The sequence below is a fragment of the Catalinimonas alkaloidigena genome (assembly GCF_029504655.1).
Taxonomy (GTDB): domain Bacteria; phylum Bacteroidota; class Bacteroidia; order Cytophagales; family Cyclobacteriaceae; genus Catalinimonas; species Catalinimonas alkaloidigena.
Map to the genome: position 1 here is coordinate 5,598,958 of NZ_JAQFIL010000001.1, position 57,671 is coordinate 5,656,628.

Below are 57,671 nucleotides of genomic sequence, written 5' to 3' on the forward strand. Positions count from 1 at the left end.
ATTGTAAAGTTTTCAAAGTAGCTCTCATATTTAGAAAGACGCTCTTCTATTGCTTCCAACTGCTCATCCAGGAAGTGTAGCTTCTGTTCGGTAGCCTGGTTCTTCTTCTCTTTGGTATACTCCAGATAGACAGAGTCTATTACTGTGACCAGATCCCTTATTTTCTGCTTATCATATCCCTGAAAGCCTACCTTGATGGTGTTTGCCTTGAAATTGACAGGCTCTACGATCATATTGCTGGATAAATAATTGACCATGGCCTGATCACTATTGATGGTGAAATAGTAAGCGGTACCCTTAAGCTCCTGACGAAAGTGCTCAGTAAGCGTTACCACAAAGCGATAAGAGGGGTGCTCTATTTCTTCGCCAAACTCATAGGCGCGAGAAAACCTTTCTCCCCCCATGGGATAAGAAAGAATAAACTGCTCATCGTTTAGGATTTCAATGTCAATGGGTTTGTCATAAAATGAGCGGTCTTTGAGTTTATACTCAACTCTAAAAGGTGAATTATCATATCGCTCCTGAAACAGCACTCTGCCATAAGCATAGTAACTGATGTCCATATCTACCGCCTCTACTACTTTGCTAAAAAACAGGTTAGACTTAAGTAGCTCGATTTCTCCAGCAAGATTATCCAGATTTTGATTCAGGTTGCCAAATCCCAGAATATTCGCATCGCTTTTGATATCGAGCCTAAGGATAGAGGTAGACTCATAAACCGGACGAGTATATCTTATATAGAGGTAAGCGAGTATATTGGTAGAAAGTATGATCAACAGTACCCAAACAATATTTTTCTTTATTGTAAAGAATATTTTGCTCAGGTCAAGTCCTTCAAAAGCACTGTTTCCAGCATCCGTCTCCTCTATTTCATACTGATCATTTCTCATACTCAATTATTACTAAAGTTATTTATCAGCACTATCAGTGTCAAAGTACTGGTAATCAAACTCAAAATCGGAGAAATATCTCTCACTGCTTCACTGGTCACCCGCTGTACCGGTTGTACATAAATGATATCGTTAGGTAACACTTTCAGAGAAGCATCTGTCATTCCTTCTATGGTTGATAAGTTAATGATTCTTACTTCAGGATCGTTCAGATCACCTCTGATCAAACGAATTTTGTCTACTCTGGATTGTGTTCCGACTCCCCCTGCAAGTGCTAATATTTCAATCAAATTAGTGTTTTCGTTCTGCAACGGAATTACTTTGCCCCCGGTAGAGCCCAATACCACTACTCTTTTATTGACATAGCGAGTAATCACAAAAGCCTCCTCATAATAGGCAGAGTATTCTGTTTCTAATAAGCTGTCGGCTTCATAGAGCGTCAAACCTGCCAGGTCAACATCCCCGATTAAAGGTAATTTCACCATTCCGCCTTCTCTTAGGAGAAACTGTGGCCTTTCTTGTTGTTGCCTGAATTGTTGGTTTCCTGCTCCCGAATTCAGTTCGCGCCTGATTTCATTATTAGGATCAATAATCAGTTCACCCTCATTCGTATAAACCTCCACTTCAATGTAGTCGTTTTCCTGTAGCGTATAATTCTTCTTTGCATCTTCGACAGCCAGAAGGACATTTTCAGGCACCAGTTCGGTCTCTGTGCGAAAAAGAATTCTATTTTTATAAATCCCACAACTGCTGAGCACCCCTGCCACGCACAGGAAAAACAAAAGGTATTTACTGAGTCCTATTAGAGTTTGAATCAAGAGTATAAGTTAGTTTTACTTACGGGCAATTTCTTTAAATGATGGTAAAGCTAAATCCTTTTCTGATACAATAGGTTCGCTAATACCATATTTTTCAAACTCCCAGTCAATCTGAAGGTCAGGGTCATTCCAGATGATACCCGATTCAGAAGCTTTGTGGTATACATTAGTGCACTGATAAGTAAATACCGCGTCTTCCAAGGTTACAAAACCATGCGCAAACCCTTCAGGCACATATACCATATTACTACGCTTACCATCAAGCACAAAGGTCTTATGCTGTCCGTAGGTAGGGGAGTCAGGACGTAAATCCACCGCAACGTCCAAAACCTTGCCGCTAACCACTCTTACCAGCTTACCTTGCTGATAAGGAGCGTTTTGGAAATGAAGCCCCCTAAGCACTCCTTTCACAGAAAAAGACTGATTTGCCTGTAAGAATTTATAATCCAGTCCTAATGATTTAAATTTTTCAATATGGTAAGTTTCCAGGAAATAGCCTCGCTCGTCACCAAAAACATCTGGAATAATCTCAACCAGCCCTTCAATATTTGTTGTCTCTAAATGCATACTTTAATCATCTAATTGGAATCTCTTTTTCGATAGAAAACACAGCTAAATTTATAACAAAAAAACCAATGCAAAAAAGACATTGGCCTGATGTATAATGTTCCTCTAAAATGTAGGCTAAGGTTTAAGCAATCAGCTTTTTACCTTGAGTTACCGCAAGATGATTGATAACCTCCTGATATTTACTGATCACTATAGTTTCATCAAACTGAGTTTTTACTTTCACTCTTCCTTTCTCCCCCATTTTTTTTCTTTCAATTTGACTTAAGCCCAGCATTTTCAGCATTTTTTCTGCCAGGTCATCGGATGAGCGAACCTCACACAAAAAACCATTTTCATTATCATCTACTACATGCTTACAGCCTGCGGTATTTGTGGTAATAATAGGCTTGCCCAGACTTGCGGCTTCCAACAAAGTTCTGGGAAGTCCTTCTCTATAGGAAGGAAGCACAACACAATCTGCCATTTCAATCTTAGCTTTAACATCATCTGTAGTGCCAAGATAGTCAAACAGCCCTTCTTTTATCCAACGGTCTACAATATTCAATGGAATTCCCCTTTTGTGGACCGGATCTTTGGCACCTAAAATCTGAAATTCGGCATCAACACCTTTTGCCTTTAACTTTTTGATTGCCTCAACATATTCAATTATTCCTTTATCGTAAATCAGCCTTGAAATTACAAGAAACGTAAACTTCTTTTCATGAACATCTTCCGGCGAGACCGTAGGTTCAAATTTCTTTAAATCTATGCCGGAACCAGGAACTGTATCCGCAATATTACTTTTGATCAAATGCTCTCTTACGAAGAGCTGAAAATCATCGTGGTTTTGAAAAAAAACTTTATGAGGAAAACGAAAAGCCACTTTGTATAAAGTTTTGGCAACAATGGACACCCAGCTTTTTTTCAGAAATACGGTCCCTAAACCACATACGTTATTAATCATGGGTATGCCTGCTGCACGGGCTGCCAAACTTCCATAAACGTTTGGCTTTACAGTATAGTGTAAAATTACATCAGGAGAGATTTGCTTATACAATTTGTATAACTCTACCACTAAACCAGCATCTTTGATTGGATTTACTCCCCGACTATCCATTCTGACAGGATAGAACTGATATCCCAGGTTTTCAAGACGATCACTGTACTTATCGTGAGGTGCGAGAATGACTACTTCGTGCCCGTCTTCCCGCAATGCATTGATAAGCCCTAATCGGAAGTTATATACATTCCAGGAAGTATTGAGTACAACGGCTATCTTCATAAACCACAGAAAAAAAAATTCAACTTAATTACTAAAAGAGAGAGCATTCGCAATAATGGTGCAATTTATCATTTATCATACAAAAAGTATGTTCCTTCAAAAAGCATTTAAATTGATCAAAGTAACTTTATGGAGTAAAATGAAAAATTATCAATAATCGCAGGCTAATACAACCAAATAAACACAAAAAAAACTTTAATCAATCCTGCAAAAATCAACAAATAGCATAACAATAAGGATTAACTCAAGCATTGCTGCATGTAAGATTGACTGATATACCTTATTTGTACAGATCTTTATAACGCTCCGGGTCAAATTCAAACATTAAAGCATAGGCAGTATCAAATATATCTTCCTGATTGGGCTTAGAAAAATAATCGCCATCAGATCCGTAGGCAGGACGATTAGGTGCACTGCTGATAGTCTTAGGAGCTGAGTCAAGGAAGTGATATGCTCCCTGCTCTTCTAATACCTGTTGCATCATATATGCTGAAGCTCCTCCAGGCACATCTTCATCGGCAAAAATCACCCTGTTAGTCTTTTTTACAGACTCTAGTATAGTATGATTAATATCGAAAGGTAGCAATGTCTGAACATCTATTACTTCGCAACTAATGCCAAATTGTTCTAACTGCTCAGACGCCTGCATCACTACTCTACACATAGACCCATAGGTGACAATGGTAATATCATTACCTTCACGAATAATTTCCGGCTGCCCGAGAGGCACAGTAAACTCATCCAGATTAGTGGGTACACGTTCTTTTAGACGATAACCATTAAGGCATTCAATGATTATGCATGGGTCATCTGAGAGTAACATAGTATTGTAAAAGCCTGCTGCCTGCACCATATTTCTGGGTACCAAGAGATAGATACCTCTCAGGCTATGCAAAATTGAACCTATGGGTGAACCCGAATGCCATATACCTTCCAGGCGATGACCACGGGTGCGGATGATTAAAGGAGCACTCTGCCCTCCACGGGTTCTATATCGTAGTGAGGCTAAGTCGTCTGTAAGGGTGGCAAGCGCATAAAAAATGTAATCCAGATATTGAATCTCAGTGATAGGACGTAAACCCCGAATCGCACTACCTATCCCCTGACCAATGATTGTAGTCTCCCGAATACCGGTATCGGTTACTCTAATCTCTCCATGCTTTTCCTGTAAACCAGCAAACCCCTGATTAACATCTCCTATTTTACCTACATCCTCACCTATGGCAAATACACGTGGGTCACGCTTTAGTATATGATCAAAGCAGGCCTGTAAAACCTCACGCCCGTCTACAGGGCTATTGTTTTCATCAAAGACAGGTTTTACTTCTTCTACCTTAAGAGCGGATGAAGCCGTTTCGCTGTAAAGATGCGCGTTGAACCTGTCGTAGTTGTCCGACTCACTTTTTTTCAACCATTTAAGCAATGCCTGGCGTTCATCACTTGACTCACCGGCCGTAAGACGCAATGTTTTTTTGGCGGCTTTCACTCCATCCAGCCGAATAGGCCCTAGCGTCTTTTTGAGCTCATGATGAATTTCCTTTACTTTTTCTTTTTGCGGGCTCTTTTCAGCTACATTCAATACCAGGCCGGAAAGCTGCTTCAGTTCGGTATCTAGCTCAGAACGATAGGCTTTCCAGGCTTCATTTTTTGCTTTTTTTGCTGTTTCTGACGCTTGTCGCTCGATAGCATCCAATTCCTCGTCCGTGGAGAAGCCATTTTGTAGTATCCACTCCCGCATTTTTAAATTACAGTCGTACTCTTTTTCCCAGGCCAGCCTTTCTTTGGTTTTGTACCTTTCGTGCGACCCAGAGGTAGAATGCCCTTGGGGTTGCGTAAGGTCTTCTACATGCATTAATACGGGTACATGTTCGCTACGAGCAATATTAGCCGCTATGCGATAAGCTTCACACAGCTTTTCGTAATCCCAGCCTTTGACTCTGAAAATTTCCAGCCCCGGCTCATTTTCAGTCCTTTGGAAACCGGAAAGCGCCTCAGATATACTGAGCTTGGTAGTATGGTACTCTTTAGGAACAGAAATACCAAAATCGTCATCCCATACCGATAATATTAAAGGAATTTGTAATACACCGGCAGCATTGATAGTTTCCAGAAACATCCCCTCAGAAGTGGCAGCATCACCGATAGTAGCAAATGTCACTTCATCTCCATGATGAGAAAAGGCCTCATAGGCTTCTCCCTGAAGAGCGGGATTTTCACGATAGAGCTTGGAAGCGTAAGCAAAACCTACCGCACGCGGAATTTGTCCGGCAGTGGGTGAGATATCAGAGCTCGAGTTGTAGGTATCAGTCTGACTATGAAATTTACCACTTTGCATATCTACCATACGGGAGCCAAAGTGAGCATTCATCATTCGCCCTCCGGACGAAGGGTCTGCTTCCAGAGTTGCATGGGCATAAAGTTGGGCAAAGAACTGCTGTATCGTTATTTCTCCCAGCGCAAACATAAATGTCTGATCGCGGTAATATCCGGAACGAAAGTCTCCTTTGCGGAATGCTTTGGCCATAGCAATTTGCGCTACTTCTTTACCATCCCCGAATACGCCAAACTTAGCTTTTCCCATAAACACCTCTTTACGACCGATTATGCTGGCATGCCGACTTTCCCAGGCTATACGATAATCGGTTAGAATCTCTTCTACAGAAAGCTTATGGGTTATATCTTCTTGGTATGTTTTAGTAGATTCCACTATAAAGGGTTTAGTTGTTCTCTTCTATCCTACGCTTTTACCACTTCCAAAAATAGTCAAAAAGCAGATTTTATACAAAGCAACGCTCAGCCACAATCACTATTTTATCAGAGTAAAACGCAATTGATTAATAAAAATAGGATTATACACACTGTCCATTTAGATATTTTCAATAAATTTTTTATTAATGGATATTCATTTGATGTTTTTGTGTTTAACACAAGAATACATAATTTTGCACTCACAAATTTTATGAGTAAGCTACGTACGATATTGTCTGGCAGAGGGAAACGTTTATTTATATTAACGGCAATCATGATGCTGTTGGTTACAACTTACCGACCATTCATGGTGCAAAACTTGAGCTTTAGTGCCGATTCCAGCCACTATCAGGATGTACCTGCTGAGAAAGAATCTTCAACTGACCATATCTCTTTTATCTCAGCAGCCTATGAAGCTGTAGTTCCTATCTATAAGATACAAATTGCTGTAATTTATTCCGCAATATTAGAGCTGAAGTTGATAGAGGAAATTATTGAAAGTGTCGATATTGACTTGCCTCTTCCTCATAGTAGTTACTTTAAAATTCTCTTTCGAACGTTTATTTCCCCCAATGCGCCTTAGCAGGCATTTATCCTAAAAAACTACTGCCCATCTGATCCGATCAGGCATCAGCCGGGCCAACTCTATTATTTATATAAACAAGCTATTTACTATTTAACTTATTTTAATCATGCGTAACAAGACCGGAATAGTTGTTCTGACGGTGATTATCTCACTGTTATGTATTTACTACCTGTCGTTTACCCTGGTATCCAATAGTGTACAGGAAAACGCCACTGAGTATGCAACTACAGCAGAGGGAAACATTGATTTTGCTAAAAAACAGGAATACCTGGACTCTATCTGGAAAGAGCCTGTGTATAATTTGGTAGGTGCTAAATTTACTTATCAGGAAGTAAAAGAAACTGAACTCAATCTGGGGCTGGACTTACGGGGAGGAATGCACGTAGTCTTAGAAGTATCTCCTATAGAGATCATCAAAAACCTCTCGGGGAACAGTAAAGATGAAGACTTCCTCCAGGCACTGGAACTGGCAAGACAACGCCGCTCCAGCAGTCAGGAAAGCTTTACAACCCTTTTCTACGAAGCATTTAATGAAGTGGCTCCTGACAAGCAGCTGAGTAACATTTTTGTAAATTCAGCTACACGTAACCGCATCAGCTTCAGCTCTACTGATGAAGAGGTGCTGGAAGTAATCAACGAAGAAGTGAGCAATGCAATTGACCGTTCTTTTAATATTCTTCGTACACGGATTGACCGCTTTGGAACTTCGCAGCCTAACATTCAGCGCCTGCAGAATCAGGGACGTATTCAGATTGAGCTACCAGGTGTAGATAATCCTGAAAGGGTAAGAAACCTGTTGCAGGGGGTAGCCAAGCTTGAGTTTGTTGAGGTATTAGAACCCGGAGAATTCGTGAATTCTTTGCAAGAGATCAACAATATGCTGGTCGCTGAAGGTATGGTGGCCGGTACTGATGACCTGGAAGCTTTGGAGCAGGATGGAGGCACTACGCCTGATGAAGAAGAACTGTCTGCACTTGTGGAAGGCGAAAGCCAGGCTGATACGACGGAAGGCACTCAGGATAGCCTTGATCTGGAAGAGCAATTGGGTGAAGAAGGATCGGCAGAAGATTCACTGCTCAATTCTCAGGTATCACCGTTATTTAGTTTGTTACAGGCTCCTTTAAGCTATGGACTGGTCTATAACTTAGAAGACACATCCACAATCAACGACATTATTGAGCGTGATGATGTGCAGTCTCTTCTTCCCTCTGACCTCCATTTTGTGTGGGAAGTAAAGCCCAGACAGCAGGATGGTACTGATATAGAGCTATTAGAGCTGTACTCAATACGTCGTGGTCGTGGAGGCGAGGCTCCTCTTACCGGTGAAGTAATTATAGATGCCCGTCAGGATTATGACGAGGCCTCGCGTCCTGCCGTAAGCATGCGCATGAACTCGGAAGGGGCTCGCAAATGGAAACGTCTCACTGCTAACAATATCGGGCGACGAGTTGCCATTATCCTTGATAACCGTGTATACTCGGCTCCGGTAGTACAAGGTGAGATCCCTAACGGAAACTCTTCCATCTCCGGGAACTTCAGTATTCTTGAAGCACAGGATTTAGCTAATATTCTGGAAGCGGGAGCCTTACCGGCACCGACTCGCATTGTGGAAGAAGCTATCGTTGGCCCTTCATTGGGTAAAGAGGCTCAGCAGCAGGGTATCACTTCTATCCTTGCCGGTTTGGCAGTAGTCGTACTTTTCATGCTGGCTTATTACGCGAAAGGTGGACTGATTGCTAACATAGCTTTGGTGTTCAATATCTTCTTCATTCTGGGAATTCTGGCACAGCTCAATGCCGCACTTACCCTTCCGGGTATAGCGGGTATTGTATTAACCATCGGTATGTCCATTGATGCCAACGTGCTGATTTTTGAACGTATCCGTGAAGAACTCAGGGCTGGTTCTAAGCTCAGGGTCGCTATCAGCGCTGGTTATAGCAAAGCATACAGTTCCATTATCGATGCCAATGCCACCACTTTCATTACGGCGGTTATATTGTACGTAATGGGGCAGGGACCAGTGAGAGGTTTTGCGGTTACTTTAATGATAGGTATTATCTGTTCATTCTTCTCCGCGGTATTTATCACCCGTGTTGTTATGGAGTGGATGACTCGCAAAGGTGATGAGAGCAAAGTATCCTTCTCACTGCCTTATTCGGCCAATATGCTTACCAACCTCAACTTTGATTTTATGTCAAAGAGAAGAATAGCCTATATTTTCTCAGGTAGCTTCATTGTGTTAGGAATGGTAGTGCTTCTAAGCCAGGGAGGACTCAATTTAGGGGTGGACTTTAAAGGAGGACGCTCTTACGTAATTACTTTTGATCAGTCTGTGGTACCTTCTGAACTGCAAACTTCATTTGATGATGAGTTCGAGAACGCCAGTGTGGAAGTAAAGACGTATGGCGCTAACAATGTACTTAAGATTACCACCAGTTATCTGGTAGACGATGAATCTACTGAAGCTGATAACACGGTAAGAACCCAGCTTATCAGCGGAATAGAGGAATTTACCGGCGGCAGCTTTCAAGAAAACGCAACTGACTTAGGTGAAAACGCATTTACCATTTCCAGTTCATCTAAAGTAGGAGCAACGATAGCGGATGATATCAAGCAGGCTGCACAAGAGTCAATCGTAGTGGCATTGATTGCTATCTTCTTGTACATTCTGGTGCGTTTCCGCAAGTGGCAGTATGGTTTGGGTGCGGTAATTGCCCTATTCCACGATGTACTGTTTGTACTATCTGCCTACGCATTTGCCGGCTTACTGGGCATCAGTTATGAAGTGGATCAGGTATTTATCGCCGCTATGCTGACGATTGTAGGTTACTCTATTAACGATACTGTGATTGTGTTTGACCGTATCCGCGAAACATTGGGCCTCAAGCCTAAAGCAGATACGAAAGAGGCGATCAACCAGTCAGTAAATGATGTGATGTCCAGAACGCTGATTACCTCAGTTACTACGCTGGTGGTGGTATTGATCCTTCTTCTTTTTGGTGGTGAAGTACTGAGAGGTTTCTCATTCGCCTTATTGGTCGGTATTCTGGTAGGTACTTACTCATCCATCTTTATCGCTTCTCCTGTGGTGGTTGACCTTTCTTCTCGTAGAAGAAAAGCAGTTGCTACAACAGACAAGAAGCAAAAGGTCTAACAGTAACAGTAGCTAGACAAAACTTAAAAAGGGACTCAGAAAATTCTGAGTCCCTTTTTTGATATCTAAATATCTGGAATTTATAGTTAAAGCAGATTAAGCTGAATCTGTAATTTGTAATCTTACATTTTCAATGCGTAATCTACTGCTTCACATAGCCTTTTCTTTTCAGAATAGTCTCTACAAATTTTTTCTCGTTTTCAGTATTAAAAATACGGAAGGGTAAGTGCACCAACTGTGCTTTAGAGACAATCAAAAGGAAATAGTCTTTACCAATCTGAGCTTTTTTAATCATCTCCCACTTCAGGGGCATGCCCTGTTTGGGGTTTACTTTGATCATCAACTGCTGGCTGTTAATTTCATAGCTCAGCCTTTCAAACAGAATTTTATTTTGCTCCAACTGGGTTACTCCGGCAAACTGGATCAGCCAGAACAAGAAGTATAACACTAAGGCAATGCCCGCTCCGATAATCCACCACCACGACCAGATAAAAAAGGCTCCGCAGGCAATGGCGACGGCGATCAGAAATACCCACCACTGTTCTTTGACAATGTTGAGCATTGCCAGCTTGATATAAGTTCCTGTTTCCAGCTTATATTTTTTGGTCTTTACAATCATTTTTACAAGAACAATTTGAATTTTTTAGAATCAGGTTGCAAGTATAAACTTTTCTAATGAAAAAATTTACTTCCGAGAGAACAGAGAAGCTATTCTATTAATTTAGAATAGCTAAATAATAACTTTTCCGGACGTTACTAATAAGCTTTCAGGCTGATGTCCATACTTTTGACAGAATGGGTGAGGGCGCCCACTGAGATGGCATCAACTCCACTCTCCGCTACGGCGCTGATGGTTTGCTCATTGATATTGCCGGAAGCCTCGGTCTTGTACTTCCCTCCGATAAGACTTACTGCTTCTCGCATTAGTTCCGGGCTCATATTGTCCAGCATAATAATGTCCACCCCGCCGATGGCCAGCACTTGCTTGACTTCTTCCAGGTTACGGGTTTCTATCTCAATTTTCAAAGGTTTGCCCAGCTTCTCCAGATAAGCCTGAGTACTTCTGATGGCTTGCGCTATGCCTCCGGCAAAATCCACGTGATTGTCTTTGAGCATGATCATGTCGTAAAGCGCAAAGCGGTGATTTGTGCCACCCCCGATAGCCACTGCCCACTTTTCAGGCAACCTGAAATTAGGGGTGGTTTTGCGGGTGTCCAGCAGTTTGGCATCAGTATGCTTGATCAACTCTTTCAGGGAATGGGTATAGGTAGCGATACCGCTCATGCGCTGCATACAATTGAGCAGCAGCCTTTCTGCTGATAGTATGGAGCGTGCGCTTCCGCTCACGGCAAAACCTACCTCCCCGTACTTGACCGCCTGTCCATCTTTACAATAGGTTTCTATTTCCAGAGAAGCATCTACTGTATTCAGGATTTGCTGCGCCAGCGCTACACCTGCCAGTATACCTTCTCCTTTGATGAGCAGCCTTGCACGACTTTGGGCTGCTTCAGGAATGGCCGCCAGCGAGGAATGGTCACCTTCGCCTATGTCTTCATTGAGCGCACTTTGGATGAATTTTTGGATATTTTCTTTAGTCAGGTAAGTGAGTTCCACAGATTTAATTCATTCTATTGTATACTGTAAAAAATTAAGCGGGCAGATTGTTATGGTACTCTGCCCAACAAGCGCAAAGATACGTTATTTTCTCGCTTCAGCTTACCTTTAACTACCAGATAACGAATTTGAATGGGACTTTCTTTCAGCGGTTTTTCAGTGACCACAAAAGTGGCTTCGGCTCCCTCTTTCAGTTTTGGGATAGGTGATTGGGTCCTGATTCGGGCTGTAGCCAGCATAGTCCCCTGATTAAGTTCAGTATAAAACAGAGAATCTTCTTCTGCTACGGTAGCAGGCAAAGTATCCAGCAGGGCAGCAGGATATACCTCTAAGCCGTAAGCTTCCACCACTTCAAAGGCACTCATATCCAAACGAATACGGGTAGCATCGGCCAATAAGGTAATTATTCCATCATCAAAAGCCAGGGCAGCATTTTCAATAACTTCTCCACTACCAATATGTACGCGGGAATTCATTAGCAGTACAGGTTTATCACTCTTCTGACTACAGGCCGGTTGGCTAAATATCAGAATACACAAAATGAGGCGAAATAAAATCATAGAGAAAATAATCTTTTTCGTAAACCACTGGACAATCGCTTGTACCCGTTCATTACCTATTGAACGAGAATAAATCATAATCCTTCTCATATTGCCTTACTTTTTTATGCCTATTTGTCAATGAACAAAATATTCAGGCTAAATTTGCTGATTCAATCGCATCCGTAGCACACACATTGACCCATCTTAGCACATGAGAAATTTTTATATCAGCTTCGTTTTAGTATCACTCCTCTTATCAAGTTGCAGTCAGCCCCCTGAAACTGCTGTAGAACAAGAGGTACAAACTACCGAAACAGGCAATGCTTACTATCAGGAGCGCTATCGTCCTGCTTATCATTTCTCTCCCCAGGAAAACTGGATGAACGATCCCAATGGGCTGGTCTACTTTGACGGAGAATACCATCTGTTTTATCAGTACAATCCCCAGGGTAACCAATGGGGCAATATGAGTTGGGGACATGCCGTATCTACCGACCTACTTCATTGGGAGCATCTGCCCATCGCCCTGGAAATGGAAAACGGCAACATGATATTTTCCGGCAGCGCAGTCGTGGATAAAAATAATTCCAGCGGCCTATGTGACTCTCCTGAGGGCTGCATGATGGCCATATACACCGCGCATACTGATAAATTACAAACCCAGGCTATCGCTTACAGCAATGACAGGGGGCGTAGCTGGACCAAATATGAAGGGAACCCTGTGCTGGATGAGAATATGAAGGACTTCCGTGACCCTAAAGTTTTCTGGTATGCGGAAGGACAAAAGTGGGTAATGTCCGTAGCGATTCCAAAGGAGCAAAAAATACGTTTCTATGAGTCGCAAAACCTTATAGACTGGAATATGATGAGCGAATTTGGTCCTCAGGGCTTTGTAGATGGTATCTGGGAGTGCCCTGATCTTTTTCCTCTGCAGGTAGCTGAAACCGGAGAGGAAAAGTGGGTATTGCTTGTCTCCTACAATACCGACAGCATAGGGTCTTCCATGCAGTACTTTGTCGGGGATTTTAACGGAAGGGAATTTACCAATGATAATACCGATGACCTGATACTTACGCTGGATTATGGTCGTGATTTCTATGCAGGTGTCACCTGGAACAATGTGCCCGACGAAGGTCTGCTACTGATAGGCTGGATTAACAACTGGCAATATGCCGGGGAGATTCCTACCACACCCTGGCGCTCTGCCCAGTCGCTGGTGAGAAAGCTGTACCTACATGAGTTTCCCGAAGGCATACGCCTGACCCAGACGCCGGTAGAAGCAACGCAAAAACTCCGGCAACAACATGTGCATGATGAAAATGTGCAGCTACAGGAGGGGGACAATTATCTGTCATTAGAGAATATTCAGGGAAAGCAATTAGAGATCATTGCCGAATTTGCCTACGAGGCCATAGATACCCAGAGCGAAGCGGAAGCGCTGGCGGGAGAATTTGGCGTAAAAGTTTTTAAAGGGGAAGAACAGGAAACCATCATTGGCTATGATGTAGCTACCCAATCGCTCTTTATGGACAGGACGCAGTCAGGCGACACAAGCTTCCATGATACTTTTAGCGAGCGCACAGTCGCCCTTATGCCTACTGACGATGGCACTGTAAGTATGCACATTTATGTAGATCATTCGGTAGTGGAGGTGTTTGGCAACAATGGTTATGTAGCCATGACCAACCGTGTATTTCCTGACCCTTCGCAGGATGGGGTAGAAATTTATGCCATAGGTGGCATTGTAACCTTAAAGTCACTAGACATTTGGGAAGTAGATTCTATTTGGAATCAGACAGTAGTGAAAGACCATTCACAGTAGGGAAAGCTGCGTAAACCGGGCAGCATAACGGCTGCCCGATTTACGGTTTTACCATAAAATGATTTTTTCTACGTCTTATTAACCCCCTATTACTTCTCCTCCATTGATATGTATGATCTGTCCCGTCATATACGTAGCGTCTTCTGACGCCAGGAATACGTAAGCCGGAGCAACCTCAGAAGGCTGTCCAGGTCGGCCCAGCGGAGTATTTTGTCCGAACTTACTCACATCATCAAAGGTAGCAGGAATAAGCGGTGTCCAGATAGGTCCGGGAGCTACACCATTCGCCAGTATCTTTTTCTCAGCGAGGTTCTTGGCCAGCGAACGGGTAAAAGATACAATCGCTCCTTTGGTAGAGGCATAGTCCATCAGGTGGGCACTCCCCCGATAGGCTGTCACAGAAGTTGTATTGATGATTCGCGCATCTTCTTTCAGATGAGGGATGAGCGCTCTCGTCATCCGAATCATCGCCAGGATATTTGTATCAAAAGTTTTTTCCAGTTGCTCATCACTTATCTCTTCCAGCATATCTTTGGGAAATTGAACTGCTGCATTGTTGACCAGAATATCAATCTTTTTATATTCCTTCAAGCTTTGACTCACTGCCTTTTCACTAAAACTGTGGTCTTTCAAGTCACCCCGGATCACCAGACATTTCCTATTTGCCTCCTCTACCATGCGCTTGGTTTTCTCTGCATCCTGGTCTTCAGACTTATAGATAATAGCAATGTCTGCACCTTCGTGGGCGAAATGTACAGCGACTGCTCGTCCAATACCACTGTCGCCTCCCGTAATCAGCGCTACTTTGCCCTTGAGCCGATCTCCACCTTTATAACCTTTTCTGATGATCTCCGGCTCAGGGTGCATTTGATGTTCTTTTCCGGGTTGTTTCTTTTGTCCCTGCTCAGGGACTTTATCGGGTTTAGCCATGGTCGTATATTTATAGTTTAAAAAATTATAATGACTTAAAAAATGATACTTATATGTAACACCCATACAATGTTTTAACCTATCCCAAGGTTTGGAAAAAGGACAAAAAATAAACGAGTAAAAAAGACTAATTTTAACAGGAATACTTCACTACCTATACCAATCCTCCGGGATTGGCGTATCGTCCAGAAAAAGATTGGGTGCTCTTTTCAGGAAGGCAAGCGTAAGCTCAGCCATAGGGCGGGCATCACACAGATAAGATGCCGCATCACCTATCTTTCCTTCACGGATAATGCCATGGTATAAACTGGGCTTCAGCAGCTTATCATAATTTCTGGATACATCACCATACTTCTTGGAATGGTTGCGTTGTGAATAATCCACTACCGCACCATCAGGTTTGATAATCCTATAATGATGGTAATCTTCTGTCAGTCGTTCAGGCACGTCGCACCACTCTTCTACACTGTGGATATAGGTGTTGGATTTTGTACTGCATCCCAGAAACAGGATCTGCGCGTCCCGGTCGTAGAGCTTGCCCCAGCAGCCTTCTCTGGGACAGGGCGTGCTACTTTTTTCCTCACCCTCAGTATAGGCTTCAGCATCTTTACCCAGAGCCGCTATCGAATGAGAAGGATGCAGAGAACGTACCACTCCCGGACGCTGCATAAACAGATTGCTCAATATGCCTACGCAGGAGGGTTCAGTCAGCGGATTATAAATCCCATCTTTATTATTGTCTTTATGCCAGGTATGGGTAGGAAAAATCAGCAGTCCATCTTTCATATACGCTATAAATGCGTCTAAAACGGTTTCCGCACCACCTTCCACCTCGCCTATGGCCTTCATGGAGGAATGAATCAGCAGTGTACCCTGCGCATCAACGCCTAAACTCTCTATATCCTGTATCAGGTCTTCTCGGCTATACATACATAAATGCTTTTATAGGTTCAGGGCTTGCTGTATACGCCTGTAGGCTGCTCTGCTATTTCCAGGTATTTTTCAGCGAACCTCTTGCCTAGTATTCTCTGCGATTCAGAATTAAAATGTACATCATCTCCCTTATGTTGCAAGTCGCTGGTACTTGCTACCCTGATCAGTTGATCTGAATCCGCAAACTGATGAATTGCCTCATTGATACGGTGCCATCGCTGCTGTTTTTCATCAGGGGTGGCATAGGGTCCCAGCTCTCCTATCAGCACCGGCAGATTAGCATCGCCAATATATGTTCTGAAAGTGCTTATCAGCTTACCAAGCTGTGCCGGATATAATGGTATCAGTTCGTCAGTAGCGTCGCTCTCTCCCTGATGCCAGAGTATACCTTTGATATGACCAGACTGCCGGGCAAGGTCTACTTTCTCTTCAAAATTATGCATGAGCTGTACGTTTCTAAAGGTAGAATCTCCCAGCCACTGCTGAATGGCACTGCCGCCCACCGCACAGGGAATCAGCGCGATACTGATAGAGTCGGGCACATGCCTGAGCAGTTCCCTGCCAAAAGCCAAGCCACAGTCCAGTCCGGTGAGCTTAGGTTCGTAGAAGTGCAGCGGTTCTTTGGCCACTATCCACTCCTTTTCCTGATTGATGGTGAGTATTCGGGGATGCGCAATAGTGTCTTCCGGTTCTACCCTTCCCCTACCCGCCATATTGGATTGGCCGGCCATGATAAAAATCCACAGGTTCTCCTTCTCCGGCATTTGCTTCACCAGTTCCTGCTGCTGAGGAAAGTAGCGGGTTCTTTGGGCTATTTTAGGACTACAGGAAGCTGCCAGCAAGAGCAGACAGGCCAAAGCAGGAAAATGAGAGAAGCATAGGTTTTTCACTGAGTACTGAGCTTGTTATGGATTCTTTTTTTTAAGCCTCAATATAAAACCTTTTTCACACGATACTGCAGTTGCGGAATAAGGATTTCCTCAAACCAAGGGTTTTTCTTCAGCCAGAAGCGATTGCGGGGCGAAGGGTGCGGCAAAGGAATACAATCGGGCTGGTAATCTTCAAAGCTACGGACCGTTTCCGTCAGGTTTTTCTTGGCATGACCTTTCAGGTAGTACTTCTGGGCGTACTGACCGATCAGTAGGGTCAGTTGTAGCTCGGACATACGTTCCAAGAGCGCTGCATGCCAGAGGGGAGCACATTCTTTACGGGGAGGCAGGTCTCCTGATTTACCTTTTCCCGGATAACAGAACCCCATAGGCACTATGGCAAATTTCTCAGGCGTATAAAACTCCTCATCACTTACGCCCAGCCATTTTCGCAAGGTCCTGCCACTCTGGTCATTCCAGGGGATGCCGCTGGCATGTACCTTAGTTCCGGGAGCCTGTCCTACCACCAGTATTTTGCTTTTCGGATGGGCAGATAATACCGGCCTCGCTCCCAGTGGGAGGTGGGGTTCGCACACAGTACAGTGCCTGACTTCAGATAATAAGTCTTCCAACATAAGTTTTATCCCGTTCCGGGCGAAGATAACAAAAGATAGGTAGGAAAAAAGAGTCCGATGGCTGTCCTACTTTCTACCCTTCACGGGAATTACCAGCTTCAATCCTGACCAGATGATATCTACCGCACATACTTTTACGTCTACCAGGCCGATGGCTAAGGCAGCGTCTCGGATGGTGCCTTCGGTAATATCAGTAGGCACTCGGGAAGCTTTCTTGGGCCAGCTTATCCAGAGCATACCATTGGCTTTGATCTCCTGTTTTAGCCTGGGGAGTTTATCTTCCAGTTCCGCAGCCTCTTGGGTAAAGAAATGGATGAAGTCTTTGGGTGATTTTGTATCGGATTTTATCTCAATATCGGGAGGAATGGTCTGAAACAGTTCAAAATAATGGTTGGGAGGGTTGATGAGCCGGATCACAAAACCTGACTTCAGGCCGAGCTTTTTCTCCAGAGGCGATCCTGAGTATCCTGCGGCTTGAGGCATAGTTGAAATTGAATTAGGACCGGACAAGTGTTAAACTTCTACTTTGCATACGTCATAGGAAAAGTATTTGTCAATCATTTTCATGGCCAGCGAAGATGGCATTATCCTAAATAGGTAATTTCTGAAGAAGATCGCAAGAGAGTTCTCAAGCTGTCCCATTTTGCCCATGCGCAGGCTTTCCTCTGTGACGGATTTTGTACGGGGAAAATGCAAGGCTTCGTAGCGCTGAAATGCTTTCGCTCCTAAACCATACTTCTCAATAGCCTTGGCCAGCAGATAAGCACCTTCAATTGCCATACAGCCTCCCTGCCCCAGATTGGGTGTAGTCGGATGAGCGGCATCTCCCAGCAATGTAACATTCCCTTTACTCCAACCAGCTTTAGGAAGCCTGTCAGCCAGGCTATTCTTCAGAATGTGCTCCGTCTTAGCCATGAGTTCGGGTATAGGATGATGCCAGTGGCCAAATAGTCTTTGCAGCTTTGCCGCTGTGCCTTCGGGGGCGTCATCCTGCATAAAATCTTCATTGTAGCTTGCCCACCAACCGTATTTGCCGTCTTTAATCGGTACAATGCCTACCCTTTTTCCAATTCCATACGTCTCGCTGCCGTATCCTATGGCAAAGTCAGCGTCTACTATTCCTCTCCAGATGTTATAACCCCTGAATACCGGCTTACCATCCCCAATCACGTACTGCCGGACTGCGGAATGTATGCCATCAGCTCCAATCACTGCATCAAAGGTCTTAGTCATTTCATTTTGAAAAACCACTTCCACTTTTCCGTCAGGCAGGTTGTCCAGAGTGCTGAGTTCATGCGCGGGAAAAAGCTCAGCCGAAGTATGCTTCAGAAGAATGGAATGTAAATCCGCTCTATGCATGCACACGGTAGGCAGATCGTATTGAGGTTCGGATTTGGCAAGAATTTTACCCTGAGCGGTTTTCATAAAAACCTGGGTCATCTCGCCACTACTCGCCAGTATATCTTCCATCATGCCCAACGCACGAAATACCCGCAAAGCATTGGGAAATATACTGATGGCGGCCCCTACCTCCCGGAGTTCCGCCTGTTTCTCAAAGATCTGGCAATGATAACCTTTACCTTTCAGGCAGATCGCCAGCGTCAGACCGGCGATTCCTCCGCCAATAATGGCTATCTTTTCAGGCTGTGCATGCATGCTGTAAGGTTTGGATGAATAGTTTTCTATGATTGAGTACAGCAAAAATATTGGTTTTGGGATGAATAGAAGTTTTTCTGATTTATTTTATTGAATGTAATGGAGTAAAAGAAATGTTGACGTTCATTACGAAACGCAGCTTATGCGGCGCTGTGGAGCCAGCGGGGCCCGGAAATCTTTACCAATACTCACCAGCTTGGTTTGAACTTTTAAGCCAGCAAAGACTCCACGCTGAACAAAACTTTTATCAATGAAAAAGGAAAAGCCCGTCCGGCTTGCCCCTGATTATCATAAATTTATGGATTTTGGAGCATATAAGATTGAAGCAAAATCGAGTTATCCTGATAATCAGTCTCTCCTGTTACCGCCAACTACGCTTGCACCGACCTACTACATTATTTGATGCAGGATTTGGCTTACTTTAGCTTCCCTCTGTATATTATGGGCTGCTACTAAATCCAATGACCTATGCAAAGCTTACGCCTATTCCTGCTTGCTCTCTTATGTCTCTGCTCTGGCCTCCTCCAGGCACAACCCTATGCTTCCCCTACTACTGAAAATGCTAAGCCTAAAGCCATGACTGTAGGTGAAGTGATTGAACGTATCAAAGAAAACCTGACTGTAGAATGGCAGCCAGGAGGGGTAGATACCATCAAGGCGGGAGACTGGGAGCAGGAAGTGTCAGGCATCGCTACTACTTTTATGGCTACGCTGGATGTGCTCAAACGGGCATACGCGCAAGGGGCTAACCTCATCATCACCCACGAACCTACTTTCTACAACCATCTGGACGATAAGACTTACTTTGAGGATGATCCAGTGTTCCGTGCTAAAATGAAATTTATCCGGGATCATAATATGGTGGTATGGCGCTTCCACGACTACTGGCATATGACCGAGCCCGATGGCATCTTTGTGGGTGTGGTGCGGGCGTTTGACTGGGCCAAGTACCGGGATGGGGATCAGCAGCTTTTTGATATCCCTGCCACCAATCTGGGAGCATTGGCCAGTGAGCTTCGCAAAAAATTCAATACCAGCACTGTAAGGGTCGTGGGCTCTGCTGATATGGAAATCAGCCGGGTAGGGATACTGCCGGGCGCTTACGGCATGCGTCCGCAGGTGAAGATGATACGCGAATCGGACATTGACGTACTGATTGTAGGAGAAAGTGCCGAGTGGGAAACGATAGAATATGTGCGGGATGGGCTGGAAGCAGGTATCCAAAAAGCATTGATCGTGATGGGACATGCCGACTCAGAGGAGCCCGGTATGCAGTACTGTGCCGAATGGATGGATACGTTTATTGACGAAGTACCAGTAATCTTTGTGCCGGCAGGCAACCCTCTCTGGACAGCGGAGTAAAATAAGTTTTCTAGTGTTTATACATAATTGTACTCCCTGCTAATTTACTTGGCAGGGAGCTTTGTGTTTACCGGCTATTCACCTGCTTGACCGATACCCAGCCGGACTTGTCTATCACTTTATCTGCGGGATTTCCTTTATATTTTACTTGCGCTCCAAAGCCATTAGCTTCTACATGCAGACGTTCGGTCGCATATACAAACAGGGAACCCGTACCGTTAACTTCAGCATCAATAGAAGCAGCTTTCATGTCAAATGCATCCAGTTCACCTGTACCTTCCAGTATCAGACTTCCCCGGTTTACTATACCTCTGAGCTTCACATCAGCCGTACCGGCGATTTGCACGGTGATTCGGTCTACCGCTACCTCCAGATTGCTTTTACCCATGCCCTCAGCGATGAAACTGAAGGATGAATTTCTGATGGGTGATTCCGTTCTCACATCTATAATACCCGCTGCGCTGATTTCATGCAGACTACGATACGAGAGATAGACGATAATTTTAGGGTGCATGTCCCAGACTTCATCATCTCTGTCATATTTGATATACAGTGTATTGCCCTGTACATAAGTCCTGACACGGCTGAGGTCTACACCATCACCGGCTTCCAGTTCCAAAGCAGCTGTATTGCCCTCAGTCAGGATCAGGTCTCCTCTGCCTTCAAATTTAACGCTCTTAAAGTCGCTGATTTTACGCTGCTCAAGGTTCTGAGCACATAGAGAGAAGCTCAATAGAGTAGTCAAGCATAAAAGGGTTAATGTTCTCATAGTTTTCAGGGTTTAATGTTATTGAACAATACGAAAGTTGAGGATATAAAGATTATCTATACTCTTTATTGTAAGTATATTGATAAAAAAAAGCCGTATCATCCGAAGACAATACGGCTTTTACTATGGATATGCAGTGTTATTATTCTGAGGCTGAAGGCAGCATCACTTCATCAATATAGTGAACTACACCATTGTTTCCTAAGCGGTCACCTGCTACCACAACTGCGTTCTCGGTAGTTTCGTTATCATCTACCAGCAGAATAGCATTATCAAATGTAATGGTAAAATTTTCTCCTAATAGCGTACTCTGACTACCTGCTTCCAGTTCGGGACTAAATGTTCTCTCTTCAATGACATGATACTGAAGAATATCGGTCAACTGATCGCTGGAAAGCTCCGCCAGAGAGGATACGCCCAATTCGTCAAACAGTTTTTCAAAGGCTGCGTCAGTAGGCGCAAAAATGGTATACGGACCTTCCTGAGTCAGTACATCGCTGATGCCTGCCTGGGCTATAGCTTCCTGCAATATTGCCAGATCTTCATCATCACCGATGATTTCAGCAACATTATTTTGAGGTTCTTCAAGTACATTGTCTACTACATGAATTACCCCATTGGTAGCGTCAACATTTACCGGCCTTACAAATTGTGCGTTGGCATTCAGGTAAATACTCTGCTCTGTAGGAATTACATAAAGTGTTCCGTCCAGTGTCTCCTCTTCTTTTGATTCTACAAAATCTTCTATCAGCAGTTCTTCATTGATGACATGGTATTCAAGAATATCCGCCAGTTCATCTGCACTGTAGTTATCCAGATTCGTAATACCTGCACTGATAAAAGCATTATCAGACGGGGCCAGTAGGGTAAAGCTTCCTTCGCTATCCAATTGATCTGCCAGATTTGCCTTGTCAATGGCCGCTGCCAGCAATGTAAAATCGGGACTGTCTGCAATCTCTTCATAAATGGTAAGTTCGCTCTCACCATCGTCTATTACATCTTCATCCTCTTCGCAACTTATCAATACTACTCCCATACTGAGGGCGAGTAGAATAGATAAAGCACGAAAAATCCTGCTTTTTTCTATATTTAATGTCATATAAGAAAAATTATAAGTTCAAAAAAATATTCCGTTTTGTAGTTATTTTACAAGCTAAGGAGGGTAATCGTTCGGACTAAAGCCGAAAAATCATGATTTAGTCATATGCTGATTCAAATCACCTTTTTACTGCAACTGTTTCTTCTTTCTAGGAGAAATCTTGTTCCTGATTACCAGATAAATTCCACTAAAAGTCAGGCTAATGCCCACTGCATGAAAGGTGTAGAAAGTTTCTCCCAGGAAAAGAATAGCCATCAAACTGCCAAAAAGAGGAATCAGGTGGGTAAATAAACCTGCGGTGTTGGCTCCCACCTTACGCACTGCTTCGTTAAAAAAGAGATAGGAGATAAAGGAAGGAAAAATTCCCAGGTAAGCGATTGTCATCCATACGGCTGAATTCCAGACTATAGGCTCAGCATAGGTGTGTTCCCAAAGATAGAAAGGCAGCAACATCAGGGTGCCCAGAAAAAAGGTAACCATCAGAAAGCTCAACGGATGCATAGCGGGACGAAATTTTAACAAGACCGTATAGGTAGCGTAACAAGCCACAGCGGCAATGATCCACAGATCTCCCTGGTTAAAATCTGTTCCTGAAAGTGAGCTTATGTCTCCTTTGGCTACCAGTACTAATGTACCTAATAAAGAAATGACAATGCCCAGCACCTGCCATTTTCCCAGGCGATCCTTCAGGAAAAAATAGGATAAAACCGCAACCACTACGGGCTGAAAGGACTGCAAAAGAAGGCTATTGAGTGCTGTAGTAGTCTGAAGGGCAAGGTAGATCATGGTATTGAAGGCGGTAATGCCCAATAGTGAAAGCGGCAAGAGTATAGGTAAGTTACTACGAATACTATCCCAGTCCTGTATTACTTTTTTCCATCCGAAGCCAGCAATCACTACAAACGCTGTGCTCCAACGCCAGAAAGCCAGGCTTATCGGTGGTATTTCTGTAGATATGGCTTTGCTCAAAACGACATTTCCTGCCCAAAACAATGTGGCACCAACTAACAGCAGATAAGGATACTTCATGCCGCAATTTGACAGAAAGTGTTAAAACAAAAAAGAGCAGTACAACAAAATCGTACTGCTCTTTGCACTTTGTGTGTGAACCTGCTAATTACATGTTTGGTGGTAAAATCACCTTGTCAATTACGTGGACTACTCCATTAGAAGCACCTACATTAGCGTTTACAACAGAGGCATTGTTAATCATTACACTTTCCCCTTCTATTTCTACTGCGATATCGCTGCCTTCTACAGTAGACACTTCCATACCATCAGACAGAGCACTAGATTCTACTGATCCTGATACCACATGATAAGTAAGGATCGCAACCAGCTTATCTTTGTTTTCCGGCTTAAGCAGCATCTCCAAAGTTCCTTCGGGTAGGGCTGCAAATGCTTCATCAGTAGGAGCAAAAACAGTAAATGGACCGTCACCTTTCAGTGTTTCTACCAGTCCGGCCGCTTTTACAGCAGCAACCAAGGTAGAAAGGTTGTCTTGTGAGCCTGCCAGATCAACAATATCCATAGACTGTAATGGCTCTTCAGAAGTTCTTTCTGTAGTAGTATTGTCATTATTAGCAGCATTGGTGGTGGCTTCATTACTACCTCCATTTGCATAGGAAGCAAAGGCTACAAACATAGCTGCTGTCATCATAGAAAAAATTCGCTTCTTCATTATTTCAAAAGTTAAGTTGAAAATATAGAAGCAGAACTTGAAGCGCTGGTGAATGTTATCAGATTATCTATTTTTGTTTAAATTATTTTTTAAATAGTTTAACAAATACAAATCATTTAAAGAATAATGTCAAATTTCGTTTAATTTATTTTACAAATTACTTTCTAAAATCTAAAATGCAGTGTATAAATAAACTCCCCTCAGCCAGTTAAAAAAAATCCCAAGCCTATGGCCTGGGATTTCATTCTTAAGGAGTTATTTCAACCTTGCTTTTAGGGAGAGACTGCTTCCGGTGTATTGACTTCAAATGTATATTCTGCACTTCCGGGAAGGCCGGCAGCAGTAAGTCCGTTCATCACTATGCGGTAGCTGGTATTTCTGTCGGCAGTATAGAATGATACCGTAGCTTTACCCTCTTCATTGGTCTGTACATTAGGGTTCCAGTACAAAGTAGTGCGGTAATCAGGCAAATCTGTCTTACCCTCAGCAGTGTACTTAGGAGAGTAAAATTCTCTTACCTTATGGAAGCCATGGGCCTTATGCAGAATGATGTTCTCAGAGGGTTCCACTTCTTCGTACTGTGGCCCACCCCGCTTGGTAAAAAGTGCGATGACTCCCCCGCCTCCACGACCACCGTAAATGGCAGCAGAAGGACCTTTGAGTACTTCAACCCTGTCTATATCGTACTGGCTTACCATAGACATGGCTGAGGCATCTACCGGCACACCATCAATCAAATAAAGTGGAGAGCCATATCCGCGGATCACCGCACGATAATCAAACATACCGGAGCGGTATATTTGCACGCCCGCGATTCTACCCTGTAAAGCTTCCAGAATGTTGCCTGAAGGAGCTATGGGCAGTGTTTCGGCATCTATTACCACATCTGCTCTACTATGCAGCTTGAAAGGCTCAACAAGATTTTCACGTCTTTCTTCTACCACAATTTCTTTCAGCAGCATTTCTTTCAGTCCCAGTCTAGATTCTTCTACCGAAGCCTGGTTGGCACTTCTGCTTACATATTGTTCGGTAGTAGCTAACAGTTGGTCAGGTGCAATGAACTCAGTCGCTTCATTCCATTCAGGTACGAAGCCTTGTTCATCCATCACTACTTTCACATCGCGGCTACCCTTGGCGGTTGTACCCTGCATGACCAGCTCTACACTATCCGTAAAATCAAAGCCTTCAAAAGAGAAGTTACCTTCTTCATCGGTTTCTTCTACCAGAAATATCTGGTGCTGATCTTTGACATAGAGGATTACTTCTCCATGTTCAACAGGATCACCATTATCCTTTACCAGCTTACCATCAATAGATAATGCTGCCTTCTGGGTATGAGCTACCTGTGGCAGTTCTTCGTTCCATGCAAAGCGACGCCATCCGTGTGTCATCATTACATTACGCAAAGCAAGTTGCTTCTCTTCAGTAATATCATTAAAGTAATAATCAGGCTGTTCCACAAAACCTTTGAGGTCAGAGGTTAGCAATAGATGAGAAAAGATATTTCTCTTCTCCAAATCTTCCGGTACCAACTCTTCATCCGTTATCGCCAATGATATATTAGCAGGTACAGGATTGCCATCGGCATCAGTGGTCTCTACGGTAAGGCTTACCTCTTCTCTTTTCAGGTACTGAGGCTCATCCATTTTGACATTCAGCTGGAGCTGACGTTCGGGATGCAAGAATACTAACCTCTCCGCCAGCGGCTCACCTTCAGCAGTAACCAGAGTAATACGGTTAATACCCGCAGGTAATTCACTCTTTGCAATACTGACCTGATGCTCACCTTCTGCTGCTGACAAAGCTTCTGAGTACAGCATTTTATCGTTTCCTACTAAAGTCAGCAATAAGTCTTCACGCTCATTAACCTTACTTTTTACATCAACCAGCAACTGATTCTGTTCAGCATATTCATCTACAGATAATACGTACCCGTTTTCCTGCACCTGGGGAAGCTGATATCGCTCAGTACTTCCATCAGCTTTGGTAAGTACGGCTGTATACTGGGTTTCCGCTTCAGGCAGCAGGCTAAAAACACCCATGCCGGCATGCAGGCTCTCAAAGCTTGTGACGATATTACCTTCACTATCCTGTATTTCACCTTTTACTGCTACGCCTAGTCCTTCACGATCAGTTGCTTTGAAGGCAATAGTTGATTCAATACCTGCTACCCAGTCTCCTCCCTCAGGAAAAAACTGCAAATCAGCCAGCTGACTTAGCTGATCGGTACTGCTTTGTTGTAATGCCTCCTGCTCGGCAGTTACTTCCCATATACGAATGGATTTGCGGAAGAATGACTCATCATCAAAATTACGCATCCAATCAGTATAGGCTACCATCTGATACTCGCCACCCGGAAGTGAACTCGGCAGGCTTAAGCTTCCTGCAATTTTCCCATCTGTTGACTTAAGTTTGATACGCTCTACTGCCTCACCCTGCTTGTCCAGTATGTTTATATGTACTACTTCTTCCTGCGAAACGGGTTCGTTAGTAGCGGCATCTACCAGATAGGCTTTGAACCACACTGTTTCTCCAGCTACGTACTGAGGTTTGTCCAGTTGCACATAAATTTTTTCAGGATGATAATTTACCCTATAGGTCTGTAACTTCTGCTCTATGGTATTCATCAGGCTTTTGATCGGATCATTCTTCCAGATGAAGGCTGAAAGACCGAAAAAAAGGAGCAATCCACTGATGAGTGTTATTCTAAATATTTTCATGACTGTTCCTCATTAGTTTGTACAATGATAAAGGCTTAGTGACAGGAATCGTTCCGCCTCTGAAGGATATAACGTACTAGTAGCCAGTATGGTATGAAAACTACCAACATAAAAAAGCTACCTTAGGGCTGCTTTCCTGCTTATTGAGCTATATTATACCAGCTTGATTAAGACAAGTTGGCAGTGCTCAAAATTGTTCTGAAAATTAACGGGTACATGTTGAAAAAGGAGAACAGTAAAATTTTTGGACCTGTAAGTGTCACCCAAGGAAAGATAATTTCCTCTCAAACAATCGCCAATAAACTGTTAGCGGAAATGTCAGCGATGTTGAGTCAGGAAAATTTTAATTAAAATTTCGCAATTTGTTTACAGACTAGCTTGAGGGACTAATTCGTATGCTAAAAGAGATTTCCCCCCTGAAAGGAAGCTTTTAGTAAGGGCAATGTAACTAGACGAAATGCTAGCGAGTGAGGTCTATTATCAATTCCATCTTTACGTACCTGCTTCCGTTCGTATTTTTCTCTTCTTTGATTGCCACTGTGGCAGTATCTTTTTCTATTGACTTGATTTCCAGGTACATTTCTTCTTCCTGCGCATTTAATAGAATGGTATGGTCATTTTTAATACGCCAGAAACCTTGCTGAACCTGATTGTCAGGCATGACAATTTTATAAGAAAAGTTATCATTAAATTCAAATACTGTACCTTCAGGAATACCGCGAAAACCTTTCCTGAACTTGTCTGCTAATAGCGCGGGGTCTACAGCATGGCCGGATTTAGCTGATACCTGCGCTGCCATTTCCTCAAAATGCTGATGGATTTCTTTCCCATTAATGAGCATTTCCTGACTGCTCAAATGCCACTTACCAATTATCTGATGATTGACAGCAAGGACAGAAGTATCCACTGACGGCTTATTGATAAAAGGGTGTATAATTAATCCAAGAGAACAAATCCAGATAAAGCTCAAATATCTCATAACGCAAGATTAGTATATTTAAGCATTAAAATACAAATAATTATTGTAATAATTATATTTTATATGTTCCAACAATTTTAACTGCTTAAAATAATTGATACAGACATGCAATTATACATAAATAAAGTAGTATAAAAATACTAGTATGTAGATAGGACTAAATCTACGGTAAGTCTATATGAACACACTTGGCTTTCAAATATTCTGGTACTATGCAAAGATAAAAATTGAATATTAACCTCGTTTGATGAAAGAAAGTGCAAGTCGGAGTTTATAGTAGGGATACTTTTCTTCCAGCTGAATGTAGATATCTTTCAGCACCTCAGGTTTACCAAGTTTGTACCACGCCTGCATTATTTCGTTGATCTCTTCATCCCTGATGTAAGCAGATATATCCACCGCTTCACCTTTTTCATACAGGTAGGCAATATGACTATATACCGTAAGGACGTTCAATCCTCTCTGCGCTCCTATTTCTTCCGGAGAATGCCCTTGCTTAAGCATGGAATAGGTTTCCAGATAAGTTTTGCCTTTGATGTTTTTAGGCGTACTTTCTTTCAGCACAAAAGATTGAATGGCACTCAAAAAAATCTCTCCGTACTTCTCCAGTTTGTGCTTACCCACTCCGGATATAGAAGCCATATCACTCAGATACATAGGCCTCTCTGCTACCATCTCCTGTAGGGTAGAATCATTAAAAATAACATAGGCAGGTACATCCTCATGCTTGGCCAAATTTTTTCGCACGTCACGCAGATGGTCAAAGAGCGCATCTTCAAAAGTAGCAGTCTTACTTTTACCCACTTTTTTCTCCGGAGCATGGCTGGGTTTGGATAGCTTGATTTTTTGCCCTTCAAAGAGTACCTGCTCTCCTATATGCGTAACCTTCAGCTTATTGTAATCAGTAAAATCGATTTCCAATACACCCTGATTGATCATTTGTCCGACATAGCTCAGCCAATCCTCACGGCTGATATCTTTACCGGCTCCAAAAGTCCTGATCTGATTGTAGCCCTGGCTAATAATTTCTTTTCTTTCCGACCCTCTCAATATATCCACCAGCATATTTACAGCTACACCTTCATTTAGTCGCTTAGCTGCGGATAGAGCTTTCTGACAAAGTACGGTCCCATCAAAATGCTCAGGAGGGTTCAGGCAGTTATCACAATGGCCGCAGGCCTCGGAGCGATGCTCACCAAAATAGCTCAAAACCATATTGGTACGACAGCTGCTAGCTTGTCCGAACTCTAACATACGGTTTAGTTTTGAGCGCTGCACAATCTTAAAAGATTCATCGGCAGCACTATCATCTATAAACTGACGCAGTATCTGCGCGTCCTGAAAACTAAAGTACAGTATGGTATCTGCCGCCAATCCATCTCTGCCTGCCCGCCCAATTTCCTGATAGTAGCTTTCTATATTTTTGGGTAGATTGAAGTGCAGCACATAGCGGATATTGGGCTTATCTATGCCCATCCCAAAAGCGATGGTCGCACAAATTACTTTGATTTCATCTTGCTGAAAAGCCTGCTGTATACGGTTTCGTTCCGCTCCGCTCAATTCCGCATGGTAATAAGCTGCTTTGATGCCTACTTCGCAGAGCGCACTGGATATTTTCTCGGTAGATTTACGGCTCAGGCAGTAGATGATACCACATTCATCCTTCCTTTCCACTACATAATCCTTGATGGAATGTAACCTTTGGACTGCTGGAGCTACCTGGAGATGAAGGTTTTTCCGCTCAAAGCTGGATAAAAATTTCTGAGGATTTCTCAGCGCTAACTTCTCAGCAATATCCGTTTGCGTTGCTCTATCCGCAGTAGCGGTAAGGGCCATAAAAGGCACATGCGGAAAATGCCGCATCATTTCCGGAAGGCGGGTATATTCCTGCCGAAAGTCGTTGCCCCAGATGGATACACAATGTGCTTCATCTATGGCGATAAAACTAACTTTCCTGTTTTTGATGAAGTTAATGAAGGCAGGGGTCAGGGCACGCTCAGGAGAAATATACAGCAATTTCAGCGTCCCCTCATCCATCTGAGACTTAATCTCCCTCTTTTCTTCAGCGGTATTGCTACTGTTCAGCGCTGCCGCAGCGATACCATTGGCTTTCAGGGCATCTACCTGATCCTGCATCAGCGCGATTAAAGGAGAAATGACCAGGGTCAGTCCATCCAAAGCCAAAGCGGGGAGCTGATAACAAAGTGATTTCCCCCCACCGGTAGGCATGATGATCAGGCTGTCCTGTTTATTCAGGGTATGCGTGATGATTTCCTCCTGTTGAGGTCGGAAGTTTTCGTAGCCAAAATAAGTTTTGAGAAGTTGAGATATATCCGCTGCCATGCCTTGGTATCTGATCCGTGAAAAAGGGGTGCAAGTTAATAAATTTGGCGGCTGATACAGGAGATTACTTCGGTTTCCTTTTTAAAGGTGCCAGCAGATAATCCAGCCCATTGCTTTTGATGACCAGCATGGTGGAAAGCAACATGCCCAGTTTGCCCTGAGGAAAGCCTTTGTTGGCAAACCACTCCAGGTAACTCACCGGCAAATCACAAATCAGGCGATCTTTGTACTTACCGAATGGCATTCTTACCCTTACCAGATCTTCCAGTATTTGTGGTTGTAATCCTTCCATAGCTTTAATTTTTCCGCTCGCACAAGGCTGCTTACAAAGCTATGATTTTGCTCCTACTTATCAATCATAGGCTTGGTTTGAAGTTGATTTATCCTGATCTTGATAAACAAAATTATAGTCTTCATAAGCTATTGACATCCAACATGCTGATCAATGTTCTTTATTCTTACGCCTCTATCTGAAAAGTCAAAAAAATCACTTTTCAACCTTTTATTCATTACCTTTATCTGTGCACAGGCCCATGCCCAGCTACCTCCGGTGTTTTCGGATACCTATCAGCGGGTGGCAGAAAAAGACGAGCGTATCAAAGTGTATCTCTCTCCTCAGAAAATTTTGTGGCAGTCAACAGATGAGGAGCAGCACATTCAAAACCCTGAAGTATTATTGCAAGCCGGAAACGGGCAGTCTGACCTGAGTAATGTCAAAGGCACATGCCTGCTGCGCAGCAGCGAAGATCATACCGCTTCTATCCTGCTTGACTATGGTAAAGAGCTGCATGGTGGGCTACAACTGGTGACCTATTTCACTACTGAAGACCAAAAGCCTATCAAAGTGCGCCTTCGCTTTGGAGAGTCAGCCATGGAAGCTATGGCAGAGCCTTATACCGATCAGAATGCGACCAATGATCATGCCCTGCGTGACTTTACCATAGACGTACCCTGGCTGGGCAAAGTAGAAGTGGGCAATACCGGCTTTCGCTTCGTTCGCATAGATGTGCTTACACCTAATGCTGACCTGAGGCTGAGAGAAGCCCGTGCTGCTTTCATCTTCCGCGATATTCCCTACCTCGGATCTTTTAAGTCCAGCGACCAAAGACTCAACAAAATCTGGGAAACCGGGGCGTATACTGTTCACCTAAACATGCAAAATTACCTCTGGGATGGCATCAAACGCGACCGACTGGTATGGGTAGGCGACCTGCATCCGGAAGTGATGACAGTCAATACGGTGTTTGGCTACAATGAGGTAGTACCCAAAAGCCTGGACCTGATACGGGATGTAACGCCCGCTACCGAATGGATGAATGGCATCAGCTCTTATTCTATGTGGTGGATCATGATTCATCGCGACTGGTACCAGTTTCATGGCGACCTGGCTTATCTGAAAGAGCAAGAAGAATATTTGAATGAGCTTTTGCAGAAACTGATGACTTATATTGATGAAAACAATCGGGAGAAGCTGGATGGTAACCGCTTTCTGGACTGGCCTTCCAGTGAAAATCCTCAGGCGGTACATGCGGGTTTGCAGGCGTTGCTCATCATGACGCTGGAAGCCGGGCAGGAACTCTCTGAAATTCTGAAAAACCCTGAAATGCAGGCAGCATGTCAAGCCGCCGTTCAGCGCCTGAGGCGATATGTTCCCGATCATGTTGGGGCTAAACAGGCTGCAGCTCTTATGACTTTGGCTGAACTCCTACCTGCTCAACAAGCCAATCAGGAAGTGATTGCTAAAAATGGTGCGCAGAACTTCTCTACTTTTTATGGTTATTATATGCTGGAAGCTATGGCGCAGGCCGGTGACTATGCGGGTGCCATGGAAATGATACGCACCTACTGGGGAGGCATGCTGGACAAAGGAGCAACCACCTTCTGGGAAGATTTTGACCTGGAAATGGCAAAAAATTCCAGTGCTATTGACGAGCTTAATTTTGAAGAGGCCAGAGACATACACGGGGATTTTGGCGAATACTGCTATATCGGCTATCGCAGAAGCCTTTGTCATGGCTGGGCAGCAGGCCCCACGCCCTGGCTGAGCGAGTATGTGCTGGGGATACAGGTAGTAGAGCCCGCTTGTAAAGCCATTCAAATTACTCCTCATCTGGGAGACCTGGAGTGGGCAGAAGGCACATTTCCTACGCCTTATGGTATAGTAAAAGTGAGACATGAAAAAGACGAGCGGGGAGAAGTGCAATCCAGCATTGAAGCTCCTGATGAGGTAAGGATTATTCGTTGATTTGTGTTGGGGCCGGAAGTCCGCTCAATTATCAAGCCTTGCTTTATGATTATTAATCTGAAAAATATATTTTACAAGTTATTACAAAGTTTAATCTGCTTACCGACAGAATATTAGCAATACCAATAACCTAAAACCTATTTTGAATGAAGGATTTTAACATCAATCGCCGTCACTTTCTCAAAAGTGCATCGGCTTCCCTGGCACTCTCAACCCTCGGCCCCGGAGGATTGGATATAATTTTTCAGGATAAACCACTACGTGTGGGGCTGATCGGCACGGGCTGGTACGGAAAAAGTGACTTATTTCGACTGCTACAGGTAGCGCCGGTAGAAGTAAAGGCCCTTTGTGATCCTGATAATAATATGCTTTCGGAAGCAGCAAACCTGCTAAGCCAACGTCAGAAGTCCGAAAAGAAACCCAGACTTTATAATGATTACCGTAGACTGTTGGCTGATGAAGAGCTGGATATCGTTATCATAGGCTCACCTGACCACTGGCATGCTTTGCAGATGATTGATGCGGTAAAAGCCGGTAATCATGTCTATGTACAAAAACCAATCAGCGTGGATGTGATGGAAGGAGAGGCGATGGTAGCGGCTGCACGCAAATACAATAAAGTAGTGCAGGTAGGTACCCAGCGCAAAAGTACGCCTCATCTGATTGATGCCAAAAAGAAGGTGGTAGATGCTGGCCTGTTAGGCAAAGTATCGCACGTAGAGATGTGCTGCTATTTCCATATGCGTGCCAATGGCAACCCTCCCGTGCAGGAAGTACCCGATTTCTTTGATTATGAGATGTGGACCGGCCCAGCTCCTATGCGACCTTATGACGGACTTCCTCATCGCAGATGGTGGCGAACCTTTATGGAATATGGCAACGGCATTATGGGCGATATGTGCGTACATATGCTGGACACCGTCCGCTGGATGCTGGACTTAGGCTGGCCCAAACGTATCTCTTCCCAGGGTGGGATTTATGTGCAGAAAGACGGAAAGTCTAATATTGCCGACACCCAGTCAGCGGTGTTTGAATATGATGAACTGAACTGTGTATGGCAGCACCGTAGCTGGGGAACTCCTGCCGACCCTGAATATCCCTGGTCGTTTAAACTGTACGGTGAAAAAGGCACACTGGAGGGAAGTACCATGCAGGCTGACTTTATCCCTTATGGAGATGGTGAGAAAATACATTTTGACGTACTCTATGAAAAAGAAAAATATCCTGAAGATCTGACTGAAAAGGATATTGAGCTAAATGCAGCTCCAGCTACCCGTTTGCACATGCTGGATTTTCTTGATGCTATTAAAAATGGAAGTAAGCCAATTGCCGATATTGAAGAGGGGCATATTTCTACCGCAAGCTGTATACTGGCGAATCTATCTATGGAAACCGGTCGCCCACTGGTATATGATCCTCAAAAACGGCAGATTATTGGCGATCGTGAGGCAAACGGACTATTGCAACGTACTTATCGGCAACCCTGGATTCACCCTGACCCTAAGAGTGTGTAACAGGACAGTTTTTTAAAACTCTGCGTAGTGTCGGGATGGCACTACGCCATTTCTGCCTTTGATGAGACCTCTTTTGAATAGTATAGGAAAAAGGTCTATATAAGTAACTTAATATTATATTTAAAACACTTTTCTTAAGAGTATTACAAAAAACAAGTTTAAATTAGCATTTTTTAAAATTGACAGGCATTCAATATAAACTTGCTTATTATATCCAAGTCCATTCCTTTGCCATCAAACCCCATTGAGTACTATTTTTAAAAATTGATTTTCACCTAACTAAGAAATAAAGTATTTTTGTTCTTAATTTTTTATAAGTATAATTATTACTAGCTAAAGAAAGGTATAAACATGCTTGTATAATCTTTTTCAGGCTACTTAATTGCGTTTTTTTAGCGATGCTTTTTTATGGTATTACAAGATTTAAGAGAAAAAACATCTGCTCAACACAGGCAGCTGGAATCTCACCCTTTACTTCATCAGCTCACCTCAGGCCAATTATCAACTGGAGTCTATAACACCATTTTGCAAAAGTTTTATGGTTTTTTCTCCCCTTTGGAAGAATTAATAAGTCAGTACTCACCTGAAGACTACTTGGAAGATTATCAAGAACGCAGGAAAGCACAATTGCTGCTGCAGGATTTAAACAAGATTGACAATGACCATTTCAGCCAGCAGCTACCTGATATATGCGACGACCTCCCCAATATTACCAATACTGACGGTGCTATGGGGGCGCTTTATGTCATGGAAGGCTCAACATTAGGAGGGCAAATGATTTCAAGGCATGTAGAGAAAACCCTGGGCTTCACCCCTTCAAATGGTACTGCTTTTTTTTATGGCTATGGTAAAGATACCGGCAAACGCTGGAAGAAGTTTCAGCAAGCTATGCAGCAGTACACCAGCCGGCAACTTACGCATACACAACTCATCACTGGTGCCCAACACACGTTTTCCAAGCTTAATACCTGGCTTAGCTTATGAGTAGAATAAACGATACACACGATCAGGGTCCGAACAAAAAAAATCTCAGTGGGCAGATGGGCAGTAATGCGGAATTCTGCGGGAGCATCCCTCTCAACTTTCTTAACCTGATTCAGCCACATGGAATGCTTGTACTACTGGATAAGTCGTACCGGATTGTACAGATTAGCGAAAATGTTGGTGAAATCCTGGGCAAAGAACCAAAAGAAGTTTTAGATCAACCTTTTGCCGCTTTATTCCCCAGCGATAAATTTGATGCATTTCAAAAGAAGACCGAGCAAGAGAAGCTGTATAATAACATCCCTCTTATCCTTCATCTTGAAACTACCGGGGGTGTCCAGCGCTTTGCAGGGATCATTCACTTTCACAAAAAATACCTGCTGCTGGAGTTGGAGCCTATAGAGGATGAAACCAGCGACATTACATTTATCAGTGCTTATCAGGACATTAAGTATATCATGGCCAGACTACAGCAGGTGGAAAAGCTTGCTGAATTCGGAGCCATCGCCGCCAATGAAATCAGAAGCTTTTCGGGTTTTGATAGAGTCATGCTTTATCAGTTTGACGCACAGTGGAACGGCACCGTCATTGCTGAGGCACAGAAGGGTGAGCTTGAGCCTTATCTCGGCTTAAAATTCCCTGCCTCGGATGTCCCTAAGCAGGCGAGAGAGCTGTATTTTAAGAATCCTTATCGCCTTATTCCTGATGTAAACTTCAAGCCGGTAAGGTTATTCCCCATTGTGAATCCGTTGATCAACGGCTTTACAGATATTTCGGACTGTATGCTCAGAAGTGTACCTCAGGTCCATGTAGAATACTTAAAAAACATGAATGTACAGGCATCTATGTCTACGCCCATTATCGTGGACGGAAGGTTATGGGGACTGATTTCCTGTCATCATACTACTCCCAAGCATGTGCCCTTTGAGCAGCGTTATTCTTTTGAGGTATTTTCACAATTGATCTCCTCTCAGTTGGCCTCACGAGAAAGAGAAGAAAAGCTGAGCGTCCTCAATAGCAGACGCAGGCTGGAGTTGAAACTGATTGAGCTGGTTTATAAAAAGAAAGAGTTTGAGCCCGAAATATTAATAGCGTCCGATTTGCTCTTAGAACTTTTCCATGCCGATTCGGCTGCTCTGGTTTGGGGCAGTCAGTATGAAGGGCAGGGTAAGATCCCTTCCAGGAGTCATGCGCAGGAAATAGTGAAATGGTTGAGGCTTTTTAATAAGGAAAAAGTATTCTCTACCTCATCACTTGTTAAGCATGTGAGAACCGCAGCTGCTTACAAAGATATTGGCAGTGGGTTACTGGCTATTCAGTTTTCCCATTCGCCGGTAGGCTATCTTTTGCTTTTCCGTCCGGAGATTATACAGACTGTAAACTGGGGAGGAAATCCCAATGAAACAATAAAATTTGAGGATGATGGTAAGCGTTATCATCCAAGGAACTCCTTCAAAAAATGGCAGGAGAAAGTAGAGTTCACCTCCAAGCCCTGGGAAAGAGAATTGGTAGAGATTGCAAAAAATCTCCGAACAGTATTGCTGGAAAAGGTGTTAATGGATTTGCAGGAATAGCCCCCCTGTGCCAACATACAGGTTGTTTTGGTAGTTTTTCCCTAACCCATAAATGCTACAGGCTTTATTTTCTTTAAGTTAAATTCATGCGAAATAAAAAAGCTTCTGATCAGGTCATTAACAAAGAAGCTGAAGCAATACAGGAAAATCACTTCATTGTAGGTGTAGGCGCTTCAGCAGGAGGTTTAGAGGCCATTAACGAACTCTTTGACAATATACCGGAAGGCTACGGATTCTCTTATGTGGTGATCCAGCACCTTTCTCCTAACTATAAAAGTTTGATGGACGAGCTTCTGGCTAAACATACCAAGCTCAAAATCATCAAGGCAGAAGAAGGGAAGGTAATAGAACCTAATTGTATCTATCTGATTCCTAATAAAAACAATATGGTGATCAGAAATGGAAGGCTGCACCTTATAGACAAACCTTCGTCTTCCATTCCTAACAATGCGATTGACGTCTTCTTTGAATCGCTGGCAGAAGACAAGGGCAACCGTGTAATCGGAATCGTACTTTCAGGTACAGGTTCAGATGGCACCAAAGGTATCGCTGCCATCAAAGAGCGTAGAGGTATGGTCATCGTACAGGATCCGGTTACTGCCAAGTTTGATGGCATGCCTAACAACGCGATAGCATCAGGTAATTATGACTTCATCCTTCCTCCCGAGCTCATGTCAGAAGAAATTTTACGCTACCCTCAGCTAGTACGTCAACAGCATAGCCATGATAACCTGAATGAACTTGACGGCATGGACCCCTTCCAGAAAATTCTGAGGCTCATCAAGGACAGTACTTCCTATGACTTTACGTGCTACAAAAAGAAAACCCTGGAGCGAAGAATCTCCAAAAGGATGGCAGAAACAGGTATCAATGAGCTTAGAGAATATACACTCTACCTCTTGAATAATCCTGAAGAAGTAGATACGCTCGCCAATGAATTTCTTATAGGCGTTACCCGCTTTTTCCGTGATCCTTTCGCCTTTGATATTATCCGCGATGAGGTAATTCCTGACCTGATCAACAAAAAAAATCATGATGACCAGCTCAAGGTTTGGGTTACCGCCTGTAGCACCGGTGAGGAAGCGTATACCCTGGCGATACTTATACATGAGCACCTGGAGCGTCTAGGAAAAAAGCTCAATGTAAAAATATTTGCCACTGACATGGATTCGCGCGCCATAGAAATCGCCGCCAAAGGGGTATACCCAATCAGTATAGAAAGTGATCTCTCCCGGGATAAGCTGAACGCTCACTTTTCAAAGGAAGGGAAAAGTTATATCATCAGCCGTGAAATCCGTAAGATGGTGATTTTCGCGCAGCACAATATCATTAAAGACCCTCCATTCGGACAAATGGATATGGTGAGTTGCCGTAATATGCTCATCTACATGCGCAGTGAGCTGCAGAAAAAGGTGATGGAAACTTTTCATTTTTCTCTCAGTGTAGGAGGTTACCTCTTTCTTGGCTCCAGTGAAAGTGCCGGTGCCATCAAAGATTCGCTGAAAGTGATCAATAAAAAATGGAATATTTTCCAGACGACTAATAAAAGTAAATCTTTCATTTTTGAAAGCCGGGAAATCAGCAATGAACCCAGAGATGTTCAGAAGACTCCAAACGTCCAGCCTAAAAAGCTTTCGGTAGAATCCAAGATGAAAGAGGCTTTTCATGAAGCCATCGTTGAAGAGTTAGGATATGCCGCAGTGTTTATCAATGAAAGCTACGACCTCTTGCAGGCATTCGGCGACTATAAAAAGTTTCTGCACCTGCACGAAAATCAGCTACGCATGAGCCTGCTTAAAATGGTACCCAAGGAAGTATCAGTAGCTTTGACACTTGCTTTGAGGAAGGCACTTTCTAAAAACGAAAAAGTAGTTTCTAAACGCATACGTCTTGGAAAAGGAAAAGAGCGCCGGACCATCAGCCTGATCGTAAAACCCTATTTATCACCTCACCTTTACGAGCAAAAGTTTTTGCTGGTACTTTTCCGTGATGAGAAAACAGAACAAATTATTCAGGATGAAACTGATTCCGACAGCTATGACAACCAGGTGAATATTGACCGCCTATCTGAGTTAGAAGAGGAGCTGAAAGAAACCAAAGAAGACCTGCAAACTACGGTAGAGGAGTTGGAAACATCCAATGAAGAGCTGCAGTCCAGCAATGAAGAGCTATTGTCTTCCAATGAAGAGCTGCAAAGCACCAATGAAGAACTGCAGTCACTTAATGAGGAGCTGCACACTGTTAATGCGGAGCACCAGATCAAGATCAAAGAACTGGTAGAGTTGAACGATGACCTCAACAACTATTTCAGTAGCTCGAACATAGGACAGATCTTTGTAGACAGAGAGCTGATCATTAGAAAATATACCCCTGAAGTTACCAAGCAGGTCAATCTTATTGACTCTGATGTAGGCCGCCCCATCAATCACTTATCCTACAACCTCAAATACGATCACTTTGTAGAAGATATTCGCTCAGTGATAAATACGCAAGAAGTGATAGAAAAAGAGCTTGAAGTATCTGATAATCAACATTATCTGATGCGAATCATACCTTACATTCGTCAGGATAAATCGGTAGACGGAGCGGTGATCACTTTTGTGGATATCACCCGTGTGAAGCAACTTAATAACCTGCTTAGTGGCATACTGCAAAGCTCACCCAATGGTATCATGGCTTTTGATAGCGTGTATGAGGATAAAAATATAATAGACTTTAAATGGGTTATGGCTAATGATGCTATCAAGCATATTATTGGTAAAGCCCCTGACCAACTGATAGGAAAAAGCCTGCTTAAAGAGATGCCGGGCATGCAGAAAGCAGGCATTTTTAAAAAAATGAAGAAGATTGCCTCTAAAGGAGGGGTATTGCGTCAGGAGGTACATTATCAGTATGAAGAACTGGATATCTGGATAGAAGTGCTGGCTGCCCCTATGAAAAAAGGTGTAGCCATGACCATCTCTGATATACATGAAAAGAAAGAAGCCGAAGAAGAGCTCTTTATAGCCTATGAGGAGGTAAAGAAAGGAGAAGAAAAGCTACGGAAGCTTAATACCGAGCTTGAAAAGAGAGTAGAAGACCGTACCCGTGCGCTTACTGAAAGTGAACAACGCTTCCGGCTGGTAGCCCAAGCTACGAATGATGCTATCTGGGACTGGAATATGATGACCAATACATTTTGGTGGAACGATACTTTTGAAGAAATCTTTGGTTACGACCGAGATAAGCTAGAGCCGGGCATAGACGCTTTGTTCAGTTACCTGCATAATGACGAATTAGAAGCTGTAAAAAATGATATAGACAGGGTAATTAACCATGGCGATAAGCAATGGTCATTTGAGCATCGCTTCAAAAAGTCTGATGGCTCATACGCTTACGTTTATAACCGTGCGTATATAATCCATAATGAATACGGGGTACCCTACCGGATACTAGGCTCAATGATTGATGTCAGTAAGCTGAAAGAAGTGCAGGAAGAGCTAAAGCACAGCAACAAAAACCTGAAACGTATCAATGTTGACCTGGACAATTTTGTATACACTGCTTCCCATGACCTGAAAGCTCCTATTACTAACCTGGAAAGCCTGATTTCAATCTTAAAAAATGAAATCAACGGAGATGGCAAGAGAAGCGATATGGTCCTGGAAAAAATGGATACTTCTATTCAAAAGTTTAAAGACACACTAAAAGCACTGGCTGAAATTACTAAAGTACAACGTAATCCGGACAGCACCAGTGAGTTTCTCTCCATAAAGAAAACGCTGGACAATGTGCAGGAGGACATCAAACAGGCGATAGAAGAAGAAAAGCCGGAGATACATGAGGACCTGAAGGTAGATCAGTTGTATTACTCCCGAATTAACCTGAGAAGTATCATCTATAATTTGCTGAGCAATGCCATCAAGTACAAATCTCCTGACCGTAAACCGATTATTAACATACGCTCTTACGAAGAAGAAAATTACGTAGTACTGGAAGTGGAAGATAATGGTTTAGGCATGAATGAAAGGCAGCAGAAGAAGCTTTTTTCAATGTTCAAACGCTTTCACAAGCATGTACAGGGTACTGGTATTGGGCTTTATATGGTAAAGCGTATGGTTGAAAACAGAGATGGGTTTATCGAAGTGGAAAGCGAAGAAGGAGAAGGTACTTCCTTCAGAGTTTTTATCAAAAAAGAAAAAGCGCAATAAAATAGTAAGGCATCAACACTGAAGGGGAGGGAGCGTAAACCATCATCATCATCAATCCGGTTCCCGCTCGTCTCTTAAGTGTATAAATTTTTTGTATGCTTCAAACAGCAGTTGATGAGCCTTTTTATCCGGCTGAAATACATTTTTCTTTTGAGGTATAATCTCTTCTATTGAGGTAATACCCAATGCAAAAGCTCCCAGCAGTACTGCTCCCCGGGCCACGCCATGCGTACTTGAAGAGCGATACACCGGCAAATCAAACACATTGGCTATCAGCTGAGCCATAAAATCTGACTGGGTAAGGCCTCCGTCGGTCCACAGCCCTTCAATCTGGCTGGATGAAGCGGTCTGAAGCGTTTGAGCAATTCCGTACAGGTTGAATACAATACCTTCCAATGCGGCCCGGGCAAAATGGTCCCTTCCGTGCTGGCTTTGCACGCCATAAAATTTTCCGGAGACCTCTTCTCGCCACAAGGGGGCTCTCTCACCAAAAAAGTAAGGCAGGCAAATTACGCCTTCTGCTCCTACACCTGCTGTCTCTGCCTTTTGTAGAATAACAGAAGGATCAGAAATATCAGGGTAAAACTTCTGCCTCAGCCAGTCCAGCACAATTCCTCCATTATTGGTAGGCCCGCCAATCACATGATATTGGTCTGTAAGGTAGTAATCAAATATGCTCATTGCCGGATCTGGCAATGTATTCCTGGCAGTAATACGGATGGCCCCGCTGGTTCCTAAAGTCAGGGTGGCTTCCTTTTGGTTGAAACCACTGGCGTTTAGGTTGGCCAGACAGCCATCACTGGCGCCAAGGATAAACTTTGTATCTTCAGTGATGTTCGGATGATCAAAACTTCTGAAGGCTGGCCTCCCCAACTGATATGTCGGAGGGACTACCAGAGATAGCTGATGCTCCGCTATTCCAGCCCATTCCAGGGCTTGCTGATTCCATTGCAGCGTTTCTTTGTTCCACAGGCCGGAAGCACCGGCAATCGCATAATCCACCATATAACGGCCAAACCACTGCGCAATGCAATACTCTTTGATACTTATAAATTTGTGGGTTTTCCTGAAAATTTCGGCTTGATTATCCCTGAGCCAGGCTATTTTGCACAATGGCAGCATGGCGTGTACCGGAGCACCTGAGTCTTCATATAGCTGCCTGCCCAATGCAGTTTTTCTCAACCCTGAGGCATATCGGCTACTCCGCACGTCCGCCCAGATGATCGCCGGCGTCAGGGCTTTACCCTGATCATCTATCGCTATAAGGCTGTGCATGGCTGCACCAAAAGATATAGCAGCTACCGGCCTGCTAAGCTGGTCTAAGACCTGTTTTAAATTTTTTTCAGTTACCTTCAGAATTTCTTCCGGATCCTGTTCTCTGTAACCTGCTTCGGGCTGAGATAAAGAGTAGGTTGCCTCCGCAACAGCTACTGTCTCTCCCAGAGGATTAGCAGCCAGCACTTTAACACCTGTGGTCCCTACATCAATCCCTATGATAAGCTGCTCACGATCTGTAATATCCTTCATTTTGGCAAGATAAGGGGTTATAGTCAGAAGTTGAAACGCTTTTCCTTGTGCTCTTTTTTAACCTCAGGCTTCTCATTCCGGTCTTTTGGACCCAAGGACATTTACCAACCTGGATTCTGTTCAAAGTTATTTAGCCTGACTTCTCGCTGAGGTATAGGATAAAGGAGTTTGTATTCCTGTATATGATAGGATACATCACTCAGGCGACTTTTTTTGGTTTTCTGAACTTCTCCGTGCGCATGCATTACTGCCATCGCTTTTCCCGTCCGCAACAGGTTAAACCAACGATGGTTTTCAAATGCCAACTCTACTCTTTGCTCGTGATAAATGGCATCTCTGAGTTCCTCTGTATTCATTCCTTCGCTCAGTGGGCTCAGGCCCGCTCTGCTACGTACCGGGTTAAGATAAGCAAGAGCCGTACTGACATTTCCAACTTCAAGATAAGCTTCTGCCAGCATGAGTAATACATGGGCATAACGATATACAGGCCAGTTTTCATTCGTGCGCCCCCGCTCTTCAAAGGGATGCACAAATTTTTTGATGTAAGGAATTGAATCTCCTAGGGCTACATCGTGCTGACGATTATCGGCGGAAACATAAAATGCGATTGATGCTTCTTTTCGTTTATCACCGGCTTCGTATGCCATCAGTATATCTTCGGTAGGGATATTATACCCGGCACGTGACCTGCCCAAATCCGTAAAGCCGATAATATCAGTACCAGAATTGAAAGGGACAAAACGGTAAGCATATTCGCTGGCCTCCCCTTCAAGGGTAGCGTTGAATTGTATTTCAAAGATGGATTCTTTGTGATTCTTATTCGCGGGATCGAATATGTCGCCATAGTCCGCCAGTAAACTGTACTGAAGCTGTGTGACCTGCTCCAAGCTTTCAATCGCCAGCTCATAATCACCTAAGCTCAGATAAACTTCTCCCAGCATCGTCAGCGCTGCTCCACGGGTAGCGCGCCCCAGGTTTTGTTCATCGTACGTATCAGGGAGGCTGTGGATCGCATTCTCCAGATCGTTAATGATCTGAGCATAAATTTCCTCTACAGAACTTCTAACTTTTGTGAATGCCTCATCCGGCACATTTACTTCCCTCGTTACGAGGGGAACTCTTCCGTACAATCGGACCAGATGAAAGTAATATAAAGCGCGCATAAATCTGGCTTCGGCACCGTACTGTGCTTTGAGGGTTACATTTTCAAAGCTTACACCATCTATGCGGTTGAGGATAATATTGGATTGCTGAATGCCCAGGTAGCTTACATCCCAGATGCGTTGTACATCATAATTATCCGTAGTAATCAGAAACTCATCCAACTCTTCAGTTTGCTGCTCTCCACGGTCTGACTCATTAAACTGATAAGTAGTATTGTCGGAGCGCATTTCGGTCATTGCCCAGAAATTGATTTTGTCGTGCGTGTTATAAAAGCTTTGCAAATGCCCATAAGCCCCGTTCACCGCACTCAGTATCTGTTGCTCTGTCTGGTAATACGTATTTCCGCTGACTGATGAGACCGGCGCTACCTCCAGCATATCCGCACAGGCGGTAGTTATAAGGCCAAATAAAACGTATCTCCAGTTTTTCATGCTACTATCAGCTAGCAAAGCTAAAAACTAAGTTTAGCTCCCAATATAAATGTTCTGGGTACTGGATATGGTGAGTAGTCAAGCCCCGGAACCAATGTTCCGCTCCCCCCCTTCTCACCATAGTTAGTGACCTCAGGGTTACCTTTGTATTTTGTAATTAGCAGTGCATTCTGCACACTTAGGTATATCCTGGCATGCTGGAGTATACCCTCCGCCACATCCTCGGGTAGCGTATAGCCCAAGCTAATATTTTTTACATTAAGATTGGAGTTATCTTCTACCCAGAGTGAGCTGACATCTCTGAACATCACCCTTGCTCTTCCTGAACCATTGGTCGTAGGGATAAAACCGCTACCGGGAGCTTCAGGGGAACGCCAGCGATCTGCCACTTCTCTTTTTACATTAAAAACACCATCAATATTGTTAAAATACTCATTATACGCCCTGATTCTGGAACCACCTACAGCGCCTGTCATGATGATTTTTAAGTCAAAATTCCGATAAGAAAGATGGTTGGTAAACCCAAAAATATAGTCCGGGTACGGATTACCAATGATGTCAAAATCTTTGATGGGCGTGATCATGCCATCACCATCCATATCTTTAAAGCGCAGATTACCAGGTATTGCCCCGGCAAAAGAAGGCCCTGCCTTTACTTCTTCTTCACTCTGGTAAATACCATCAAACACATAGCCATAAAACATGGCCAGAGGCTTACCTACCATGGTAATGTGGGTCGGACTTTTTTCACCCGTCTCCCCCGAAAGTATAGGAGCGCCAGCCCGTCCTAGCGCCAACACTTTATTTTTATTAAAAGCAATATTAAAATTTGAGCTCCAGCTCAGCGTCGCATGCTTTAGATTACGTGAAGCTAAGCTCAGTTCCAGTCCTTCATTCTGTATTTCACCCCGGTTTTCTGTTACCTGCGCATAGCCGGAAGAGGAAGGAATTTCTACATTGAGCAAGAGGTCTTTGGTGTTTCTTTTATAATAGTCAGCACTTAGAAAAACCCTGTTATTTAACAAGCCCACGTCCATTCCAATATCTATTTCCCTGGTTTTCTCCCAGCCCAGCTCCGGATTACCCAATGTGCTCATGATCCTACCACCCGCTAAGCTTTCATTGAACACATAGTCGTTGGAGATCAGTTGGCCGAAATAGGTGTAGTTGCCAATATCAAAGTTACCACTCAACCCATAAGATACCCTCATCTTTAGTTCGCTCAACCATGCTGCATTGCTAAGAAAGGGTTCGTCGGATAACCTCCATCCCAGGGCTACTGAGGGGAAAGTCCCCCAGCGATTGTTATTTCCAAATCTTGAAGAGCCGTCTCGCCTGACAGTGGTCGTGAGCAGGTACTTATTTCTAAAACTATAATTTAGCCGGGCCAGAAAAGAAAGCAGCGCCCACTCTTCTTCAAATGTATTCCCGCTAATTCTGCCGGCGGCATTCAGTGTTTTGACTTCATCATCAGGAAAATCATCTCCAACAAATTCACTACTTTTCAATGTCTGTTTTTGTACTGTATACCCCAATAAGGTACTAAGAGAGTGGCCATCACCGAAATCACCTTGATAGCTCAGCGTATTTTCATTTAGCCAATTAAAAAAAGTATTGCTTACGTAGCGGGCGGAAGGGATAGTGGGTGGAGGCTGAAAAGTATAACCTACGGTAGAAGGGTGAAAGTATGTTTCATCCTCATGCTGCCAGTCTACATTGAAGGTAGATTTGAAGGTAAGATGTTCTGCAATTTCATAGTCCGCAAAAGTATTGATCAGCGTGCGAACACGGTTCCTGTCGTCATCTACTTCGTTCAATACCATCACAGGATTTGGGTACTCAAATGTCCCCGGAGAGGAGATCATTACATTATAGGAGCCATCTGAATTGTATACCGGTGGAATCGGGCTGGCTACCAATGCCTCGCCAAAACCCTCTTCCCCTCTTCCCAGGCCTCCGCTAACTGACCGCTTTCTTAATGAATAGGATGGAGCCAGGTTGATCCCTAACTGTAAACGATCTGAAAGCTCTGCCGTAATATTGGCTCTGAAATTAAGCCGCTGGTACCCGGTAGCCAACACTACACCTTCCTGGCGGAAATAGCCGGCAGAAAAATAAGAGGCAAGTTTATCACTTCCTCTGCTGACACTCAGGCTAATATGCTGGATAGGCGCTATTCTGGTAATTTCATCAAACCAGTTCGTCCCTACTCCTAACTGTCCGGGATTCCTATAGATTTCAGGGAGGTCAGTCTCAGTAGGTTCACGGCCTTCTTCAAAACGGATACGATCGGAGATAGCTTCCTTTCTGTATTGAGCAAACTCACGTGCATTCATCAGGTCAGGACGGTACCGCTCACTTACAGCCTGCAAGCCCCCATAAACCCCCAATTGAATACGGGACTCCCCCTTTTTACCTTGTCTGGTGGTGATCATAATTACGCCATTGGCTCCTCTGGAACCGTAAATTGCGGTAGCCGATGCATCCTTTAATATAGATACTGAAGCGATATCCTCAGGGGGAATGTCATTCATAGGATTGAACCGCTCAGTAGAGGTGGAAGAAAGAGGAAATCCATCAATCACATACAAGGGCTGGCTCCCTGCTCCTACCGCGCCTACTCCTCTGATCTGGACTTGTGGCCCTCCTCCCGGTATACCGTTAGAGGTACTGATCTGTACGCCTGCCACCTGACCCGCCAACTGCTGATCGAGACCGGATAGCGGTAGGTCTTCTATAGTCTGCATATCTACCGTAACAACTGCACCCGTTACTTCTTCTGTACGTTGTGTACCGTAGCCTACTACTACCACTTCAGAAAGAGAATGCAGACCAGTAGCCATTGCTACATCAATAGTAGTTTGCTTACCAATTTCTACTTCCCGGGTGGTATAACCCACAGAGGAAAAGACCAGGATGCCTGCTTCTTTTCCTACTTCCAATTGATACTTACCCGCAGCATCAGTTACGGTTCCTCTGCTTGTTCCCTTGACCAGCACATTGATGCCCGGCAGAGGCATAGCTGTATTCTCCTCCCTTACCTTTCCGCTTATAACTTTTAGCCTGCTACTATCTTCAAGGTGCTTATTGCTCACCACACGCATACTTTCCGCCTCTTCAGATTGCTGAGATTCCTCTTTTAGCGACTGTGTCTGTTGTTGAAGCGGACCTACCGGCCTGCTGCCTGTATTCTGCTTCTTTGGCATAATCACCAGATAGTCCCCTAGCCGGCTTATTTCCAGGTTTAGGGGGAGCAGGTACTGCCTCAGCTTTTTGAGGAAAGCCCCCTTAGCATGTATTATTTTCCTAAAATCCGAAGCTGAAAGGAAGCGGTTTTCTACCAAAGCTTCATCATAGGCAAACTTCACCTGATACTGTGCCTCCAGGCGGCTCAGGGCTTCCTTCAGAGAGATTTCATTCCGAGAGATTTCATCCCGAGAGATTTCATCCTGAAAATGAAAGTATATTTCTGTATCAGTATCTGCGTAAACAGGACAGGGGGAAAAAGCAGCTAAGCTGCAACAGCAGAAAATAAAAAAGAGAAGCTTTCTCTTCCTGGAATAAAAACACGGACTCATTGAGTAGATTTTGGTTGCGGTAAGTATGAGACCTCTCTCCTTTTTGCCTGTATCAGTGCTTTTTACTGATCGTAATTACTCCATCTTTGTTTGTAATGTCAACCTGCATGGATTTGGCGATAAGATTCAGAAGCACATCAAGCTCACCAAAAGGCACACTTGCGCTGAACCTCCGTTCACCTAATTCTTCTGATTCAAATTTCACCGTCAGGCCATAATCGTCTTCTATTTTCTTTCCAATAACCTTCAGAGGAGTAGCTTCATAAGTATGTTTACCATTCTTCCAGCTAAGATCAACCCGAATATTCGCTTTCTTTCTTTTGAAAGATTGATTCTGCTTAGAATAGCTTACCAGTTCACCGGCTTGCATTCTGAGCCTTTCTTCTTCCACCTCTTTCTTTTTGAGCTCAACCACACCTTCCTCCAAGACTACTAAGGTAAGGTTTCTTCTGTCCAGCACGTTGAAACTTGTGCCTAAAACTTCAATGTCTATTTCCTGAGCATGCACAATGAATTTACAAAGCTCAGCCTTTGGGCTTGTGTCCATTTTTTTCTCCACTTCAAAATAAGCTTCTCCATCCAGCCATACTTCTCTGTTTTCATCCCAGTCGGCGGCAATTTTCAATGTGGTATTTGCGTTAAGTAACACCTGAGAACCATCAGGAAGCACTACTTTTCGTTGTTTTCCATATCCGGTACTATATTCTGCCGTAGGCAACCACTGCTGAAGCAGAAAGATACTCAAAATAATAAGGCCACTTACTACCGCGGCTGACTTAAGCCACCTGAAGCGTGAAGAAAGATTAAGCGTAATATTCTTTTTTGACGACTGCTGTGAGTAGCCTTCAAAAAGCTCAGCTTTAATACTGCTTTTCACTTCCTGAAAATCATCTTCACTGTATTGTGCTTCTTCAATTTCCACCGATTTTACAATCACTCTGGCCTCTTGAATGATATTCCGCTTAGCTGGATGATCCCTGAGCCACTGCTCCCAAAAGGTATTTGTAAGCTCATCGGGTGATCTGACCCACCGCTGAAAGAAATGATCAGTCACAAAATCGTTAACATGAAAATATTCGTAATTCATTAGTTTTTAAAGCTCTTTGAAAGAAAGTGCCACATATAAGGGGAAATACCTTCAAAAAGGGAGTAGTATTTTTCTATTTTTTTAATAATCACACCGGCCTGCTTCTAAATATAATACAAACACAAAGAAAGCACATGAAATTTGGAGAAAATTCAGCTTTGGCTTACTCAGCGCTTCCTGCGATGATACGAGAAGGTTATAGGATGGCACATGACAGTCTGTGTGATAATTTGTGCTAGATTGAGAAGAGTCTCAATGGAATTAAATCATTTGCTATCTGAGGTCGATATAAACACATCCCCCATGCACACTAGAAACTGCCTTTACTTTTCATTATTTTTTCTTTTGGGAATAACATGCTTTTCCTGCCAGAAGGAATTAAAACCCAATGTAATCATTCTGCATACCGACCAGTGGAGGGCGAAGGCTTTTGGCTATGCCGGAGACCCTAACGTAAAGACTCCAAACATTGACCGCCTGGCAGCTAATAGTGCGAATGTAAGCCTTGCGGTATCTGGCATGCCGGTCTGCACACCCCATCGGGCTTCTGTGATGACCGGACAAAGACCGCTTACCCACGGACTGTTTATGAACGATGTACAGTTGGATACAAATGCCGTTTCACTGGCCAGCGTTTATGCGAATGCAGGTTATCAGACTGGCTACATCGGCAAATGGCACCTGGATGGAAACGGTCGCAGCAGCTTCATTCCTCCGGGAGGCCGCCGGCAAGGTTTTCAGTACTGGAAGGCGTTGGAGTGTACCCATAATTACAACAATTCGGCTTATTATGCCGGTGATTCTCCCGAGAAAAAGTTCTGGGAAGGCTATGATGCCATAGCGCAGGCAAAGGATGCTCAGCAATATATACGTGAGCATGCAAAAGGAGAAAATCCATTTCTGCTATTCTTGAGTTGGGGGACGCCTCATGCACCTTATCAAACGGCTCCGCAAAAGTACCAGGATATGTACGACCCTGAGCAGCTAAAACTCCACCCCAATGTGCCTCCGGATATGGAAGAGAAAGTGCGCCAAGACCTGGCAGGTTATTATGCCCACTGCACAGCCCTGGATGATATGGTAGACGAGATCTTGCAGACGATAGAGGAAGCGGATATTGCTGATAATACAATCATTCTCTTTACTTCTGACCACGGCGACCTGCTGGGCTCACACCGGGCCTATAAAAAGCAGCAGGCCTATGAAGAGTCTATTCGTATTCCTATGCTCATTCGTGCACCACAGCTTTCTTCCGGTGAATATAAAGCACTCATCAATTCTTATGATATTATGCCTACCCTGCTGGGGCTAAGTGGTATTAAAATACCTGAAACCGTAGAAGGTGATGACTACAGTCACTACTTAAAGGGAAAAGCTTCATTACCAGATACGGCTACAGTGCTAAGTTGTGTGCAGCCTTTCGGTCAGTGGAACCGCTTTGATCACGGAGGAAGGGAGTACCGGGGGCTGAGGACATTACGTTACACCTATACCCGTGACCTCAATGGCCCCTGGCAGCTATTTGACAATGAGCAGGACCCTTACCAGATGAACAATCTCATTGATGAGCCTGCATACGATACACTACAGGCGGCTCTGGATGCACTGCTGATGCAAAAGCTTAGAGCACAGGGTGACGAGTTCCGCCCCGGTATGGAATATATCGCAGAATGGGGCTATGAAGTAGACGAAAGGCAAACTGTTCCGTATACGCCCTGAAGCAGAGAGTTTCTATTGACAGAAGTACGTTAGGTCAGGAAAGGGTAGTTGCATATTTCGCATAAAACCTTTCCGCTATTCCCTTTACTTCTATTGCTCCCTTTTTCTCTCTGCTACAGCTTCAGCAGCTACATGTTTGTACTTTTTGCTGAAACAGCTCTGTCTTAGCGTATAAATTTTCAGCTGATCAAACGGCGGATGCCCAGTTCCAGGCCTCTGAGTTCTGCCAGCCCTCGCATCCTGCCCACGGCGGAGTAGCCGGGGTAGAATTTGCGGTCGGCATCGAAAAGAAATTGATGACCGTGGTCGGGACGCATAGGAATGGCTACATCCTCACGGCCGCTCTGCAGTCTTTTTTGCTGCTCTTCAATCACTGCCTTCATCACCGCAAACATATCGGTGTTGCCCGCCAGGTGATCAGCTTCATGAAAGCTGCCATCCAGGTTATGCCGCACATTTCGCAGGTGCAAAAAATGAATTTTATCTCCCAGTCGCTGAATTATACCCGGAAGGTCATTATCTCTTCGGGCACCTAAGGAACCTGTGCAGAAGGTGATGCCATTGCGCATAGAGGGCACACTGTTGAGGATATACTTCAGGTCTTCTTCGGTACGTACCACTCTGGGCAAGCCCAGTATGGGAAAAGGAGGGTCATCAGGGTGTATGCACATATTGATATCATATTCATCGGCTACCGGAATAATTTTGCTTAAGAAATAAGTCAGGTTTTCTCTGAGTTGCTGTTCATCAATATCTTTATAGCGTTCCAGATGGCCCATAAACTCCTGGGGCGTAAATACTTCATCCGTACCCGGAAGACCGGCCATGATGGTTTGCTGCAGGCTATCTTTTTCACTTTCGGAAAGCTTTTGCAGATAGGTATAAGCATTCTGCTTTTGTTCTTCGGTGTAAATTTCCTCTGCCTCTTTTCTCTTCAAAATGTACAGTTCAAAGGCTGCCAGCGCCACCGGATCGTAGCGCAAGGCATAAGAGCCGTCTTCCAGTTGATGTCTCAGCTGGGTACGGGTCCAGTCCAGCACCGGCATAAAGTTGTAGCAAACGGTTTTGATATTGCACTTACTCAGATGGATTAAGGTCTGCCGGTATTTCTCTATGTACGCATCCCGCTCAGGAGCAGCGGTTTTGATGCTTTCATGGATATTGACACTCTCCACCACGCTCCAGCGGAAGCCGGCATTGTCAATCATTTCTTTTCTCCGGCTGATCTCCTCCAGGCTCCACACTTCTCCGCAAGGGACATGATGCAGCGCGGTAACTATACCTTCGGCACCCACCTGTCTGATTTCAGGAAGGGTCACCGCATCATCCGGCCCGAACCAGCGCCAGGTGGGGAATAGTTTTGACTGAGTGGAGTGTAGTTTTTGCTCACTGCCCATAGGTGTAGTATTTATTGGTGTAGGTTGTTTACTGCTAAAGCTTCAGCGCCTGAAGCTCTTAAACTGCTATAGCTCGCAAGATATCTATTCCTCTGGTAAAGGAAAAGGGAGCCTTATTAATGCGTAAGAAAGCCTGAACTCCTCCTGCTTGCTTGATTATTTTTTTTGAAATTGCTAACAGAAAGCCTGTTTACATGTATATATAGACGGCCTGCCCATCTCCTTAGGTTATTATAGGATGCTGAGCCTGGTGGTCATTAAATTATACTTCATTTTTTTAGCCAATTTAAAGCCATGCCTATCGCCATTGCCCTCCACGGAGGCGCAGGAACTATTCTTCGCTCCGAAATGAAACCCGAACTGGAAATTCGTTATACTGATGCCTTACAGGATGCAGTTCGTACGGCCTATCAGCATTTACATCATCAGGGAAGCGCCCTTGATGCGGTAGAGATTGCAGTACGTATGCTGGAAGACTGCCCCTTGTTCAATGCGGGCAAAGGCTCTGTATTTACAGCCCAGGGTAAGCACGAAATGGATGCCTCTATCATGGATGGGCGGCAGCGAAATGCCGGAGCGGTATCCTTAGTTTCGGGCATAAAAAACCCTATCCAGCTGGCCCGTCTCGTTATGGAAAAATCAGAGCATGTATTTATGGCAGGCTCCGGAGCTATAGCGTTTGCCCGCCAGATGCAATGTGAGTTTGCCGATGAAGCCTATTTTTACGATCAGTTTCGTTTTGATCAGTGGCAAAAAATCAAAGATACTGATGCTTTTCAGCTAGACCATTCCGTTGATACTGCTCAGAAACCTCCCAAGAAGATGGGTACAGTGGGTGCAGTAGCTTGTGACAGTTATGGTAACATCGCTGCAGCTACCTCTACCGGAGGCATGACCAACAAACGCTGGGGCCGTATTGGTGACAGCCCTGTCATAGGCTCAGGAACCTATGCCAATAACCAGACCTGCGCAGTCTCCTGTACCGGCAGTGGCGAGTATTTTCTACGAGGCGTGGTGGCCTATGATGTCTCCTGCCTGATAGAATATAAAAACTATACGCTGGAGCAAGCCTGCCGGGAAGTGGTGCTGAAGCGACTTCCCCGGTTGGGGGGTGATGGAGGCTTGGTAGCAGTCAATGCTGAGGGCAACATAAGCATGCCTTTTAATACCGAAGGAATGTACCGAGCTTCCAAAACCGCAGAGCGTGAGCTTATCGCAATTTACGACGAAGCTTAATGGGATATGGCTTCTCCAGGAACTGCCTGGCATCAATATTCATGGGCAAGATTTCCAGTTCACGGCTATCCAGGCGGAAATGATCACCCACCGACAATACATGTACAATAAGGTTGGAAAGTGACATAGGCGTTCCTTCTTCCAGAATTTCTTCATGATTATGTGTCAGTTGGGTAGGATCAACCAATACCACCATACCGGAGCCAATGACTTCGCATTCGTTGCAGTTTTTGATGACCAGGCCGGTATCTTCGGCCAAACCTACTCCCAGCAAATGCGGAAAACGGGCTACCGCTTCCATCAGTCGTCCAAAACGCCCTCGCTGTATAAAGTGTGAATCAATAATCAGGTTAGGAATATACCCCATCCCCAGGCCGGTTTTAACCGCTCCCTTAAAGAGTGCTTCCGTAGATTTGCCCCCGGTAATCATGTCTGCCGACATTGACATAGCGCCAGCACTGGTGCCTGCGATCACAAAACCCTTCTCCTCCTGATAGCGCTTCATGATCAGATGATGCAAGGGGCTCTCACGAATAATTCTGGTAATTTTAGATTGGTTCCCACCGGAAAACATGACACAATCTGCTTTCTCTATCCATGATAAATTTTCAGGATTTTCGCATTGCGCCTTTTCGCGTATGTCCAAAATATGTACTGTGATAAGATCAAATTGCCCGAAGGCAGCTTTGTATTTCTCTCCCACCTCCAGCGGAATACTGGAAGCTGTAGTAATCACGACGATCAGGGGCTGCGGCTTATTACACTCCTTAATGACGCGAGCCAGGATACTTTTCTGTACAAAACTCAATTGGTTTGACTCATCCTCGTGAGTTCCCTTGTCTTCATTTCCTCCAATTGGAATAATCGTTCCTTTAACTCCGGAATTCATCATTGTTTATCGTATAAAATTTCATGACCATTAAACATAACAATTACCGTAAAACTAGCTTTTGTATAATTAGTAAACTATAAATGTCTAACTTAAACTTACATGCAGATAAGGAACATAAATGTGATGCGAGGACCTAACTACTGGTCTATCCGTCGGCATAAGTTGATCATCATGACTTTGGACCTGGAGGAGCTGGAAGAAAGGCCTACGCATACTATTGAAGGTTTTTATGACAGGTTAAAAGCCTTGATTCCTTCATTGCATGAACACCATTGCTCCGAGGGCGCCCCGGGAGGCTTTTTCCTCCGGGTAAAAGATGGTACCTGGATGGGGCATGTAATTGAGCATATTGCTTTAGAAATACAGACTTTGGCCGGAATGGATGTGGGTTTCGGCCGTACCCGTTCCTACGGAGAGAAAGGGGTATATCAGGTGGTATTTTCTTATATGGAAGAAGAGGTAGGTTGTTATGCGGCCAAAGCTGCTGTACGTATTGTAGAAGCCCTGATCGCTGAGCAACACTATGCCCTGGAAGAGGATATCCAAAAAATGAAAGAACTCCGGGAGCAGGAACGCCTTGGTCCCAGCACCGGTGCTATCATAGCCGAAGCGGTATCCAGAGGGATTCCCTGGATCAGGCTAAACAAACAGTCTTTATGCCAGCTGGGTTATGGTGCCAACCAGAAGCGGATACAAGCTACCATTACCAGCCAAACCAGCAGCATCAGCGTAGAACTGGCATGTGATAAGACCGATACCAAACACTTGCTGGAGCAGGCTGAAATACCTGTACCCAAAGGAGATATCGTCCATAATATGGCAGAGCTGAAAGCAGCAGTCCGGGAGCTTGGTTATCCCCTGGCTATAAAGCCTATCAATGGAAATCACGGAAGAGGAATCACTGCGGATATTACCCATTGGGAAACAGCCAGGCAGGCTTTTACTGAAGCACAGCAGGTCTCTAAAGCCGTGATAGTAGAAAAGCATATTGACGGAGACGACTACCGTTTACTGGTCATCAATCACAAACTGGTTGCTGCTGCCAAACGCTCACCAGCTCATGTGATAGGTAATGGTAAAGATAGCATTCAGCAGTTGATAGACGAAACTAACCAGGATCCACGCCGGGGCTATGGGCACGAAAAAGTGCTCACCGCTATCAAAGTAGATTCAATGACCAAAAATATTCTAAAGGCTGAAGGATATACTTTGGAAACCATACTGCCTCAGGGAAAATTGCTTAAGCTGAAAGATACTGCCAACCTAAGCACCGGAGGCACCGCGACTGATGTCACGCATAAAGTGCATCCTGAAAATGAGTTCATGGCCGAACGAATTTCCAAAATCATCGGCCTGGATATTTGTGGCATTGATGTCATGACTACGGACATAAGTCTTCCTCTGGCAAAGACAGGAGGCGCAATACTGGAAGTTAATGCCGCACCCGGCTTCCGTATGCACTTATCCCCTACTTACGGCCTGCCTCGCAATGTTGCAGCCCCAGTCATCGACATGCTCTACCCTCCCGGATCTTCTTACCGTATTCCTATCGTGGCCATCACCGGTACCAATGGTAAAACAACCACTACCCGGCTTATTGCTCATATGATGAAAATGCATGGCTACAAAGTAGGGTTTACTACTACCGATGGCATTTACGTAAATAATCACCTTCAGATGAAGGGAGATTGTACCGGTCCTAAAAGCGCACAGTTTGTACTCAAAGACCCGACTGTCAATTATGCAGTGCTTGAAGTAGCACGCGGTGGCTTGTTGCGTGCCGGACTAGGATTTGACCAGTGTGATATCGGGATAGTGACCAATATCAGTGCCGATCATCTGGGGCTAAAAGGCATACATAGCATGGAACAGCTCGCCCGTGTAAAATCCGTGATCCCGGAATCGGTACATAAAGATGGGTACGCCATCCTCAATGCCGATGACGACCTCGTGTATGGAATGGGAGAGTCCCTGGAATGCCGGGTAGCTCTATTTTCTCTTAACGAACAAAACCCTCGTATTCAGGAGCATATCCATATGGGTGGACTTGCGGCAGTTTGGGAAAACGGATACATCACTATCTGCAAAGGAGAATGGAAACTCAGGATAACTAAAGCCATTAATGTCCCACTGACTTTTGGAGGAAAGGCTACCTTCATGATTCAGAATTTACTACCTGCCGTACTCACAGGCTTCATTAATAAGTTTACCATTGAAGACATTCGGTCAGCGCTGGAATCTTTCGCCCCCTCTCCTTCACAGACTCCCGGCAGGCTGAACATGTTCACCTTCAAAAACTTCCGTTTTCTGCTGGACTACGCCCACAACCCTGCCGGCCTCAGGGCCTTGCAAGGTCTGATCAACAAGTTGGAGAGTAAACATAAAGTAGGTATCATTACTGGCATTGGAGACCGGCGCAGACAGGATACCGAAGAAGTTGGTCGTATAGCCTCTGAAATGTTTGACGAAATCATCATTCGGGTAGATCGGGATCTGCGGGGCAAAACCCAGGATGAGATCACTGAAATGCTGATTGCAGGCATACATAAGGTAGACAGGCACAAAAAAATAAGCATTATTCCCAGTGAGGCTGAAGCCATTGACCATGCTATCCATAATGCCAAGCCCGGTTCACTGATTGTACTCTGTACTGATGCCATCACAGATGCTGTGGCAAAGGTAATGGAACATAAGGAAGAAGAAGCCCGCAGACTATATCAGATTTCTGCGCAAGAGCTTCAGAATGTCATGGGAATAAGTGATGAAGCATTTAGTACTACTGAATTAAAAACGGAACCACGAACTCCACATAGTTGAGCGACTAAACCATGTATCTTGATCAGGCTTAAAGCTCAATGAAAGCAAAGCCTGTTTATCATAAACCTCCGGGGTGAGTATTGACATGCTTTTATGAAGTTTTACAATTGAGTGGTAAGCCGAAGCTCCTTCTTGCTATTCTACAGCTTGGCAGTCAAACTCATAAGTTTTTCTCCTAAAACCAAAATTTAGTGGCGTAGCATCCGCTTGCGGACAAACTGGAAATCTAGCCATCAGCTTATCATCAATTTTTATTTCCAATCCAGACCTTATGTAGGTTGAGTAAAATCCATCTCATAGGAAAAGTTTTGGAAAAGCCTGCTCCCATTGCTATTCAGAATTCTATCAGTAAGTTATCAGCAGTCAAAGTCCGTTACGATAAGAATATAGCGCATATTCTAAACTCCGCTAAAAGAACTGAAGCCTCCGTCTACCGGAATGATGGTGCCGGTTACAAATGTAGAAGCATCGCTGCACAGGTAAAGCACTGCTCCATTGAGTTCTTCCGCCTCACCGAAACGCTGCATAGGTGTATTCTTGACAATGGTCTGGCCTCTCTCAGTCAACGAGCCATCTTCATTGGTCAACAGCTTTTCATTCTGTTTTCCAATAAAAAAGCCGGGAGCAATCGCATTGACGCGTATGCCATCACCAAATTTCATCGCCATTTCCATAGCCATCCACTTGGTAAACATGTCAATACCTGCTTTGGCGATAGAGTAGCCCAGTACCCTGGTGATAGAGTGGCTTGCTGCCATAGAAGAGATATTGATGATACTGCCTGATTTCTGCGCTGCCATGGCCTTAGCAAAGACCAGCGTAGGTAATACCGAGCCCATCAGGTTGAGGTCCAGCACCTTCTTAAGAGCGTCAACGGATACATCAAAAACGGTCTGCTCAGGAGAGACTGTAGCCCCTGGCATATTCCCTCCGGCGGCATTGATCAGCACATCTATCGTTCCCCATTGCTGTAAAATTTTCTGGTTTACCTCTTCCAGACTTTCTTTGGAAGTCACATCACAGGCAAAGCCTAATACCTCGTCTCCCACTGCTTTCAGCTCCTCTACTCTTTTATGGGCAGAAGATTCGTGCAAACTTAGAATGGCAACCTTGGCGCCTTGTTCTAATAGTGTTTTTGCCATAGCGCCACCTAACACCCCTCCTCCACCGGGGATCACGATGACTTTTCCTTTTACGTCAAATAGGTTATTCATATCCGTATTGTTTAATGTTTTAATATAAGTAAGGTGACATTATTAGTTTAAATCATTGCTTTGTAGCAAGATACTCGCTTCAGTTTCTAACTGAAGTGGACAAATGAAGCAAAGTCTCAGA

At 44.1% G+C, this 57,671-nt stretch carries 42 protein-coding genes (1 of these 42 running past the window's edge); 13 read left to right on the forward strand and 29 right to left on the reverse strand.

Translation table 11 applies throughout. The features are described from left to right. The 5 genes from OKW21_RS22795 to OKW21_RS22815 all read right to left on the reverse strand — a co-directional run. On the reverse strand, positions 1 to 890 hold the start of the coding sequence (locus OKW21_RS22795) for a polysaccharide biosynthesis tyrosine autokinase (RefSeq protein WP_277483872.1). It extends 1,501 nt beyond the left edge of the window; the window shows 890 of its 2,391 coding nt (coding positions 1-890); its start codon is at positions 888 to 890; its stop codon lies beyond the left edge, outside the window. A gap of 2 nt (positions 891 to 892) precedes the next feature. Next, the gene (locus OKW21_RS22800) at positions 893 to 1,708 is read right to left on the reverse strand and encodes a polysaccharide biosynthesis/export family protein (RefSeq protein WP_277483875.1); all 816 of its coding nucleotides are present in this window, start codon (positions 1,706 to 1,708) and stop codon (positions 893 to 895) included. A 15-nt stretch (positions 1,709 to 1,723) separates the two neighbouring features. Beyond that, a complete protein-coding gene (rfbC, locus tag OKW21_RS22805) occupies positions 1,724 to 2,275 on the reverse strand; it encodes a dTDP-4-dehydrorhamnose 3,5-epimerase (protein WP_277483879.1) in 552 nt (183 codons plus the stop codon). Positions 2,276 to 2,399: 124 nt separating this feature from the next. After that, positions 2,400 to 3,539 (reverse strand): glycosyltransferase family 4 protein, encoded by a 1,140-nt coding sequence (locus tag OKW21_RS22810; RefSeq protein WP_277483881.1) that lies wholly within the window; start codon positions 3,537 to 3,539, stop codon positions 2,400 to 2,402. 280 nt (positions 3,540 to 3,819) lie between these two features. Next, on the reverse strand, positions 3,820 to 6,246 hold the full coding sequence (locus OKW21_RS22815) for an alpha-ketoacid dehydrogenase subunit alpha/beta (protein ID WP_277483883.1): 2,427 nt from the start codon (positions 6,244 to 6,246) through the stop codon (positions 3,820 to 3,822). A gap of 348 nt (positions 6,247 to 6,594) precedes the next feature. Between OKW21_RS22815 and OKW21_RS22820 the strand changes: the two genes are divergently transcribed. Together OKW21_RS22820 and secDF are read left to right on the forward strand one after the other, a co-directional pair. Continuing rightward, entirely contained in the window at positions 6,595 to 6,870 is a 276-nt protein-coding gene (locus OKW21_RS22820) for a hypothetical protein (protein ID WP_277483884.1), read from the forward strand. Positions 6,871 to 6,979: 109 nt separating this feature from the next. Continuing rightward, a complete protein-coding gene (gene secDF, locus OKW21_RS22825) occupies positions 6,980 to 10,027 on the forward strand; it encodes a protein translocase subunit SecDF (protein ID WP_277483887.1) in 3,048 nt (1,015 codons plus the stop codon). Positions 10,028 to 10,169: 142 nt separating this feature from the next. Here the strand turns inward: secDF and OKW21_RS22830 are convergent, their stop codons facing one another. The 3 genes from OKW21_RS22830 to OKW21_RS22840 form a co-directional block, all read right to left on the reverse strand. Then, positions 10,170 to 10,646: a YcxB family protein gene (locus OKW21_RS22830; protein ID WP_277483890.1), complete on the reverse strand. Its 477-nt coding sequence runs from the start codon at positions 10,644 to 10,646 to the stop codon at positions 10,170 to 10,172. A gap of 137 nt (positions 10,647 to 10,783) precedes the next feature. Next, entirely contained in the window at positions 10,784 to 11,641 is an 858-nt protein-coding gene (gene nadC, locus OKW21_RS22835) for a carboxylating nicotinate-nucleotide diphosphorylase (protein ID WP_277483892.1), read from the reverse strand. 50 nt (positions 11,642 to 11,691) lie between these two features. Next, the gene (locus OKW21_RS22840; RefSeq protein WP_277483894.1) at positions 11,692 to 12,117 is read right to left on the reverse strand and encodes a hypothetical protein; all 426 of its coding nucleotides are present in this window, start codon (positions 12,115 to 12,117) and stop codon (positions 11,692 to 11,694) included. A gap of 277 nt (positions 12,118 to 12,394) precedes the next feature. Between OKW21_RS22840 and OKW21_RS22845 the strand changes: the two genes are divergently transcribed. Beyond that, complete coding sequence (locus OKW21_RS22845) at positions 12,395 to 14,005, forward strand: glycoside hydrolase family 32 protein (RefSeq protein ID WP_277483897.1); 1,611 nt, start codon at positions 12,395 to 12,397, stop codon at positions 14,003 to 14,005. A gap of 78 nt (positions 14,006 to 14,083) precedes the next feature. Here the strand turns inward: OKW21_RS22845 and OKW21_RS22850 are convergent, their stop codons facing one another. From OKW21_RS22850 to OKW21_RS22875, 6 genes are all read right to left on the reverse strand, one after another. After that, entirely contained in the window at positions 14,084 to 14,935 is an 852-nt protein-coding gene (locus OKW21_RS22850; RefSeq protein ID WP_277483899.1) for an SDR family oxidoreductase, read from the reverse strand. 150 nt (positions 14,936 to 15,085) lie between these two features. After that, positions 15,086 to 15,865 carry an AAC(3) family N-acetyltransferase gene (locus OKW21_RS22855; RefSeq protein WP_277483900.1) on the reverse strand — a complete coding sequence of 260 codons (780 nt, stop codon included), beginning with the start codon at positions 15,863 to 15,865 and terminating at the stop codon, positions 15,086 to 15,088. A gap of 20 nt (positions 15,866 to 15,885) precedes the next feature. After that, positions 15,886 to 16,758: a sialate O-acetylesterase gene (locus OKW21_RS22860; protein ID WP_277483902.1), complete on the reverse strand. Its 873-nt coding sequence runs from the start codon at positions 16,756 to 16,758 to the stop codon at positions 15,886 to 15,888. 38 nt (positions 16,759 to 16,796) lie between these two features. Further along, complete coding sequence (locus tag OKW21_RS22865; protein WP_277483904.1) at positions 16,797 to 17,372, reverse strand: uracil-DNA glycosylase family protein; 576 nt, start codon at positions 17,370 to 17,372, stop codon at positions 16,797 to 16,799. 66 nt (positions 17,373 to 17,438) lie between these two features. After that, positions 17,439 to 17,855, reverse strand: a complete 417-nt coding sequence (locus OKW21_RS22870; protein WP_277483906.1) for a DUF3052 family protein — start codon at positions 17,853 to 17,855, stop codon at positions 17,439 to 17,441. Between the two features lie 30 nt (positions 17,856 to 17,885). Further along, positions 17,886 to 19,073, reverse strand: coding sequence for an FAD-dependent monooxygenase (locus OKW21_RS22875; protein WP_277483907.1), 1,188 nt, complete (start codon positions 19,071 to 19,073; stop codon positions 17,886 to 17,888). 205 nt (positions 19,074 to 19,278) lie between these two features. Between OKW21_RS22875 and OKW21_RS22880 the strand changes: the two genes are divergently transcribed. Then, entirely contained in the window at positions 19,279 to 19,431 is a 153-nt protein-coding gene (locus tag OKW21_RS22880; protein WP_277483909.1) for a hypothetical protein, read from the forward strand. Positions 19,432 to 19,496: 65 nt separating this feature from the next. Then, positions 19,497 to 20,390: a Nif3-like dinuclear metal center hexameric protein gene (locus OKW21_RS22885; protein WP_277483911.1), complete on the forward strand. Its 894-nt coding sequence runs from the start codon at positions 19,497 to 19,499 to the stop codon at positions 20,388 to 20,390. Between the two features lie 67 nt (positions 20,391 to 20,457). Here the strand turns inward: OKW21_RS22885 and OKW21_RS22890 are convergent, their stop codons facing one another. From OKW21_RS22890 to OKW21_RS22925, 8 genes are all read right to left on the reverse strand, one after another. Beyond that, entirely contained in the window at positions 20,458 to 21,159 is a 702-nt protein-coding gene (locus OKW21_RS22890) for a head GIN domain-containing protein (protein ID WP_277483913.1), read from the reverse strand. 142 nt (positions 21,160 to 21,301) lie between these two features. Next, positions 21,302 to 22,258, reverse strand: a complete 957-nt coding sequence (locus tag OKW21_RS22895; protein WP_277483915.1) for a fasciclin domain-containing protein — start codon at positions 22,256 to 22,258, stop codon at positions 21,302 to 21,304. A 126-nt stretch (positions 22,259 to 22,384) separates the two neighbouring features. After that, positions 22,385 to 23,287, reverse strand: coding sequence for a DMT family transporter (locus OKW21_RS22900; RefSeq protein WP_277483917.1), 903 nt, complete (start codon positions 23,285 to 23,287; stop codon positions 22,385 to 22,387). Between the two features lie 88 nt (positions 23,288 to 23,375). Then, positions 23,376 to 23,939, reverse strand: coding sequence for a fasciclin domain-containing protein (locus tag OKW21_RS22905; protein WP_338130081.1), 564 nt, complete (start codon positions 23,937 to 23,939; stop codon positions 23,376 to 23,378). Between the two features lie 272 nt (positions 23,940 to 24,211). Beyond that, the gene (locus OKW21_RS22910; RefSeq protein WP_277483919.1) at positions 24,212 to 26,659 is read right to left on the reverse strand and encodes a TonB-dependent receptor plug domain-containing protein; all 2,448 of its coding nucleotides are present in this window, start codon (positions 26,657 to 26,659) and stop codon (positions 24,212 to 24,214) included. A 460-nt stretch (positions 26,660 to 27,119) separates the two neighbouring features. Then, on the reverse strand, positions 27,120 to 27,638 hold the full coding sequence (locus tag OKW21_RS22915) for a hypothetical protein (RefSeq protein WP_277483921.1): 519 nt from the start codon (positions 27,636 to 27,638) through the stop codon (positions 27,120 to 27,122). A gap of 234 nt (positions 27,639 to 27,872) precedes the next feature. After that, complete coding sequence (recQ, locus tag OKW21_RS22920) at positions 27,873 to 29,981, reverse strand: DNA helicase RecQ (protein ID WP_277483923.1); 2,109 nt, start codon at positions 29,979 to 29,981, stop codon at positions 27,873 to 27,875. Between the two features lie 64 nt (positions 29,982 to 30,045). Then, complete coding sequence (locus tag OKW21_RS22925; RefSeq protein ID WP_277483925.1) at positions 30,046 to 30,273, reverse strand: DUF3820 family protein; 228 nt, start codon at positions 30,271 to 30,273, stop codon at positions 30,046 to 30,048. Positions 30,274 to 30,426: 153 nt separating this feature from the next. Between OKW21_RS22925 and OKW21_RS22930 the strand changes: the two genes are divergently transcribed. The 5 genes from OKW21_RS22930 (at position 30,427) to OKW21_RS22950 (ending at position 40,488) form a co-directional block, all read left to right on the forward strand. Then, positions 30,427 to 32,226: an alpha-L-rhamnosidase-related protein gene (locus OKW21_RS22930; protein WP_277483927.1), complete on the forward strand. Its 1,800-nt coding sequence runs from the start codon at positions 30,427 to 30,429 to the stop codon at positions 32,224 to 32,226. Between the two features lie 146 nt (positions 32,227 to 32,372). Further along, complete coding sequence (locus tag OKW21_RS22935; protein ID WP_277483929.1) at positions 32,373 to 33,740, forward strand: Gfo/Idh/MocA family protein; 1,368 nt, start codon at positions 32,373 to 32,375, stop codon at positions 33,738 to 33,740. Positions 33,741 to 34,148: 408 nt separating this feature from the next. Next, entirely contained in the window at positions 34,149 to 34,724 is a 576-nt protein-coding gene (locus tag OKW21_RS22940) for a biliverdin-producing heme oxygenase (RefSeq protein WP_277483930.1), read from the forward strand. Further along, positions 34,721 to 36,298, forward strand: coding sequence for a GAF domain-containing protein (locus tag OKW21_RS22945; protein WP_277483934.1), 1,578 nt, complete (start codon positions 34,721 to 34,723; stop codon positions 36,296 to 36,298). Before OKW21_RS22940 ends, OKW21_RS22945 begins: the two co-directional genes overlap by 4 nt. A gap of 86 nt (positions 36,299 to 36,384) precedes the next feature. Beyond that, entirely contained in the window at positions 36,385 to 40,488 is a 4,104-nt protein-coding gene (locus tag OKW21_RS22950) for a chemotaxis protein CheB (protein ID WP_277483937.1), read from the forward strand. Between the two features lie 51 nt (positions 40,489 to 40,539). Here the strand turns inward: OKW21_RS22950 and OKW21_RS22955 are convergent, their stop codons facing one another. The 4 genes from OKW21_RS22955 to OKW21_RS22970 form a co-directional block, all read right to left on the reverse strand. Then, complete coding sequence (locus OKW21_RS22955) at positions 40,540 to 42,015, reverse strand: gluconokinase (RefSeq protein ID WP_277483939.1); 1,476 nt, start codon at positions 42,013 to 42,015, stop codon at positions 40,540 to 40,542. 101 nt (positions 42,016 to 42,116) lie between these two features. After that, positions 42,117 to 43,610: a RagB/SusD family nutrient uptake outer membrane protein gene (locus OKW21_RS22960; RefSeq protein ID WP_277483941.1), complete on the reverse strand. Its 1,494-nt coding sequence runs from the start codon at positions 43,608 to 43,610 to the stop codon at positions 42,117 to 42,119. 20 nt (positions 43,611 to 43,630) lie between these two features. Beyond that, positions 43,631 to 47,188, reverse strand: a complete 3,558-nt coding sequence (locus OKW21_RS22965) for a SusC/RagA family TonB-linked outer membrane protein (RefSeq protein ID WP_277483943.1) — start codon at positions 47,186 to 47,188, stop codon at positions 43,631 to 43,633. 52 nt (positions 47,189 to 47,240) lie between these two features. Continuing rightward, positions 47,241 to 48,275: a FecR family protein gene (locus OKW21_RS22970; protein ID WP_277483945.1), complete on the reverse strand. Its 1,035-nt coding sequence runs from the start codon at positions 48,273 to 48,275 to the stop codon at positions 47,241 to 47,243. Between the two features lie 303 nt (positions 48,276 to 48,578). Here OKW21_RS22970 and OKW21_RS22975 point away from each other — a divergent pair, with 303 nt between their 5' ends. Further along, on the forward strand, positions 48,579 to 49,994 hold the full coding sequence (locus tag OKW21_RS22975; protein ID WP_277483946.1) for a sulfatase family protein: 1,416 nt from the start codon (positions 48,579 to 48,581) through the stop codon (positions 49,992 to 49,994). 179 nt (positions 49,995 to 50,173) lie between these two features. Here OKW21_RS22975 and uxuA read toward each other — a convergent pair whose 3' ends face one another. Beyond that, positions 50,174 to 51,391 carry a mannonate dehydratase gene (uxuA, locus tag OKW21_RS22980; protein WP_277483948.1) on the reverse strand — a complete coding sequence of 406 codons (1,218 nt, stop codon included), beginning with the start codon at positions 51,389 to 51,391 and terminating at the stop codon, positions 50,174 to 50,176. Between the two features lie 294 nt (positions 51,392 to 51,685). On the opposite strand from uxuA, the gene OKW21_RS22985 reads away from it, so the two are divergent. Next, on the forward strand, positions 51,686 to 52,627 hold the full coding sequence (locus OKW21_RS22985) for an isoaspartyl peptidase/L-asparaginase family protein (RefSeq protein ID WP_277483951.1): 942 nt from the start codon (positions 51,686 to 51,688) through the stop codon (positions 52,625 to 52,627). Here OKW21_RS22985 and OKW21_RS22990 read toward each other — a convergent pair. Continuing rightward, the gene (locus OKW21_RS22990; protein ID WP_277483952.1) at positions 52,602 to 53,519 is read right to left on the reverse strand and encodes a cyanophycinase; all 918 of its coding nucleotides are present in this window, start codon (positions 53,517 to 53,519) and stop codon (positions 52,602 to 52,604) included. The two genes, OKW21_RS22985 and OKW21_RS22990, sit on opposite strands and share 26 nt — an antisense overlap. A gap of 99 nt (positions 53,520 to 53,618) precedes the next feature. On the opposite strand from OKW21_RS22990, the gene cphA reads away from it, so the two are divergent. Beyond that, positions 53,619 to 56,336: a cyanophycin synthetase gene (cphA, locus tag OKW21_RS22995; RefSeq protein WP_277483955.1), complete on the forward strand. Its 2,718-nt coding sequence runs from the start codon at positions 53,619 to 53,621 to the stop codon at positions 56,334 to 56,336. A 398-nt stretch (positions 56,337 to 56,734) separates the two neighbouring features. Here cphA and OKW21_RS23000 read toward each other — a convergent pair whose 3' ends face one another. Further along, complete coding sequence (locus OKW21_RS23000) at positions 56,735 to 57,550, reverse strand: SDR family oxidoreductase (RefSeq protein ID WP_277483956.1); 816 nt, start codon at positions 57,548 to 57,550, stop codon at positions 56,735 to 56,737. Between the last annotated feature and the right edge of the window lie 121 nt (positions 57,551 to 57,671).

Bases quoted from the DNA above. Each gene is read 5' to 3' on its own strand.
- OKW21_RS22885 (WP_277483911.1), top strand. From the start codon at position 19,497: ATGCAAAGCTTACGCCTATTCCTGCTTGCTCTCTTATGTCTCTGCTCT.
- OKW21_RS22945 (WP_277483934.1), top strand. From the start codon at position 34,721: ATGAGTAGAATAAACGATACACACGATCAGGGTCCGAACAAAAAAAAT.
- OKW21_RS22840 (WP_277483894.1), bottom strand. From the start codon at position 12,117: ATGAATTCCCGCGTACATATTGGTAGTGGAGAAGTTATTGAAAATGCT.
- OKW21_RS22855 (WP_277483900.1), bottom strand. From the start codon at position 15,865: ATGTATAGCCGAGAAGACCTGATACAGGATATAGAGAGTTTAGGCGTT.
- OKW21_RS22850 (WP_277483899.1), bottom strand. From the start codon at position 14,935: ATGGCTAAACCCGATAAAGTCCCTGAGCAGGGACAAAAGAAACAACCC.
- OKW21_RS22940 (WP_277483930.1), top strand. From the start codon at position 34,149: ATGGTATTACAAGATTTAAGAGAAAAAACATCTGCTCAACACAGGCAG.
- rfbC (WP_277483879.1), bottom strand. From the start codon at position 2,275: ATGCATTTAGAGACAACAAATATTGAAGGGCTGGTTGAGATTATTCCA.
- OKW21_RS22880 (WP_277483909.1), top strand. From the start codon at position 19,279: ATGAAAAAGGAAAAGCCCGTCCGGCTTGCCCCTGATTATCATAAATTT.
- OKW21_RS22990 (WP_277483952.1), bottom strand. From the start codon at position 53,519: ATGATGAATTCCGGAGTTAAAGGAACGATTATTCCAATTGGAGGAAAT.
- OKW21_RS22960 (WP_277483941.1), bottom strand. From the start codon at position 43,610: ATGAAAAACTGGAGATACGTTTTATTTGGCCTTATAACTACCGCCTGT.
- OKW21_RS22935 (WP_277483929.1), top strand. From the start codon at position 32,373: ATGAAGGATTTTAACATCAATCGCCGTCACTTTCTCAAAAGTGCATCG.
- uxuA (WP_277483948.1), bottom strand. From the start codon at position 51,391: ATGGGCAGTGAGCAAAAACTACACTCCACTCAGTCAAAACTATTCCCC.
- cphA (WP_277483955.1), top strand. From the start codon at position 53,619: ATGCAGATAAGGAACATAAATGTGATGCGAGGACCTAACTACTGGTCT.
- OKW21_RS22985 (WP_277483951.1), top strand. From the start codon at position 51,686: ATGCCTATCGCCATTGCCCTCCACGGAGGCGCAGGAACTATTCTTCGC.
- OKW21_RS22830 (WP_277483890.1), bottom strand. From the start codon at position 10,646: ATGATTGTAAAGACCAAAAAATATAAGCTGGAAACAGGAACTTATATC.
- OKW21_RS22930 (WP_277483927.1), top strand. From the start codon at position 30,427: ATGTTCTTTATTCTTACGCCTCTATCTGAAAAGTCAAAAAAATCACTT.
- OKW21_RS22975 (WP_277483946.1), top strand. From the start codon at position 48,579: ATGCACACTAGAAACTGCCTTTACTTTTCATTATTTTTTCTTTTGGGA.
- OKW21_RS22890 (WP_277483913.1), bottom strand. From the start codon at position 21,159: ATGAGAACATTAACCCTTTTATGCTTGACTACTCTATTGAGCTTCTCT.
- OKW21_RS22970 (WP_277483945.1), bottom strand. From the start codon at position 48,275: ATGAATTACGAATATTTTCATGTTAACGATTTTGTGACTGATCATTTC.
- OKW21_RS22810 (WP_277483881.1), bottom strand. From the start codon at position 3,539: ATGAAGATAGCCGTTGTACTCAATACTTCCTGGAATGTATATAACTTC.
- OKW21_RS22915 (WP_277483921.1), bottom strand. From the start codon at position 27,638: ATGAGATATTTGAGCTTTATCTGGATTTGTTCTCTTGGATTAATTATA.
- OKW21_RS22950 (WP_277483937.1), top strand. From the start codon at position 36,385: ATGCGAAATAAAAAAGCTTCTGATCAGGTCATTAACAAAGAAGCTGAA.
- OKW21_RS22870 (WP_277483906.1), bottom strand. From the start codon at position 17,855: ATGCCTCAAGCCGCAGGATACTCAGGATCGCCTCTGGAGAAAAAGCTC.
- recQ (WP_277483923.1), bottom strand. From the start codon at position 29,981: ATGGCAGCGGATATATCTCAACTTCTCAAAACTTATTTTGGCTACGAA.
- OKW21_RS22845 (WP_277483897.1), top strand. From the start codon at position 12,395: ATGAGAAATTTTTATATCAGCTTCGTTTTAGTATCACTCCTCTTATCA.
- OKW21_RS22900 (WP_277483917.1), bottom strand. From the start codon at position 23,287: ATGAAGTATCCTTATCTGCTGTTAGTTGGTGCCACATTGTTTTGGGCA.
- OKW21_RS23000 (WP_277483956.1), bottom strand. From the start codon at position 57,550: ATGAATAACCTATTTGACGTAAAAGGAAAAGTCATCGTGATCCCCGGT.
- OKW21_RS22955 (WP_277483939.1), bottom strand. From the start codon at position 42,015: ATGAAGGATATTACAGATCGTGAGCAGCTTATCATAGGGATTGATGTA.
- OKW21_RS22965 (WP_277483943.1), bottom strand. From the start codon at position 47,188: ATGAGTCCGTGTTTTTATTCCAGGAAGAGAAAGCTTCTCTTTTTTATT.
- OKW21_RS22865 (WP_277483904.1), bottom strand. From the start codon at position 17,372: ATGTTGGAAGACTTATTATCTGAAGTCAGGCACTGTACTGTGTGCGAA.
- secDF (WP_277483887.1), top strand. From the start codon at position 6,980: ATGCGTAACAAGACCGGAATAGTTGTTCTGACGGTGATTATCTCACTG.
- OKW21_RS22820 (WP_277483884.1), top strand. From the start codon at position 6,595: ATGGTGCAAAACTTGAGCTTTAGTGCCGATTCCAGCCACTATCAGGAT.
- OKW21_RS22895 (WP_277483915.1), bottom strand. From the start codon at position 22,258: ATGACATTAAATATAGAAAAAAGCAGGATTTTTCGTGCTTTATCTATT.
- OKW21_RS22910 (WP_277483919.1), bottom strand. From the start codon at position 26,659: ATGAAAATATTTAGAATAACACTCATCAGTGGATTGCTCCTTTTTTTC.
- OKW21_RS22925 (WP_277483925.1), bottom strand. From the start codon at position 30,273: ATGGAAGGATTACAACCACAAATACTGGAAGATCTGGTAAGGGTAAGA.
- OKW21_RS22905 (WP_338130081.1), bottom strand. From the start codon at position 23,939: ATGAAGAAGCGAATTTTTTCTATGATGACAGCAGCTATGTTTGTAGCC.